Consider the following 57082-nt stretch of genomic DNA (forward strand, 5'->3'; position numbering starts at 1 on the left):
CTTCGCGAGGGCGTTTGCCCACGGAACCTGGAGCGTGCTGGCGGTTTCGAAGGTATCCTGCCCACGCCTGGTTAGCGCGACGAGGTGCGCCCGACGGTGATTCGGATTGGGCCGCAGCTCCACGAGGCCATCCTCTGCCATCTCGTTCACAATGCGCTGAACTCCCTGTCGATTGAGTCCCATGCTGCGCGCAAGCCAGGCCACCGGTTGCGGACTTGGCGCAAGCGCGATTGCGCCCAGCACCTGCCAGCGCGCGCTGGTGAGGCCGAGGTCCGAAACAAGCCGGTCACCGGCCGCGAGCAGGCGTCCATTGAGGCGGAACACGGCGAGAACCAGCTCGGTCAAAGCCTGACCGCCGGGCCGTGTGTCGTTTCGTCGTCATTTGACAATTAATATCCAAGATGACAATATATTGTCAATTAGCAAAACGAGTGTGGAGTGATTAATGTTTGCAGGACAGCTTGCAATGGTCGTCGCGGCGGCGTTCGCCGGTGCCGCCTTCTTCATCAACTTCGCCGAACAGCCGGCGCGTCTCGGCCTCGATGACCGGGGCCTCTTGAGGCAGTGGAAGCCCAGCTACGCGCGCGGCTTTATGATGCAGGCGAGCTGCGCCGTCATTTCCGGCGTGCTCGGCCTGACCGCTGCCTGGCTGACGCGGGATTGGCGCTGGATCGTCGGCGCGGTGCTCATTCTCGCCAACTGGCCCTATACACTGATCGGCATCATGCCGACCAACCGCCTGCTGAACGCTATCGACGAGAATGACGCCGGCCCGCAGTCACGTGCGCTGATCGTGAAGTGGGGAGGGTTGCACGCGGTCAGAACGGGGCTCGGGATCGCGGCAACGCTGGCTTATCTTTGGGCGCTCAATTAGAGCGTTTTCAAGCGAAAGCCTGCCCCGGACTTGATCCGGGGTGGACACCGGTTCGCGTCAAGAAAACGCGTCAAAACAAGAATCTAGAGCTGGTTCTGATTCAATCAGAACCAGGCTCTAGGCGCAGCGAACCGGGGTGTGTCCCCGCGTTGCATCATGTCTTTTCGGTGCCCACCGCCAGACGCAGAAAACTCATCAGGCTTCCGAGCGCGGCAAATCCGGCCCCCAGCATCAGTGCGACCGTCGCACCGTCGTGACCGGCCAGCCCAAAGCAAAGGGCCGCGAGCGCGGCGCCGAGTGTCTGCCCGGTGAGACGAGCGGTTGCTACGATGCCGCTCGCGCTGCCACTGCGGTGCGGCGGCGCGCTCGACATCAGCGCCCGCAAATTCGGCGTTTGAAAGAAGCCGAATCCGATTCCGCAAATCACCGTGCGCCAGACGATGTTGGCAACGCTAGGATCCGAAGGCAGCGTTGCCAGCAGCGCCATGCCGATGCCGAGCAATACCAGCCCGATGCCGCCGAGAATGCCGACAGGATAGCGATCGGAGAGCCGGCCCCCGATCGGCGCCATGATCGCCACCACCAATGGCCAGGGCGTCATGAAGAAGCCGGTCTCGACCTGGGAGCGGTGCAGTACGTCTTCGAAGTAAAAGGGCAGCGAAACGAAGGCCAGTCCCTGCACCGCGAATGTGCAGACCGACGTGGCGGCCGACAGCGCGAACATCGGCCGCCGGAACAGGTCGATCGGCAACATCGGCGCCGGATGGTCCGCATCTCGGCGGGTCATGATCCAACCGAGCAGCAATGCTGCGCCAAGCGCCAGCCCGACCAGGACGGGCGGCGCCTGATGTGCCGCGCTGCCGATGCCGATGATGAACAGCCCGAGACAGCCTGCCGTCAGCGCTGCACTCGCAAAATCGAACGCGTGTTTCGCGCGCGGCGTTTTGGGCAAGGTCTTCAGGCCGATCCAGATTGCGATCAGCCCGAACGGAAGGTTGATCGCGAACAGCCACGGCCATGTTCCGATCGCAAGGATCGCGGACGCAATGGTCGGACCGAAGGTGAATGCCGTTCCGACCACGAGCGCGTTATGGCCGAACCCGCGCCCCAGCATGCGCGTCGGATAGACGAAACGAACCAGCGCCGCATTCACGCTCATGATGCCGCTGGCGCCCAGCCCCTGCAGCGCCCGCGCCGCCGTCAGGCTCGGCAGCGACCATGCCAAGGCGCAACCAAGCGAGGCCAGCGTGAACAGAACGAGGCCGCCGATATAGATGCGCTGATGACCGACGATTTCGCCGAGTGCACCGAGCGGCAGCAGCGTCGCGACCAGCGCGATCTGGTAGATATTGACGACCCAGACCACGTCGGCCGGGCTGACATGTAGGTCGGCCGCGATGGCGGGGAGCGCGATATTGGCGATCGCCGTATCCAGCGAGGCCAGCGCCAGCGCGGTGAAGATCGCCGCCACTGCCCAACGCCTGAGTTCCGGCGGCAAGCCGTCGATGGGCGTGGGGGCGGGCGACTTTGCGGTTGTATCCAGTGACATTCTCTCGGGCTCTCCACGCCGGGGCGGTCGCGCCCTCTGCGGCGTGTACTACGGACGCAGCACGGACCACAGGCGCGTCGTTGCATGATGCATATGCGAACTGACCGTCGGCCTCGGAAAAAGCCCCATCCGCGCCAAATCCGCGCGCCGACCTTCGGATACCTTCCCGCCCGCCAAGCGATCGACTAGGCTTGAGACGCACAGCGACCGCAATTTCATAAAAAGACGGTCACGGCGAGAGGAAACGCTTTGAACGGACTGGCGAGCCGGCGCAGCGAAGCCATGCGTAGCGTAAGCGGGGGCAGGCGTGGGCGCGTAGGGGCCGGCCTGTGGGTTTCCCTCCTGCTGGCGATCCTTGGCTTTCTCGTCATCTATCCGATCCTGATGCTGCTGCTCGGCGCGCTTACCGATACCAATCCGGTGGTCGACGGCATCAGCCTCAGTCATCTCTCGGTGACCAACTTTCTCACCGTGCTGGCGAACCCGAATGTCGCCGAAGCGCTCGCCAACACGCTGATTGCCTGTGGCGGCGGCACGCTGATCGCGGTGGCAGTCGGATTGCTGTTTTCCTGGATCGTTGTCCGCACCAATACGCCGTGCAAGGGTTTTATCGCGGCCGCCAGCATCCTGCCATTGTTCGCGCCGCCGCTGGTCGCGGGCGTCGCATGGGCGATCCTCGGCTCGCCGAAGACCGGCCTGATCAACACCATGTTCAAATGGGTGGGGCTGGATTGGCGCGTCGACTTCTATTCGATGTGGGGATTGGTGTTCGTGTTCGGCATCTACTACGCGCCGTATGTCTACATGTTCACCTCTTCGGCGCTGCGCAACATGGATCCGAGCCTGGAGGAGGCCGCCGAGATTTCCGGCGCCAGCGCCTTCGCGACGCTGTTCTCGGTGACGTTTCCGCTGATCATGCCGGCGATCATCTCGGGCATGCTGCTGTCGTTCATCGTGATGCTCGGCATCTACGGCATTCCGGCGGTGTTGGGCGCGCCGACCAACCTTGCCGTGCTGACCACCTATATTTTCAAGCTCACCAACTGGTCACCGCCGCTCTACAACACCGCCGCAGCGGTGGCGATCATCCTGATGGTCGTCACGGGCCTGCTCGTATTCCTGCAGCACAAGGTGCTGAGCGGCCGCAGCTACACCACCGTCGCCGGCAAGGCGTTCCGTCCGCGTAGCCTCGATCTGGGGCGCTGGCGCTGGTTCACCTTCGGTCTCGGCATCGTCTATCTCCTGGTCGTCGTGGTGCTGCCGTTGTTCGCGCTGATCGTTGCCGCGTTCCGCAAGTTCATGTTCATACGCGACGTCTCGAGCCTGTTCGATGCCAGGCAGTATTCCCTGATGCATTTTGAAAGCATCTTCGACAATCCGCTGACCATGCGCTCGATCTACAACGCGGTCGAAGTCGGGCTGATCACAGCGGTGGTTGGCGGTGCGCTGGCATTTGCGATCGGCTACACCATTCACCGCACCCAGGTGATGGGCCGCCGCTGGATCGACGTGATCTCGACCTTGCCGGTCGCAATCCCAGGCCTCGTGGTCGGTGTCGCCTACCTCTGGGCCTGGATCGGCATTCCCGCAGGGCTTTACGGCACGATCTGGATACTGGCGCTGGCGTTCATCGCGCGCTTCATGCCGGACACGGTCAAGTCGCTGTCGACCTCGTTCCTGCAGATCCATCGCGAGCTCGAGGAAGCCGCCTGGGTCTGCGGCAAGGGCGTGCTCGGCACCATCAGAACGATCGTGCTGCCGCTGGCGCGGCCGGGGGTGATCGCGTCGATGACGCTGTTGTTTGTGCTGGCAATCCGTGAACTCGGCTCGTCGCTGTTCCTCTATACCAGCAACACCATGGTGATGTCGGTGCTGTTGCTCGACTACTACGAAGGCGGCAACCTCGGAAAGACCGCCGCATTCAGCCTGGTGCAAACCGTTCTGCTCGGCGTTCTCATCGGCGGCGCCAATTGGCTGTCGCGCGGTGCGGCGCAGAGCAGTGTCGCCCGAACCGGATAACAAAACGAAGGGGAGGATTGGCTATGACTGGAAGGATCTTCACCAAGCTTGCTGCAATCGCCGGCATCGCCGGTCTTGCGCTGACATGGAGCGCAGCGGCGCAGGCGCAGGAGTTCGGCTCGCCCGAATTGATTGCCGCGGCGAAGGCCGAGGGCAAGCTGATTTACTACACCGCGAATTTCGCCGAGGTCGAGCAGCAGGTCATCAAGGCGTTCAACAAGCGTTTCCCCGAAATTAGGATCGAGATGGTGCGCGCGCCCGGCGGCCAGCTCATCACCCGCGTGAAGACCGAGGCCGCGGCCGGCAAATTGATCGCCGACGTGGTCGATCATTCCGACCGCGCGCTCATGCAGCCTCTGGCGGATATGTTCCAGGATTACGCGCCGCCGAATGCCGCGGACTACAATCCCGAGGCGCAGATCGCACCGCAGCTCTGGCCGCGTGTCACGCTGGTGTGGGCGATCGCCTACAACACGGAATTGGTAAAGAACCCGCCCAACAACTGGATGGACCTCACCAAGCCCGAATACAACAAATTGACCGGACAGGTGGTCGCTCCGTCGGGCGGCACCACGTGGACCCGGGTGATGTTCGAGCGCCAGGTGCTCGGCGAGGACTATTGGGCCAAGCAGGCTGCGACCAAGCCGGTGTTGTATCCATCGGGCGCGCCGATGTCAGATTCGCTGGTGCGCGGCGAAATCGCGATGGGGCCTTTGCTCTACAATGCAATTTATCCGAAGCAGAAGGACGGCGCGCCGATCCAGATCTTCTTTCCGCCGGAAGGCGCGCCGGTCAATCCTTATGCCACGGGCATTCCGAAGACCGCCGCGCACCCGAATGCTGCAAAACTGTTTCTCAACTGGTGCCTGTCGAAAGAGGGGCAGACATTCATGATCAAGGAGCTCGGCAACCTCACGTCACTGAAGGTGCCGCCGGCATACCCGGAAGGCTTTGATCCAAAAGTGGTCAAGGTCTGGTTCCCGAAGTTCGACGAGTATGTGAAGTTGCACGCGGCCTGGGTAGCCGACTGGAACAAGGCCTACGGCTACGGGCAATGATCGTCATAGCAGAGAAATTATCGAACCGATGACGGCAACCCTGGAAGTCACCGACCTGCGCAAGCAGTTTGCGATCGGCCGGCCGGCGATCGATGGCGTCAGTTTTGGCGTGCCGGCCGGCGAGATCGTGGTTTTGCTCGGCCCCTCTGGCTGCGGCAAGACCACGACGCTGCGCTGCGTCGCGGGGCTGGAACACCCGACGTCAGGTGAAATCAGCATTGCCGGCAAAGTCGTCTCGTCACCCGAGCGTGGTGTTTTGGTGCCGCCACGTCTGCGCGATCTCGGCATGGTGTTTCAGTCGTATGCGGTGTGGCCGCATATGACGGTACGACAGAACGTGGTCTATCCACTCAAGCACCGGAAGCTTTCGCGCAGCGACGCCCGCCGCAAGGTCGATGAAGTGCTCGAACTGGTCGGTCTGTCGGAATACGCTGATCGAGCGGTCGTCGCATTATCAGGCGGCCAGATGCAGCGCGTGGCGCTGGCGCGCAGCATCGTGTACCGGCCGCAACTACTGCTGCTCGACGAGCCCCTGTCGAACCTCGACGCCAAGCTGCGCCTGCGGCTGCGCGATGATCTGCGCGTGATTCTCAAGCAAACCGGGATGACTGCGCTCTATGTCACTCATGACCAGGCCGAAGCCGTCGTGCTCGGCGACCGCATCGGCGTGATGCGCGACGGCAAATTGCTGCAGATGGATACGCCGGATGCGATCTATAACCGCCCGGCGGATTTGTTCGTTGCCAACTTCACCGGCGCGACCAACGAGCTCGCCGGCACGCTGGTGTCGCGCAACGGCCAGTTCGGCATCGTCGATTTCGGCGAGGGGCGGCGGGGCGAGGTGGCTTTGCTGCATTCGCTCGGCCCGGACGAGAAGGTGCGTATTGCGCTGCGGCCGGAGAACATCACGATCGGCCAACATGACGGCGCCAACATTTTTCCCGCCCGCGTTCTCGACCGCCGCTATCAGGGCACGCAGACGGCCTACGGCATCGAACTGTTCGGCCGGCGGCTGGAGGTGGTCGAGCTCGGCACCGCGGCTCGCCATCAGGTCGGCGTCGAGACCCGGGTTTCACTGCCGCGGGAGAGTTGCTGGGCCTATCGCGATACGGGACCGACGGCATATGAATAGCGGCTGATAGGTCTTACGTGCCCGGGCTCAACCCCAGCCGCGCGTAGATTCGCCGCGCATAGGCGCCGAACTCATCTGTGGTCTTGATCGGCAATGCGCGGGGAAACGGCAGCTCGATCGGGAAATATTCCGCCATTCGCGCCGGACCTGCGGTGAGCACGGCGCAATGCGAGGCGAGGAACACCGCTTCCTGGATCGAGTGCGTCACGAACAGGATGGTCTTGCCGCTTTCGCGCCAGATCCGCAGCATTTCGAGGTTCATCTGCTCGCGGGTCAGCGCATCGAGCGCGCCAAACGGCTCGTCCATCAGGATCAGCTTGGGATCGTGGATGAAGGCGCGCGCAATCGCAGTGCGCTGCTGCATGCCGCCGGACAATTGCTGCGGGTATTTATCCTCGTAGCCAGCCAGGCCCACCAGGTTGAGCAGATCGCGGGCGCGGCTCCGCGCAGCCTTCATCGGCAGGCCGACGATTTCAGCCGGCAGCAGCACGTTATCCAAAATGGTTCGCCATTTCAGCAGCAGGGCCTGCTGGAACACCATGCCGATGTCGCGAGCGGGGTCGAACGATGTGTTCGCATTGCCGATCTTGATCGTGCCGCCATCGGCATCATGCAATCCGGCCAGGATCTTGAGCACGGTGGTCTTGCCGCAGCCGGACGGGCCGACCAGCGAAACCAGTTCGCCTTCCTTCACGTCCATGGTGACGTCGGAGACGGCGAGGAATTCCGCGCCCTTGGACCGGTAAACCTTGCGGACGTTGCGCAGGCTGATGAAGGGCTCGTCCGCCGTCATGCCAGCCATTTCTGCAGGTTCGCCTGCACGAAGGCGTCGTCGGAGAGATCGGCATGCTCGCGGCAGACGCGGTCGATCTCCTGCATCTGGCCGGGGCTCAGCCCTTCGGCCGGATCGAGACACCAGAGACCTTGCATCAATCCCTGCCGCCGCAGGATTTCGTGGCAACCGGCGATGCAGCCGTGAAAATTATTGGCAACGTCGAAGAACGCGCTGTTGCAATCGGTGATACGCGCGTCGAGCGCCAAGAGATCGGCTGGCACGGCGTCCTTGCCGCGTGCCGCCTTGCACATCTCGAACTGCCTGATCGCGCTCGCGGTCCATACCGACCAGTGCCCGAGCAGGCCGCCCTTGAAGTACGCTCGCGTGGTGACGCCCTTGTCGCGCAGGTCGAACGGCAAAGTGAGGTCCAGCAGGATGTGATCGTCGTTGCCGGTATAGAGCGCAACGCGGTCGAGTGCGCCCGCTGCCGCGACGCCGCGCAGAACGTCCAGTGTCCGATAGCGATTGAACGGCGCGATCTTGATCGCAATGACGTTATCAATGGCCGCAAAGCGCTTCCAGAAATCGGCGCTGAGGATCACGCCGCCGACGGCCGGCTGCAAATAGAAGCCGACCAGCGGGATCTCGCGTGCCACTGCCTCGCAATGCGCGATGATCTCGTCCTCGGATGCCGATTTCATCGCAGCCAGGCTGAGCAGGCCGGCGTGATAGCCGATGCTGCGTGCCGTTTGCGCCTCTGCAACAGCCTGCTGGGTCGGACCGGCCAGGCCTGCGACCATCGCGACCGGCCGCTTGGTCCATGAAGCGGCGGTCTCGGCCGCCAGCTCCAGCACCGGACGGTACATGCCGACGTCGCGGATCGCGAATTGCGTGGTGTGCACGCCCACGGCCAATCCTCCGGCGCCAGCATCGAGGTAATAACGCGTCAGCGCCCGCTGATGCCGTACATCGAGTGCGCGGTTGGCGTCGAGCGCGAGCGGATGCGCCGGAAGCACGGTGCCGTCGGCGATCAGCTTTCGAACCTCGGCCTTGATTTCGCTATGATGCATGGCGGCTATTCCTATCCGAATTCCGGGCCGGCGACGGCGAACGGCGGTTGCGCGGGCGAGGCGATCGAGGAGCCAAAGCGCATGCGCTGAAATGGCCGCTCGATATTCCAGCCCGAGCGAACGAGGCCGTTCAGAAACGCATCCTGAGAATGAACGGCGTCGATCAGCCAGGGGCCGGCCTCGGAGCTAGTGATGGCGTCGACCAATGCCAGCGCCTGATCGGCGTGGTCCGCCAGGACTGGACCGATGTGCCGTGCGGTGCGTCCATCGCGGATCAGGGCCATGGCTCGAGCATCCGACACGATGCGAGAACCCGGGCGCGCGGCAAATTCCGACAGCAATGTGCTGCGGTCGAATCCCATGGCGCCGCCATCGCGCGCGGCCAGGGCTTCGAGGCTGCCGGCCGCTAGCGGCCTTGTCGCTGTGGTGCCTTGCGGCTTTTCCAACCGCAACCGCCGTAATTGCAGCGTTGGCGCAAAGCCGAGCGGACCATAGACGGTCGCGCCAGCCGGCGTGGCATCAAGCCAGATTGTGAGCCGGCGCCGCGCGGCCGCTTCCAGGCACGTATCGACAAGCCTGGTCGCAAGGCCGCGCCGACGAAAATTGGCGGTCACCAGCACCATGCTGATCCAGGCATTGCCCGCCGAGTAGGGCAGGAGCGCCGCTGATGCCACCAACCGGTCGCCGCCGCGCGCGCCGAATACGATCCCATGGCTCAGGAAAAAGCACCAGTCGGCTTCGTTCTGGTTCCAGCCGGCTTCGGTCGACAGCACGAGCCCGGCCTTCGCATCGCTGACATCGAGTTCGACGATGTCGATGGGCTCAATAGCGGCCATCGCGCACCTCGTATTTGGTGGGTTTGCCGAGGCTCGGCATCGAACGCGACACCCAATCGGCGGTCCAACTGATGAGCTGCTCGGTGTCGACGATCGGCAAGCCGAATAGTTTCACCGCCTGCGACGTGTTGGTGAGCCACGCCGTCGGCTCCTCTTTGCCGACAATCACGGGCGCGCGGCCGAAGCGCTGGCCGAATTTTGCGGCAAGATCGCGCACCGCCAGGATCTCGTGGCCACTGACATTGATCGGCGAGGTCGGCGTCTCGCAATGCGCGAGACAGCGCAGCGCCTGCGAGGAAGCGTCGCCCTGCCAGATGAAATTGACATGGCCGAGGCTGACGTCGATCGGCTGGCCCTGCAACACCTTGCTCGCGATATCGTGCAGCACGCCGTAACGCATGTCGATCGCGTAGTTCAGCCGAAACAGCCGTCCGGGCGTTCCATGCTTACGTGAGAAATACTCGAACATGCGCTCGCGCCCGACGCAGGATTGCGCATATTCGCCCGGCGGATCGGGCGCCATATCCTCAGCCGAGCCCTTGCCGTTAACCGGCACGAACGGATAAACGCAGCCGGTCGAGAACGCGACGATACGCGAGGTCGCAAAGGCCTGCGCGACCAGGGCAGGGACGTGCGAATTCATCGCCCAGGTCAGCGAGAGGTCGCCCTCGGCGCCGAACTTGCGTCCGGCCATGAAGACGATATTCGGAATTTTCGGGAGCGCCTTGATGGCACTTTCGTCGAGCAGGTCGCAGTTGATGGTCTCGACGCCGCGCGCCTGCAGCCAGTCCTTGACGGCGGGATCGCTGAAGCGGGCCACGCCGATCACGCGGCGCTCCGGCGCGGCCGCCTTGGCAAGGCCGGCCAGCGTCGGCCCCATCTTGCCGGCAACACCCAGGATCATGATGTCGCCGTCGACCTTGCGTAGATCGTCGATCAATGCTTGGCTCGGGCGGCACAGCAGCTCGTCGAGTGCGGTGATATCGGCGATCGTCTGCGGCAGGTTCTCGCGCGTCAGCAGCATCTTCATTCCCTGTCTTATTGCAGCCGGATGTCACGGACGACGAACATCCGCTCTAAGCCGAGCACGAGCCCATACAGCGCCACACCGAGCAATGTCAGGAGCACCACCGCCATTACCATCGCTGGCGTGTCGAGCGAAGACTGCACCTGGATCATGAGGTAGCCGAGCCCCCGCTCGGAGGCGATGAACTCACCGACAATCGCGCCGGCCACCGCCAGGATGGCGCCGACTTTCATTCCGGAAAACACGTAAGGCAACGCACCCGGCAACTGGATCTTTCGAAACAGCGTCCACCGCGAACCGCGCAGCGACTTCACGAGGTCCAGCAGGTCCGGTTCCACCTCACTCAATCCGCGCGCAGTGGTGAGCAGGATCGGAAAGAAGCAAATGGAAAACGCGATCAGGATGTTCGGAAAGATGCCGTAGGAAAACCAGACGATGAACAGCGGTCCCAGTGCCACTTTCGGGATCATGTTCAGCGTCACGAACAGCGGTAGCAGCAGAAGGCTGACCAGCGGCGACCAGGTGAACAGCACGGCCAGCATGATGCCGACCAGCGCGCCGAGGCAGAACCCGCCGAGAATCTCGATGGCCGTCACCGCGAGATTGGAGGGCCAGGCATAGCTGGGAGAACCCAGCGTCGCGACGGTCGCGAGTGGCGAGGGCAGAATGAATTTCGGCACCTGGAAGGCGTCGACCAGAACCTGCCAGAGCACGATCACAGCCAGATGCACGATCAGGATGATCGCGAAAGACCGTGCCGATCCGCCGTCACCGCTGAACACCGTGCGCTCCCTTTTGATGCGCGGCCGGTTCCCCGCCGCGTGGCGGCAATCTACCGCGGCCCCTGCCAGTAATCAACCATCTGGTTGATTATGGGCGCAGCGAATGCATCACCAGGTCGACCACGTGCCTGCGGCGCGCCTGCCGCGCGGCCCGGCTCGACAGGTCCCTGCCGAAGATCGCCGACAGGGTCGGCGTGTTCGAAAAGTAGAAGTAGCTGAGCCCGGCAATCGAGATATAGAGGTGCACGGGGTTGATACCTTTACGGAATATGCCGGCTTTTACGCCCTCGCCGAGAATGGTCGAGACGAGGCTGACCAGCGGCGAATGCATCGCTTCCAGTTTTCGCGATCCGCGCACATGCCGGGCGCCGCCGCGGTTTTCATCGTTCAGCAGCACGATGAAGTCCGGATGCGCGGCGAGGTGATCGAAGGAACTCTCGATCAGCTTTTTGATTGCCTGCTCGGGCGGCAGCCCCTCGAGATTGAGCTTGCGCTCCTGGGCGCGGATCTCCTCATAGACCCATTCCAGCACCGCCAGATACAGCGCGTCCTTGTCGCCGAAATAGTGATAGACGAGTTGCTTGTTGACGCCCGCCCGCGCGGCGATCTCGTCGACCCTGGCCCCGGCGAGGCCGCTGCTGGCGAATTCGCGCCGCGCCGCCGTCAGCAATTTTTTGCGGGTCGCGGCCGGATCGCGCCGCTGCGGCCTGGTATCGTCAGAACGTTTTTTGGGCATTTCCAACCAAATAGTTGACAAGTCGTCTGGTCCCTTGTTGCATTGGTAGCGTCAGGAATGCGCGACGACAAGATCGGTTACAGAACGAGGAGGGTGCGATGAAGGCTTTGCGAATTGCAGGATTGGCGCTTGCGCTTGTCGTGCCGGCTGCGCCCTGTGTGGCCGCCGAGTCGGTTAACCTGATCCTGAACTGGACGCCGACGGCCGATCATTCGCCGTTCTATTACGCCAAGTCTCAAGGCTGGTACGAGAAGGCCGGCATCGATCTCACGATCGAGGTCGGCAAGGGCTCCGGCGTCTCCTCGCTGAAGGTCGGCTCCGGCGGCTCGCCGTTCGGCATCGCGGATCTCGCGACAGCGCTGGTGGCCAAGAGCAAGGGCGCCGACGTGGTGGCGCTGATGAGCATCTACGCCAACACCGGACAGACCTTCTATTGGCTGAAGAGCTATGGCGTGAATGGGCCGAAGGACTTTCCGAACCACAAGATCGGCAATCCGCCGGGCGACGCGTCACGGGTGATGTGGCCGGCCTTTGCCAAGGCGGCGGGCATCGCGCCAGATTCAGTAAGCTTCGTCAATGTCGGCCCGACCGCCAAGATCGCGGCGCTGAAGAGCCATACCGTCGATATCATCAGCGACTTCTACAACGAGCACGACCTGAAGGTGATCGAGTTCGGCGCCGATCTCGGTTACGTCAACTGGAAGGATATCGGGCTGAACCCTTACGGCAATTCGCTGATCGTCAACGGCGCGTATCTTGCGAAGAACCCGAAGCTGGTCGAGGAGTTCGTCAAGATCAGCCAGAAGGCCTACGCCGCCTGCGTCGCCGACGTCGCGCCCTGCCTCAAGGCGCTGCTCGACCAGGCCTCAGGTCTCGACAAGGAAAACCAGCAGCGGCAGTGGGAGCGCATCAAGTTCCTGATGACAGACGAATTCACGACGACCAAGGCGCTCGGCTGGATCGATGCCGAGCGGATGAAGAAGGACTACGAACTGGTGCAGACCTATCTCGGTATGGAAAAGCCGTTTGATGTGAACACGGCGTTTTCGGTCAAGATGCTGGATCAGGCGATCAAGATGGATGCGAGTAAGGTCAAGAGGTAGGCGGGCCTCCGCCGTCATTGCGAGGAGCAAAGCGACGAGGCAATCCATCTATCCCCGCGCGGATAGGTGGATTGCTTCGCTTCGCTCGCAATGACGGTGAGCCAGTCGTCCCGAGCTGTGCTAGTGATGGGCACGTTCGCCACTCCCGAAAGGCGCCCCGGATGACAATCACCGAGCAAGCCTCCTCCTCAGACAAGGAGGGGCTGCCGCGTGCAAATGGCTATTTTGCGCCACCGCCGCCGTCCTGGACCATCCCGATGCAGTGAGATGTTACGATGGTAGATCACCCTCTTCTGAACGTGCTGGCGAACTGGCCAGGCCGTGTTTCGACACAGCTTGCCTTTGAGGCGCGCGGCTTTTCGGTCCACAAGGCATGGCAGAATCGAATGATTGAGTTCTGCGGCGAACACCAAGTGGACTTGCTCAATCGATACTGGGATGAAGTCGCGTTGGAGACAATGCGGTGTGCGGGAAAGGTGCGTTCCGAGATGCGGTATTTTGGCATTGAACCAAAATACCGTTCTGCATTTTTGGACGAGCTCTTCGCGGCCAGGGATTTTCTTGAGCCTCCTTTTCAAGCTCCCCCGCTCATCAGATGCTTGTTTGAGCATCTCAAGAAAACCTGGTTTGATGCAGAGTTTGGAAATAGCGAAGCAGCCTTCATAGGGATGCAGAAGAAGCAGGAGAGCGAGCGTTTAGAAATTCAGACCGCGGGTTGGACAGGAAAGAAGCGGGACGTCCTTCCCTTCATTGATAAGTTTTGCTCAGCGCATGCATTCAAGCGCCGTCGTAACCTCTGGCATAAAAATCTGAGCTGCGGCCTTGTCTTCGAGGTCAGCACTGATCTCGGGGGGAGTCCCTATTGTACCCAGATGCCATTGATGTTTCGGATATTCCACGCGGACGATCCCGAATTTGCGTTTGAGTTGGGAGGGAATGAGCCGTTTGATCAGCTTGTTTACGGTAGTCGATTGTACGGGGGAGGTGGGGAAGCCAGCAAGTTTGTGCTGGGAGTTCGGGCCAACATCGAGCTGTTCGATGTGATCGCCGAATCCTTTGGGGCTTCTCAGTAAGCTTAGAATCGGAAGCAGTCTTGGCTTCCCGCAAATTGCTGCGAATCTCTGTACTTCCATTCATCTCCGTGGGGAGAGGTGGATTGCTTCGCTTCGCTCGCAATGACAGCGTGAAAGAAGCAGGCGCCGCCTCACTGCAGCGCCATCCCTGCGGTCGCGATTACCTTCGTCAGCTTCTCGTGATCGGCCTTCATCAGTGCGGCGAGATCGGCGAGCGGCATCGGCTTGCCCGGGATATTGGCAACCGCGAGTTGGCGCTGTACCCCCGGATTCTGTAGCGCCTTGTTGATGCCGTCGTTGATCTTGGCAACGATGTTATCCGGCGTGCCGGCCTGAACATAGATGCCGTACCAGGGCAGGTATGCGGCTTCCGGAAATCCGGCTTCGGCGATCGTCGGCACGTCGGGCAAATCGGCGACGCGTTTGTCGGTCATCACGGCCAGCGGCTTCACGCTGCCGGCCTTGATGTGCGGCAAGGCGAGCTCGAGCGAGACGATCTCGAAATGCATCAAGTTCGTCATCAGGTCGATCAGAGCCTGCGGCTGGCCTTTGTAGCCGACATTGGTCAGCTTGATACCAGCGGCCTGAAACAGCTTTTGCGCGCTCAGATCGATGGAGGAGCCGGTGCCGGGATTGCCGAAATTGAGTTCGCCCGGCTTCTTGCGCGCGATCTCGACGAATTCCTTGATGGTGCTGGCCGGCATCGTCGGATGGACCAGCGCGACGCTCTGATTCCAGACCGCGAGACCGACGCACTTGAGATCCTTCAGCGCGTCCCAGCCGGCGTCCTTGTAAAGCGTCGGGTTGACCAAAGCTGCGGGGCCGGTAACCAGCCAGGTGTAACCGTCGGGTTCGCTGCGCGCCACTGACGCGGTGCCGATGTTGCTATTGCCGCCCGGCCTTGCTTCGATGACCACGGTCTGTTTCCAGTCGCGGCCGACTTGCTCGGTCACCGCGCGCGCGACGATGTCGACGATGCCGCCGGCGGGGTAGGGCACGATGACGCGGATCGGACGGTTCGGATAATTGCTCTGCGCCTGCGCCGCGTTGCCGAGCAGCATGATTGCGCCCAAAGCAAAACCCAAGGCAATAATCACGGCAGGATTCACGGCAAAGCCCAGCACGGTTTTGATCCGGCTCATTCTTCCCTCCCCATGTTTGCCGCATCGTTCCCGCGATGCGCCGTGCCCCTCTAATGGGGGTATTCAGTCGTTGGCCACCAGCGAGCGAATGCTGCGCGCCAAGCCCAGCATGCGCGGCCCGCACTCACGCTCGATCTGTTCGGCGTTGAAGCGAAACGAGGGAATGCCGCAATTGACCGACAGGCAATCGCCCGACGGCGTGCGGTATAGCGGCGCGGCGACGCCAAAAATCTCGCGCCGCCATTCGCCGAGCGAAATCGCAAAGCCGCGCTCCTTGCAAAGCTCGATGTCCGGCAGCGTCCGCCTCTGGACATAATCGGCTTCTTCCGGGCGCTCGGCCTTCACCTTCGCCACGTAGGCGTCGAGTTCTTCCCCGGTGAAGAGCGAGAGCAGGGCGCGGCCGACGGCGGTGGGCGCCAGCGAACTGGCAAAGCCGACATCCGGCAGATGCGCCACGGCGTCGGTGGTGCGCAGCGTTTCGACATAGATGAAGTCGAGCCCGAACGGCATCGCAATCGAAACCGTGCCGCCGGTGTAGGCTGCGAAATCGCGCATCAGCGGGCGTGCCAACTGCCGCACCTTCAGCGCCGACAGCACCGGGTAGGCCGCGGCCAGAATGCCGAGCCCGAGCTGGAAGCGTCCCTTCGCATCGCGCTTGAGATAGCCGAGTTGCGCCAGTGTGTAGGTCAGCCGCGACACCGTCGGCCGCGACAGCCCGGTATGGAGCGCAAGCTCGGCGTTCGACAGCGAGCCCGCGCGGTTGCGGAATGCCGCCAGTACGTCGAGCCCATGCGCCAGCGTGGTCGCGAAGGAGGGATCGGCCTGATCCTCCGCAGTCCGGGATATCGAGGGATCGATACTGGAAATCGCCATGGCCGAAAGTTGGCCATGGTTCTCTAAGTCTGTCAATATATCGAAATGAATTTGCATATTGTGTCGATATACGATTAGCTTCCCGAAAAATTGGGAGGCGGCATGGATTTCGACCTTTCCGGGCGATCGGAAGACTGGCGGAAGAAACTTCAGGCGTTTTTCGACGGCGAAGTACTGCCGCGCCATCGCGGCTGGCTCGATCACACGGCCAAAGGCGAGCCCGCGCCCTTCATGGAGGACCTGCAGCGGAAGGCGCGTGCGGCGGGGCTATGGAATCTCGGGCTTCCCGAACTTGGGGAACACGAGCCCGGCACGCGTCTTTCCAACCTCGAATATGCGCCATTGGCTGAGATCATGGGCCGGCTGTTCTGGGCGCCTGAAGTGTTCAATTGCCAGGCGCCCGACGTGCCCAACATGATCGCGCTGCAGAATTGCGCGACGCCCGAGCAGAAGGCGCGCTGGCTGCAGCCGCTGCTGGAAGCCAGGACACGTTCGGCATTCGGCATGACCGAGCCGGACGTGGCTTCATCCGATGCGACCAACATCGCCACCCGCATGGTCAGGGATGGCGATGACTACGTCATCAACGGGCGGAAATGGTTCATCACCGGCGCGGCACATCCGAAATGCAGCTTCCTGATCGTGATGGGCGTGACCGATTCCGACGCTGACCGGACGCGGCGCCATTCCTGCATCATCGTGCCGATGGATACGCCAGGCGTTCGGCTGGTGCGCCGGCTGCGCTGGATGGGGTGTGAAGATCACGTCGCGCCGATCGGCGAGCTTTCGTTCGATAACGTGCGCGTGCCCCGCGCGAACCTGCTTGGCGCGGAAGGCGACGGCTTCAAGGTCGCGCAGATTCGTTTGGGGCCGGCACGCATCCATCATTGCATGCGCTCGATCGGGCTGTGCGAACTGCTGATCGAATTGATGATGGTGCGGTCATCCGAACGGTCCGCGTTCGGACGTACCGTGATGCAATACGACACCGTGCAGCGCTGGATCGCCGAATCCCGCGTCGAGCTCGAGCAGGCACGCCTGTTGACCTATCGTTGCGCATGGCGCCTCGATCAGGCCGGCCATCACGGCGCCTGGCGCGATGTGTCCTTGATCAAGGTTGCAGTGCCCGCGATGCTGCAGAAGATCGCCGACCGCGCCATGCAGGTGTTCGGCGCCATGGGCGGCTCCGACGACGCGCCGATCCATCAGGCGCTGGCCTGGGGACGCCTGCTGCGGATCGGTGACGGACCCGATGAAGTCCATCTGCGGCAGATCTTTCGCATGGAGCCGATGCCGCCCTGGTCGATTGCCAACTCGCCATATCTGTCCGCACATCCGTCCTGAGTGGCGGATACGTAACGGCGGCCGGTTCGAGGGAATCGAGTGTCGCTGACGCTATTCGAATTTCGACCTTCTGTTTCTTCTGCGTAGGGAGCACACAACAATGAGCCAACCAGCCACGATCGAAGCGCGCAAGGAGCCTCCCAAGGAAGCGTCCGCCTCCGTCATCGCGCAGCATGCGGCGACGCTGAAGGCGCTACCGTTCTCCGACACGCGTGATTTCGACGACGCCGCGCGCGGCTTCCTCGGCACGATCGAGAATGCGAAGATTACGTCGCCGCAGGGCAGGGTGGTCTGGAGCCTGGAGCCCTACGGCTTCCTGTCCGCGGAAGAAGCGCCGCCGACGGTCGATCCCAGCCTGTGGCGGCAGTCGCGGCTCAACATGCATCACGGCCTGTTCGAGGTGGTGCCCGGCGTCTACCAGGTGCGCGGGCTCGACATCGCCAACATGACGCTGATCGAGGGCGATAGCGGTGTGATCGTGGTGGATACGCTGACCTCGATCGAGGGCGCGCGGGCGGCGATGGAGCTCTACTTCCAACACCGCGGCAAGCGGCCCGTTGCGGCCGTGATCTTCACCCATACCCACACCGACCATTGGGGCGGCGCGCGCGGCGTACTCGACGATGCAACACCTACCGGCGACAGCGTGCCGATCATTGCGCCCAATCTGTTCATGGAGCATGCGGTTTCGGAAAACATCATTGCCGGCCCCGCCATGCTGCGGCGCGCGCAATATCAGTTCGGGCCGTTTCTTGCGAAAGGCGTGCGCGGGCAGGTCGATTGCGGACTTGGCAAGACCATGGCGGCGGGGGCGGTCGCGCTCGTCCGTCCGACCGACCTGATCATGGCGACCGGCGACCGGCGGACCATCGATGGGGTCGAATTCGAATTCCAGATGGCTCCGAACAGCGAAGCGCCGGCGGAGATGCATTTCTTCATACCGCGTTACAAGCTTCTCAACCTTGCGGAAAACTGCACGCATAATTTTCATAACCTGCTGCCGTTCCGCGGCGCCGACGTACGCGACGCTCTGGCCTGGTCAAAATATCTCGGCGAGGCCTTACAGATGTGGGGCGGCAAGGCGGATGCGATGTGCGGCCAGCACCATTGGCCGGTCTGGGGCCGGGAGCGGATCGACACCATGATCCGTCAGCAGCGCGACCTCTATAAATTCGCGCATGACCAGACCATCCGCCTGATGAACCATGGGCTGACCGCAGCCGAAATCGCCGAAACCATCCGCCTGCCGGCGAGCCTTGAGGGCGCCTGGCATGGCCGTGGCTATTACGGCCACATCAGGCATAACGTGAAGGCGATCTACCAAAAGTATCTCGGCTGGTACGATGCCAATCCCGTCAACCTCGATCCGCTGCCGCCGGTCGAAGCGGGCAAAAAATATGTCGAGTATATGGGCGGCGCGGACGCCGTCCTGACGCGCGCGCGCGAGGATTTTGCAAAGGGCCAATTCCGCTTCGTCGCGCAAGCCGTGAGCCATCTGGTGTTCGCCAATCCCGACAACCAGGCGGCGCGCGCGTTGCTCGCCGATACGTTCGAACAGCTCGGCTATGCCTCCGAAAGTTCGACCTGGCGCAATGCCTATCTGTTCGGCGCGCAGGAACTGCGGCAGGGCATGCCCAAGACGCCGCCGCGCGCCGCGATGCCACGTGAAACGTTGGCCGCGCTCCGCACCGAGCAGCTCTGGGACGTGCTCGGCGTGCGCCTCGACGGTCCCAAGGCCGAAGGCAAGCGCATCGTCCTGAACTGGAATTTCACCGATACCAGGGAGAGCTTCATCCTCAACCTGGAAAACTGCGCGTTGACCTATGTCGCCGGCGCAGAAGCCGCCGACGCCGACGCCAGCTTCACGCTGCCGCGCAGCGTGCTCGACGAAGTGATCGCCAAACTGACGACATTCCCGGAAGCAGTCGGCTCCGGCAAGATCAAGGTCAGCGGAAATCCGGTGCGGCTCGGCGAGTTGATGATGCTGATGGACGAATTCCCGCGGATGTTCGAGATCGTCGAACCGAAACGGACGACGGTCTCCTGACGTGATCGTGACCTTGTAGATTGTGGTGGGCAAAGGCGCTTCAGCGCCGTGCCCGCCACAACACGCACCGCTCGTTGACGGTGGGCACGCTTCGCTTTGCCCACCCTACGGTCGTCTTGCGACGACAAGGGGAGGCGTTATCGTTTCGCTACTCCGCGCTGCTCACGAGCTTGATGCGCGGCTCTTCCTCCATCAGGCCGCGATACGCAGCAAGATAGTCGAGGGCCATGCGGCGCGCCGTGAAACGGGCTTCGAACTGCCGGCGGATGGCGCCACGATCCAGCATGGATAGTCGATCGACCACGGCCACCGCGCTGGTTTCATCTTCCACCACGAAACCTGTGAGACCGGGGTCGATGATCTCCGCCACCGAGCCACGGTTGTAGGCGACCACCGGTGTGCCGCAGGCCATGGCCTCGATCATGACAAGGCCGAAGGGCTCCGGCCAGTCGATCGGCACCAGCAGCCCGATGGCGCCGCTGAGGAAGTCGGGCTTTTCGCGGTCGGTGATCTCACCGATGTATTCGACCAGCGGATTGGCCTTGATCAGCGGGGAAATCAGCTCGTCGTAGTAGTCCTGGTCGGCGCGATCGACCTTGGCCGCGATTTTCAGCGGGATGCCGCATCGGGTGGCGATGCTGATGGCGCGATCCACGCCCTTTTCCGGCGCGATCCGCCCGAGCACCGCCAAATAGGACGGCTGCACCGGCTGCGGTGTCAGCAGATGCTGCGGTAGCCCGTGGTGAATGGTGCGCACCCAATTGGCCTGCGGCACCGGCCGACGCTGCGCGTTGGAGATCGAGATCACCGGGACTTTGGAGAAGGTATTGAATACCGGTTGATGCTCCGGCAGGTCGAGCCTGCCGTGCAGGGTGGTCAGGAACGGCGTCGGCTGTCGGTAGAACAGCGAGAACGGATAGTAGTCGAGATGAAAGTGCAGAAAATCGAACTCTTCATCGTCGCATTTCTGCCGAACGCGTTCCAGCATCACCATGTGCAGCGCGTTGGGGTCGCGGACGGAGCCGTCGAGGCGCAACGCCTTCGGCCATGTCGCATCGAGTTTCGCCGAGGTGCGGGAATCCCCGCTGGCGAACAAAGTGACTTCGTGCCCTAACGTTACCAGTTCTTCGGTCAGCCAGTGCACCACCCGCTCGGTGCCGCCGTACAGTTTGGGGGGAACAGCCTCCGTCAGCGGGGCGACCTGCGCGATGCGCATCTTTCGTCTCCTGTTTCGAATGTTGGTTGGATAAATCCCTCAGCCCGCAGATCGGCACCGGCGTGCCGGAAGCTGGAACGTTCTTGCATCTGCGAAGTTCCCATCATTGGCGCATCTTGGTTCTTCCACACGACTGTCTTGCTGATGCCATCTGACACCAACAGATTTAAGGCGACTTCGATGCTGCAGAATTGTTGCGTGGTGATGGCTGCGCGCCAGCAAATCCGAAGCGGCACCGTTCACGACCTCGTGCGCGATGTGCGTTAGGGATTCCCTTTCACTCTCAACAGGTTTGCAGACGACATGGACAATCTTTCAGGGTATGTGCGGCGACCGCTTCCATTTGTCTTGCGCTATCTGCGCAGGCGCCGCGGAGCCCATGTGGTCATCGTGTCTGCCGTCGTTGCAGCGGTTGCCTGCTCGGTGGGCACGCAATATGGCGTGAAGAGTCTGGTCGACAGCCTGACCGCCGGTTCGTCGCACGCAAGTAGCGTATGGCTGGCATTCGCTTTTCTCATGTCGTTGATCGCGGCGGATAATCTGCTGTGGCGGGTCGCGAGCTGGACGGCGAGCTTCACCTTCGTCGGCGTTACCGGCGATCTTCGCCGTGACATGTTCCGCCACCTGACCGGTCACGCCCCCAGCTATTTCTCTGATCGGCTGCCGGGCATGCTGACCAGCCGTATCACCGCAACATCCAATGCCGTCTTCACCGTCGAAAACATGTTCGTCTGGAATGTGTTACCGCCGTGCATTGCGACCGTTTCGGCGATACTCCTTATAGGAACCGTCAGTCTTGCGATGTCTGCGGGCTTGATCATCATCGCGGGTATCATGCTGATGGCGATGTTTCACCTCGCCGCGGCGGGCAAGCCGCTGCATGATGACTTTGCCGACAAGGCGGCTGCGGTGGATGGTGAGATGGTCGACGTCATCAGCAATCTGCCGCTGGTCCGTGCGTTCTGCGGCCTCAGCTACGAACACGACCGTTTCGACGCCACCGTCGAACGGGAACTCGACGCCCGTGGGCGCAGCCTCCGCTATCTCGAGAAGCTGCGGCTGCTTCACGCCGTTGTGACCATTCTGCTGACGATCGCGCTGCTGGCGTGGGTCATCACGCTCTGGCAGCGAGGCGCGGCGACCACCGGCGATGTCGTGCTGGTATGTACGCTCGGGCTCTCGATCCTGAGCGCGACGCGCGACCTTGCGGTGGCGCTGGTTGACGTGACCCAGCATGTCGCCCGCCTGACGGAGGCGATCGCCACCTTGCTGCTGCCGCACGAATTGAAGGATCATCCCGAGGCCGAGCCGCTGATCCGCAGCGGCGCCGCCGTCGCCTTCAACAACGTCTCGTTCCACTATCCAGGCGGCGTTCAGGTGTTCGAGAAGTTCTCCTTGCGCATTCAGCCGGGACAACGGGTCGGGTTGGTCGGCCATTCCGGCGGCGGGAAATCCAGTCTGTTTGTGTTGCTGCAGCGGTTCTACGACGTCCAGCACGGCAGCATCATGATCGACGGCCAGGACATCTCACGGGTCACGCAGCAAAGCCTGCGCGAGGCGATCTCGGTCGTGCCGCAGGACATCTCGCTATTCCACCGCTCGATCATGGAGAATATCCGCTACGGACGTCCAAACGCGACCGACGACGAGGTGCTGCGCGCAGCGATCGCGGCGCGCTGCGATTTCATCGAGAATCTCCCCGAAGGCATGGCGACGATGGTTGGCGATCGCGGCATCAAGGTTTCCGGCGGGCAGCGGCAGCGGATCGCCATCGCGCGCGCCTTCCTGAAAGACGCGCCGATCCTGTTGCTGGACGAGGCAACCGCTGCGCTCGACAGCGAATCCGAAGAGGCGATCCGCGAGGCGTTGTCGCGGTTGATGCGAGGGCGCACCGTGATTGCCATCGCCCACCGTCTCGCCACCTTGCGCAATTTTGATCGTGTTGTGGTATTGCAGGGCGGGCGGATCATCGAGGACGGACCACCGGATATTCTCCTGCAGGGAAGGGGCCCTTACCGCGAATTGGTGGCGCGCGAAATGGGCCGTCTCGCCACCCACGCGGCCTGATCTGCGGCAGTAGCGTTTGCGTCCCGATGCGTCCATCACAACGCAAGGAAATCGCTTGAGGGGTCAAAATGACAGCCGAAGTCACCCAACTGATCACCGTTCAGGCTGCCGAACACGTCGCGGAGTCGCCATTCTACATACCGATGACGGGCCCGGCGACGCGGCCGCGCTGCTCGCTCAAGCACGATGATACCTTTATCGTGCTGGACAGCCATGGCGATATCGGCGCCTCCGCCGGCGGGCCCGACGGTCTGTTCAACGCCGATACACGTTACCTCGCCCGGCTGGAGATGGTGCTCGACGAAGTCCAGCCGCTGTTGCTCGGCTCCAATCTGCGCGACGATAATTCGGCGCTGACCGTCGATCTCACCAATTCCGACGTGTACCGCAACGGCAGGCTGGCGTTGCAGAAGGACACGCTACACATCGTTCGCTCGATTTTCCTGTGGCGCGGCACCGCCTACCAGCGCATCGCGCTGCAAAATCACGGCGACCGGCCGGCGAGCTTCGACCTGACGCTGCTGTTCGACAATGATTTCGCCGATTTGTTCGAGGTGCGCGGCGAGCGCCGGCCGCGCCGGGGCGTAGGTTCCAGCCGGTTGCTCGGTCCCGCCGATGTCATGCTGGAATACAGCGGGCTCGACGGTCAGGCCCGCATTACAGCGTTGCATTTCGAGCCGCGGCCGACGCGGCTCGCGGTCAATTCTGCAACCTATCATTTCGAGTTGGCGCCCAGGCAAGTGATTGCATTGTTCGTCGCGGTATCCTGCAACAAGCCGGCCATGCAGAAGCCGGTACCGTTCTATCGCGGCCTGCTGGCGCATCGCCGCGAGATGCGGCGGTCGACGGCCGGCGCAGCCAGCATCGAGACCTCGAACAATATCTTCAACGAGGTGCTGTGCCAGGCGATGGCCGATCTCAACATGCTGATGACGGATACGCCGCAGGGCAGATACCCCTATGCCGGCATCCCCTGGTATTCAACGACGTTTGGCCGCGACGGGCTGATCACCGCGCTGCAGATGTTGTGGGTCGATCCGCGCATTGCCAAGGGCGTGCTGCGGCGGCTGGCTCATTTTCAAGCCAAGGAGGTCGATCCGCTCGCCGATGCCGAACCTGGCAAGATTCTGCACGAAATGCGCGGCGGCGAGATGGCGGCGCTGCGCGAAGTGCCGTTCGCGCAATATTACGGCAGCGTCGACTCGACGTCGCTGTTCGTGCTGCTGGCCGGCCTCTATGTCGAGCGCACCGGCGACGAGGAAACGCTGGCCGAACTGTGGCCCGCGATCGAGGCGGCGTTGCGATGGATCGACGGGCCCGGCGACCCTGATCGCGACGGCTTCGTCGAGTACCAGCGCGCCACCGAGCAGGGGCTTGCCAACCAGGGCTGGAAGGATTCCTTCGACGCGATCTTCCACGCCGATGGACAACTCGCCGAGGGCTATATCGCGCTGGCGGAAGTTCAGGGATATGTATTTGCCGCCAAGCGGCTGGCGGCGCGCTGCGCCCGGCGGTTGGGATTGATCGAGCAGGCAGCAGAACTCGAATCCGCAGCCCTGCTGCTGGCCGAACGCTTCGAGGAGGCGTTCTGGTGCGAGGAGCTCGGCACCTACGCACTGGCGCTTGATGGCGCCAAGCGTCCGTGCAAGGTCCGAACATCCAATGCCGGCCAGCTTCTCTTCACCGGAATCGTTCGGACCGATCGTGCCCGTCTTGTTGCGGCCGATCTGATGAGCCAGAAATTCTTTTCGGGATGGGGCATCCGCACCGTTGCCTACGGCGAAGTTCGCTACAACCCGATGTCCTATCACGACGGGTCGATCTGGCCGCACGACAACGCGCTGATCGCGCTCGGGTTTGCGCGCTACGGCCTGAAGCATTCGGCGGCGCATCTGTTCAAGGGCCTGTTCGACGCTGCGAGCTACATGGACTTGCGGCGGCTGCCGGAATTGTTCTGCGGATTCCGGCGGGAGAAGCGGCGCGGACCGGTGCTTTATCCGGTAGCCTGTGCGCCGCAGGCCTGGGCCAGCGCGACGCCCTTTACCCTGCTGGAGGCGACGCTCGGTCTCGAATTCGATGCTGCGTGCGGCGAGATCCGTCTTCGTGATCCGCGCCTGCCGGAATTCCTCAACGAGGTGGTATTGCGCGATCTGCGGATCGGGCCCTCCAGCGTCGACTTGAGGGTCCGCCGCCACGGCGAGGTTGTGTCGCTCGAGGTATTGCGCACGCGCGGACAGATTCAGGTGTCGATCGTGTTGACGCACTAGCGGTCGTGCATTCCTAGCCATGCGTCTTCGGAGTTCAGGAGGCCATATGCGCGCCGGTATTGTCATCATATCGCTGATCGCCGGGCTAGCGATGAGCCTCCCGGTTTCGGCAGCAGAAGATAATGGACCGCCGGGAAGCCGTGCTGCTCCGGCCGATGCCGCGAAAGATGCGAAGGATCCCCCGAAAAAGGAACCGGCGCCTCCGCCGTCGGTCACTGTGATCGGCGCCCGCGACGCGCTCGGCATTCTGGGCCGCGAGGTCCGCAGTGCGGCCAACGAAAATATGGGGCGCATCGTCGACGTGATCGTGGACCGCGAGGGCACTGTGCGCGCCGCCGTCATCGATTTTGGCGGTTTTCTCGGTGTCGGCAGCCGAAAGATCGTCGTCGATTGGAGTGCGCTGCGTTTTGGCCGCGTTGCCAACAAGAGTGACAGCATCACGCTCGAACTGACCAAGGAACAGGTGATAGCGGCGCCGGAATACAAGCAGGACGCGCCGGTCATCGTGCTCGGTGCGGCCGGCCGCTTACAGCCGTGGGATTTCGACAAATAAAGGAGAAACGGTCTGATCGTGCGCCCGTCCCAGTCGCTCGATCCGATGAACGACGATCGCCATGGGCGATCCGCCGGCGGGGGTAATGTTGTGCCGGTGCCGCCCGCGTCCAGCGAGCGGCCCAAACCGTCGCGCGAGAGCCAGCGCGGTCTCGACTGGTTCATCTTCTTTCTCGCCGACGTGCAGACCGGATTCGGTCCGTTTATCGCGGTTTACCTCACCACGCAGAAATGGACGCAGGTTGAGATTGGCTTCGTGCTGTCGATCGGCGGAATCGTCGGCCTGCTCGGGCAGATGCCGGGCGGAGCCGTTGTCGATGCCGCCCGTTCCGAGCGGCTGGTGGCGGGGCTCGCTGTCGCCACCATCGGCTGCTGCGCGCTGGCCTACGCTTTGTGGCCGATCTTCCCGGTAGTGACTGCGGCCGCCATCTTGCATGCGCTTGCGAGCTGCGTGCTGGGTCCGGCAATCGCCGCGATCAGCCTCGGCCTGGTCGGGCCGTTTGCGATCGGGGAACGGCTCGGGCGCAATGCCCGTTTCGCGTCCCTGGGTAATGGTTCAGCGGCGGCGCTGATGGGCGCATCCGGCTATCTGTTGTCAAGCCAGTCGGTCTTCTTCGTCACCTTCTTTCTTGCAATCCCTACCCTGTTGGCGCTTGCCCGGATTCGCGGCCAGGAAATCAACGTGGCGCAGGCGCACGGTGCCTTGAGCGAGGACGGCGATGATACCAAGGCCGCCGACAAGGAGGCGACCAGTGTGCTTCATCTCCTTCGGCAGCGCCCGCTGCTGATCTTCGCCGGCGGCGTATTGCTGTTCCAACTTGCCAACGCCGCCATGCTGCCGCTGATGGCCGGCGTGGTCACGACGCGATCGGCTCAATGGGCGCCGGTGCTTATTGCGGCCTGCATCATCGTACCTCAAGCGATCGTCGCGTTGACCTCACCCTCGGTCGGGCGCAAGGCTCAAGCGTGGGGGAGGCGACCGCTGCTGCTCTTGGCGTTCGCTGCGCTGGCGATCCGCGGTTTGCTGTTTGCGGTGGTTCGCGATCCCTATGTTCTGGTCCTGGTGCAAGTGTTCGACGGCATTACCGCGGCCGTGCTCAGCGTGATGGTGCCGCTGATCGTGGCCGATGTCGCCTACGGCAGCGGCCACTTCAATCTGGCGCAGGGGATCGTCGGAACCGCGACCGGCATTGGTGCTTCGCTGAGCACGGTATTGGCAGGCTATATCAGCGATATCTTTGGCAGCAGCGTCGCGTTCATCGGGCTGGCGGGGATCGCAGCCCTTGGCTTGACGGTGATCTGGGCGTTCATGCCGGAGACCCGGCGGACTGAGGTTTAAGCGTGAGGCCGACGGTCAATAGCGCCGCGATGGCCAGCGACGCGCCGACGCCGGCGATGCAGGCGCTCCATCCGAACCGGTCGAACAACTGGCCCAGCACGGCGCTGCCGACGAGGCCACCGAGGAAATAGCAGGCAAGATAGGTTCCGCTGGCAATGCCGCGGTGGTCGCTGGCGGCCTGGCCGACGAAGCCGGTGGCGCAGGCCTGCGCAAAGAAGGTCCCGACGCCGACCAGTACCATGCCGGCCAATACTTGCGGCAGGTGGGAAGACAGCATCAAAGGCAATCCAATGGCTGCCACCGCCAGCGCCCCCCAGATCGCTGGCCGCGTGCCAAACCGGACGACAGCCCCGCCGGCAAACAGCGTCGTGACCACGGATGGCGCGAAGACGAAATAGACGAGGCCGAGGTCCATCCGTCCGAGCGCCAGCGGTTCGCGCACCAGCACGAAATTGACGAAGGTGAAGGTGCCGATAAAGGCGAACAGGATGCAAAAGCCGATGGCAAAGGCAGCGCGCAGCGCCGGGTTGCGCCAATGGCCGAGCGTTGCCGCGAACGGCGATTGCATCGAAGGCATCGCGTGCATCGGCTTGACACGATGGATGGTGAAATAAACCAGCACGGCGCCGGCGAGATTGAGCAGCGCGAAGAAATAGAAGTTTGAGGCCAGCCCGAGCGTGTCGACCACCGCCGCCGACACCAGCCGGCCGATCAGATTGCTTGCGACGTTGCCGGTGATATAGGCCGCGAACGCGCCTCCCGCATCCATCGAACTGCATTGCTCGCCGAGATGCGCCAGCGTCAACGCGAACGCCGAGGCCATGCAGAGGCCCTGGGCGATGCGAAGCGCCGTAAACGTCATGAGATCAGGCGCGATCGCCAGCAACGTGGTGGGGACCGCGAGCACGACCAGGCTGACGAGAATGCCGAGCCGGCGATCGATATGCGGGCTCAGGAAGCCGACAACGAGGCCGGCGACGGCCATGCCGATGGTGCTGGCATTGACTGCAATACCCATGGCGGCCGGCGTTACATTGTAGTGCCGGGTCAGCGAAGGAAGAATCGCCTGCGTCGCGAACAGATCCACCACGGTCAGGAACGCCGTGAGGCCAATGACCAGGGATCGTAGCGCTACGCCCGGTGAGTGACCATGCATTTCCATCGCTTGGGATTTCATCGGCGCGGACATGGCGGTCATGGCGCTTCTCAATATCTTATCGAGAAAGAAGGATGTGACGCCTGGGCGTGTGGGGCGACACGGGGACCCCAGGAAGTCACATCCGGCAACGAGACGTCGGGTGGCGCTCGTTACAGCTCCTTACATATTGTGGTCATGCGGATCCTTACGGACGTCGCCGACATAGAGAATGACGGTCTCCTTGCCGAGATTCTTCCACCAGTGCGAGGTGCCGGCGACTTCCGGCCTGATCTCGCCGGCCTTGTGCACGATCGGCTCCGAGCAGTTGCTGGCGTATTCGACGATCTCGCCCTGCTGGACGTAGATTAGCGCAGGCCGGTCGTCATGGCTGTGCCAGGGCACGATGCCGCCGGGCTCGATGGTCAGCTTGCGGAAGCGCAGCTCGCGATTCCTGATGTTGGCCGGCTGTTTCTCGAGGTTGATCGAGCCAAGGGTGACGTCGGTGACGCCGACAGGCTTGTAGTCGACCATTGCGCGGACGTTTGGCTGCATCTTGCCGGCCGGGCATTCGCCCGCAATGGCGGTCGAGGTGGTTGCAACCGAACCTGCAACCATTCCGGCGAGTGCGAGACCTTGCCAGATTGTGCATGAAGCGACGTTGGATTTGGACATGTCGTGGTCTCCTCTGTTTCTATCTTTGCCGTGGCCCCGAATGATCTGGCCGGCTACGTCATCACCATCAAGGAAACCGCTCACGAGAGGAAATGCCGGTTGGCTCTTGACTCCATAGCGTCGCGCTATGCGGCTAACCGTGGCCGAGCATGTGCTTTATGTCGGAGGAAAACGTCGGATAGGCGTAGATATTTTCCCGGATCTGGCTCGCGGTAATGCCGAAGCGCATCGCCAGTCCGAAGATATTCACGAGCTCCTGGCCGGCATGCCCGACGAAATGCGCGCCTAGGATGCGGTCGGTAGATTGATCGACGATCACCTTCGACCACGCCACTGTTTCGGCATAGGTTTTCGCGGAGAACCAGTCGAGCATGTCATTGACGTGGACGTCGATCGCAAGACCGTTCTGCCTGGCGGCGGCTTCCGTCAGGCCAACCGAGGCGAGCGGCGGCACCGTGTAGACCGATGTCGCCATGCTCGCGTAGTCCGGGCTGTATTTAGCGCCTTCGACGATGTTTCGGCCGACGATGTCGCCCTCATAGGTCGCGATCGGCGACAGTTGCGGCGAGGTCGGCACCGCGTCGCCGCAGACATAGACGTTGGGATTGGAGGTCGACCGCAGATGGCGGTCGAGCGCGACGCGGCCATCGGCTTGCTCGACATGGCCCGCGGCGAGATCCAGCGTATCGACATTGGCGACGCGTCCGGCGCCGTTGACGACACGGTCGGCTTCGGCTGCGTGCTCGGCGCCGTTATGGCTGAAGACGACGCGCAGGCGGTCCTTCGCCTTTTCAATTTGCTTGACGCTCACTGTAGTTCTGATGCGAATGCCGATGCGCTCGCTCTCGGCCTGCAAGCGCGCGACGGCGTCGGCGTCCATGGCAGGCAATAGCTGCGGCAGCGCCTCGAGGATAGTGACCGCAGCACCGGCGCGCGCATAGACATGGCCAAACTCGAGCGAGATGACGCCGCCACCGATGAAGATCACGGAAGCCGGCAGTTCGCGCTCGCTCAGCATTTCGTCCGAGGTGATCATGAGCTCGGCTCCCGGAATTGGCAGCGGCCGCGGCTTCGATCCCGTCGCAATCACGATATGCCTGGCCTCGAGTGTCCGGCTTCCGACGCGGATTGTATTGGATCCTGTGAACGCGCCGTGGCCCTTGATGACCTCGACATTGCGCTTGGCCATCGCGCGGGCGAGATTGGCAGGGATGTCCTTGATCATGTCCTTCTCGCGGTCGATCAGCGCGGCCCAGTCGAGTTTCGGCTTGCCGACGGCTATGTGATGGATGGATGCGCGTTCGATCTCGTGCAGCGCGTGGCCGGCGGCGACCAGCACCTTCTTCGGCGTGCAGCCGCGGTTCGGGCAGGTGCCGCCGAGAAGATCGGCCTCGATCATCGCGACCGACATTCCCGCGCGCCGGACTGGTCCGGTGACACCGATGCCGGCATTGCCGCCGCCGAGAATGACAACGTCAAATTTCTCCGGTGTCATCGAACGAACTCCTCTGTTGGCAACGCCGCATGCGATCAGGCCGCGCCGGCGGCGCAGCCTGATGAGCTTGCGGCAAGCGGGCCGGCACGGCTACTTGGTTGTGATGGTCGAGGTGATCGAGCCCACCACCTTGGTCGCCATCTCGAACTGCGCCACACGGTCCCTGATGTTGTGATGCCTGGCGATCCATCCGAAATCGGTCCAGACTGCCCAGACGTCGCCATTGTCGTCCTGCGTCAGCAAGAGCCGGACCGGCCAGTCAAGCCCGGCGTTCGGATTCGAGGTGATAAACTGCGTCCCGAGCGGCGGATTGCCGAACACCAATAGCGTCGAGGGACGCAGCTTGATGCCGGCGTCGGCCGCGAGTTTCGACTGGTCGATCTCGCTGAAGAATTTGATGCCCTTGGCTGCGATATCCGCCTTGATGCGGCTGATCGCCTCTGGCATCGGCACCGCGCTCTTGACGCGAACGATACCATCGTCGCTGTCCGCCCGTGCTGCCGAGACGACGGAAAGCACGAGCACCGCCAGCAGCAGTGTGGCAAAGAAATTTGCAAAGCGGTTCGCCAGATGGCGTGTCATGGGAAACCTCCTGTCAGTGGCGCATGCCCTCTGCATGCCTTCGAGGACAGGATGAACGTTCGGCGGGCCGATATGAAATGCGCATCCGCTCTCAAGTCGATAGCGGCGAACTATCGGTGCCCCTCAATACGCCATGGCTATCGAACTGATTGTGCAACGGCATTTCAAATCAGGGGACGTCCATCCTCTGATGGGCCAGCGCCCGATTGGCGGGCGCGATGCCAATCTTGAGGAATTTCACATGACCAGCCTGTCCAAGACCCTGATTGCCGCCGCGGCCTTTGCGGCCGTCGCAACGACCGCCTTCTCGCAGGTCCCCTGGGAATTCAATCCGGGCATGGCCTACATGTATGCCGGCCCGGGGAAGATGTCGGCGATGGCGATGGCTGCGACGCCCAAGAATCACGGCGCGATGATGAAGAACGCCAAGAAGGTGCCTGCTAACACCGTGTTCTTCATGGACAAGGGCCAGCTCTATTCGACCTCGGGCATGCTTGACCCGACCGGCAATTTCTATCTGCCCTGAAGCGGGAGCACTGCAGCGTTCGGGCCACCCTTGCGGGGCGGCCCGAGCCGGAAAATAATACGGATATGCCGGAGCAAGCCATGACGACAACGCTATCGCCAGCCAACGCCGAACGCCTCAAGGAGGCGTTCCAGCAATGCCGCGACATGGAGGGTACCTTGCGCGAGCAGCTCGAGGCCTACGCCGCGGCGGGGCGGGAGATCTTTCCGGCCTATGGCGAAGCGGTCGACCGGCTGGTGGCGCGGCTCAATGAGAATGGGGGCGGCGAAAACGCGCCAAGGCCGGGCGAGGCGATGCCGCCGTTCCTGTTGCCGGACGAGACCGGCCGGCTGGTCAGTCTGAAATCGCTCCTCGATCACGGTCCGGTCGCAGTGATGTTCTATCGCGGCCATTGGTGCCCTTACTGCCGGCTGAATGTGCGGGCGGTGATCCAGGCCCAGGACCGGATCAGGGCATTGGGCGCGCAGACGGTTGCGATCATGCCGGAGACGCAGGCCTATGCCGAGAAATTCAAATCCGAGGCCGCAGCGCCGTTCCCGGTGCTAACCGATCTCGACAACGGCTACGCGCTGTCGCTCAACCTCGCGATCTGGCTCGGCACCGAAATCCAGCGGCTGCTTTCGTATCAGGATATGGCGAGTTTTCAGGGCAATGACGGCTGGGTGCTGCCGATCCCGGCTACCTTCGTGGTCGGCCGCGATGGATTGGTGAAGGCCCGCTTCGTCGATCCCGATTTCCGCAAGCGCATGGAGATCGACGACCTGATCGCCGCGTTGAAGAGTGCAAGCGAAGAGCGATAGCCCGAGCCCATCCCGGCCGTCCTCGCATTGCGTCTAGCGGGAGGAGCTCTTGCGCTTCGTTGCCTGGGCCTTGCGTATATTGCGGGTCCGCGCGCGCCGCATGGCCGGTGTCGGCTTGGCGCGTTCGGGTACGTTGGGCCGATCCGTCGCCTTGAAGCGGTCACCGGAAAGATGGCGCGGCGGTGCGCCGAGAGTTTTCAAAATCTTTCGCGCATCCGCGGTATCCGGCACCAGACGGGCGCCGACGCGATGGGCATGCTCTTTGCTGATCAGCCATTTCTGAGTATCCCAGGAACCACTGCCGCGCTTGCCGGCGACCCGTTCGATTCCGCCTTTCGTTCCGATATCCTGGGTGCGGAACGTCTTGAATTCCTGCCGCGGCCGCACTTCGATATGGAAGAAACCGCCGCTGCTGCGGGCTCCGGGCTTGGCGCGGCGGCGCCCCTCGGGCTGAACCCTTGCGTGGGCTTGCGCCGACATGCCGCGCCATGCCGTGCGGGCCTTGCGAATGTTCTTCTTCGCTGCGGCCTTTTGCTTTGCCGTTGCCATCGTGAACTCCTCACTGTTGGTTCCGACATATTGTCAACACGAGGATTCTGGCAAGGTTCCCGGGTAATCGACGTCAGCGTTCGATGGTGCCTGAACGCCGGATCTTCTTCTGCAATAGCATCACGCCGTACAACAGCGCTTCGGCGGTTGGCGGGCAGCCCGGAACATAGATGTCGACAGGAATGATGCGGTCGCAGCCGCGCACGACCGAGTACGAATAGTGGTAATAGCCGCCGCCATTGGCGCACGACCCCATCGAAATCACATATCGGGGCTCGGGCATCTGGTCATAAACCTTGCGCAGCGCGGGGGCCATCTTGTTGCACACTGTACCGGAGACGATCATGACATCGGCCTGCCGTGGACTGGCACGGGGCGCAAATCCAAACCGCTCGGCGTCGTAGCGGGGCATCGCCATCTGCATCATTTCGATCGCGCAGCATGCGAGGCCAAATGTCATCCACATCAACGAACCACCGCGGGCCCAGGTGATCAAATCATCGGCGGCGGTAACGAAGAAGCCTTTGTCGCTGAGCTCATGGTTCAATCCGGCAAAAAAGTACTCATCACGCACGGGAGCGCCGGTCCCCGGGTCCAAGATTCCCGTTCCGGAGGGCGTGATCAATGGTCGGGAGTCCGGCATCGGGCTGCTCCCACGGGTTGTTTGCGAGGCTTACGCTTTCCCGTCTATGACGGCAGAAACTTCATACAGATGTGGATCGATCTCGCTCGTGATTTCGTCGAAGTGGCCCCACTGCTTGCGAAACTCCGGCGATTGATGGGCCGATCGCAGCAGATCGCTATTCTGCCATTGCACGTAGTTGACGATGCGGCGTCCATCCAGACTGCGGTGCAGGCTGATCGAAATGAAGCCCGGCTGACGCGCCATGAAACGGGCGCGCTCGGTCATGACCGACAACGCCTCGGCCTGCTTCTCGGGCTCCGACTCGACGATCGTGATCTGGGTAACGGGTTGCTTGTCGGCGTGGATCTGCGGCATGGCTGATCTCCCTTGATCGAGACCGAATTCAGCGCAGCTTCGTGGCGCAGCGCCTGGCGCAGGTCCCCAGCGTTGCTGGCGCGCGCCGGTAGCCGCGAGCTCGACGATGCCGGCGAGCAGTCCAGCCATGGCAACCTCGCCTCAACTACGGAAATTCCGCGAACGGCAAGCAGTTCCGAGAATTACCCTGGGGCGTGCAAGACTTGCGCGAACATGATCGCTGCCGCACAAGGCCGGTGGCCGGCCGACCGGATGTAAAGCGTTGGTAGTGGAACCGGGGGAGAAACTTCAAGAAAGAGAAATCTCCGAGAAAGAAAAATCTCAAAAAAGCCCGGAACGTGATCGCGCGTCGAAAGTTACGTCTGCAAGGAGCAAGTAACCCTCATAGAAGGTGAAAAGCTCCGACGGCCCCGTCATTTTGCGATTTCAAATGGCGGGGTCGCTCTTTATCGACCTTCACTCTACCGAGCAAGCATACGCCGCGGTTCCGCGGGGCGGAGCGCTGCATCAGCGGGGTGGTTGCATGCCTGGGGAAGTCAGCCAATTTCTGATTTCGACTGCCTTCCTCATTTGCAACGCCTTCCGTTTGGCGGCTTCCTTGTCATCGCCGGGCGGCAGCTTATCCGCTGTCTGCTGCAAATCCTCGGCGATCTGCTCCCAATCTTTGCGGTTCGGGCGCGGATGAGATTTCATCGGTCCCTCCAACTCCCAGCCAGATCTCTATATGGTGCGGCCGGCCTGGATTTTAAGGGGATTCGTACTCAGCGCACATGCGGCGGAAAGCCCGGGAACCGATCCAGCCGGGGCTTCTCAGGGAGTTCCATTCCTGTCGATGAGTTGCTGCCAATTGGTGCTACGCAGCATCCGCATCACGGCGGATGCCACCGCAGTCCGTTCACGTCCGGCCACGCCGTAAAGATTTACCGTTCGCCGCGCATCCAGCCCTTCGACGCTGGCGCGCTTTAGCGTCGGCGGGATCGACGCAGTATCGGGCACCACGGCGACGCCGATATCGGCCTCCAACAGTTCGATCAGATCGCGCTCGGATGCGATCTCGTGGCTGCGATCGACGTCGAGGCCGTGTTCGCGAAGCGAAGAGTTCACCCGCGCCGCATGTTCGCAGTAGTTCCGCGACAGCAATTGTTCGGCGCGAAGATCGCCGAAGTCGAGTTTATCGCGGTCTGCCAGCGGATGCTTCCGGTTGATGACGAGCTGAAAGTTTTCGGTAAACAGCGGCCAGGTATCGAGCCGGTCCCACTCTTCGCTGATTTCGGCGGCAATGCCGAGTTCGGCTTCGCCCTTCTTGAGATATTCCGCGACTTCGCGGGCGTTGCCGCGCAAGAAACGAAACTCCAGACGATTGAACATCCGCTTGATCTGGTCGAGATGCGGAATCAACAGCGACAGATCGACCGAATGGGTCAGTGCGATCCGGAGCGCGCCGACTTCGCCGCTCTTGAAGGATGAGGCAAGTTCGCGCGCGCCGGTCGCCGCCTCATAACATTGCTTGAGCAGCGGATGCATGCGCTGGCCGAGCTCGGTCAATTGCGCGGCCGGGCGCTCGCGGCGAAACAGATCGCCGCCGAGTTCGGCCTCGAGCTGCTTGATCGCCCGCGTCAGCGACGGCTGCGTGACGTTGCACTCGTCGGCGGCGCGCGTGAAGTTGAGCACGCGCGCGACCGCAAGGAAGTAGCGAACCTGATGCATCTCCATGGTCGTGCCCCGCTCTGCCGTGCAGGAAAGCTACTCGATTGCGCCCCCCGATGACTACCCAAACCGCGATAGCGCAGGCGTATGGTTTTGGAAGCCAAAGGGCATTTCCTTGAAGCCGTGCCCGCGTGCAGATTGCGGCGGAAATGGTCTCGTTACGACGTTGACCAGCCACACGAAAGGGCGGCCCATGAATATTCAGCTCAAGACGCAGGGCGCTTCGGCCTTGCGGCCACTGACAGGCAAAGTCTCGCTGGTCACGGGCTCGACCAGCGGTATCGGGCTCGGGATTGCCCGTGCGTTGGCCGGAGCCGGCTCGGCCGTGGTGCTGAACGGTTTCGGCCCGGCGGCCGAGATCGCCAAGACCCGCGATCAGCTTACCGCCGATTTCGGCGTAGAAGTCAGCTATTCCGCGGCCGATATGACGAGCCGGGAAGCAATCGCCGAGATGATCGCGGCCACGGTCGCCAGTCACGGCCGGCTCGATATTCTGGTCAACAATGCCGGCATTCAACACGTCGCGCCGCTCGATCAGTTTCCGGTCGAGAAGTGGGACGCGATCCTGTCGATCAATTTGTCATCGGCATTTCACACCATGCGGCTCGCATTGCCCGCGATGCGCCAGAACAGGTTCGGCCGCATCATCAACATCGCTTCCGCGCACGGCTTGGTCGCGTCCCCGTTCAAGGCGGCCTATGTTGCCGCCAAGCACGGCATCGTCGGCCTGACCAAGGTGGCGGCGCTGGAGACCGCGGAGGACGGCATTACCTGCAACGCGATTTGCCCGGGTTACGTCTACACGCCGCTGGTCGAGGCGCAGATCGACGGCCAGGCCAGGGCCCACGGCATTTCCCGCGAGCAGGTCATCCACGACGTGCTGCTGGCGCAGCAGCCGAACAAGCGTTTTGCCACGGTTGAGGAGCTCGGCGCGCTGACGGTGTTTCTTGCCAGCGACGCGGCGGCGTCGATCACCGGCATCGCGCTGCCGGTCGATGGCGGCTGGACCGCGCACTAGCACGACAAAATCCGAGGGAGCGTGACATGAAGGACGTTCAGGATATCGGCCCTTCGCCGAACTTGCGATCGCGGGCCAGGTCCGAGTCGGGTCAGATCGTCCTGGTGCTGCAGGGCGGCGGCGCACTTGGCTCTTATCAGGCCGGTGTCTATCAAGCGCTGCATGAAGCCGGAATCGAGCCGGACTGGATCATCGGCACCTCGATCGGTGCGATCAATGCCGGCCTGATCGCCGGCAACTTGCCGCAGAACCGGCTGTCGCGGCTGCGCGAATTCTGGAAGAAGATGGAGCAAAATCCGGTCTGGACCTTTCGCGACATCTTTCCAGGTTTCAACGAAAAGCTTTCTTATTGGTCGACCGTGACCAACGGCATTCCCGGGTTCTTTCGGCCCAACCCGTTGGCCCATGCCGGCGATTCCTATCCGCTCGGCGCCGACAATGCCGGCTATTACTCGACCGCGCCGCTGGAGCGGACTCTGAGCGAGCTGGTCGATTTCAAGCTGGTCAATCAATGCACGCCGCGCCTGACCGTCGGCGCCGCCCATGTCCGCACCAGCCAGATGCGCTATTTCGACAGCCGGGACTGTGAGCTCGGCGTCAGGCACATCATGGCGTCGGGCGCGCTGCCGCCGGCATTCCCGGCGATCCGCATCGACGGCGAGCTTTACTGGGACGGCGGCATATTGTCGAACACGCCGACGGAAGCCGTCTTCGACGATAATCCGCGCAAGAACTCGCTGATCTTCGCCGTGCATCTTTGGAATCCGTCCGGCGCCGAGCCGACCACGATGGCGGAGGTGCTGAACCGGCACAAGGACGTGCAGTATTCGAGCCGGATCGCCAGCCACATTGCCCGCCAGCAGCAGGCGCATCGGCTGCGCCATGTCATCAACCAGCTCGCCGCGCGTCTGCCGGAGGCCGAGCGCAACAGCGAGGCGGTGAGGGAACTGACGGGCTATGGCTGCCCGACGCGGATGCATGTGGTGCGGCTGCTCGCCCCGCAGCTCAGCCGCGAGGACCACACCAAGGACATCGATTTCAGTCCGTCCGGAATCATGCAGCGCTGGGACGCCGGTTACCGCCACACCAAAGCAGTGCTCGAGAAGCAGCCCTGGGTCGGCGAGTTCGATCCGCTCTCCGGCGTCATCCTCCACGAGCAGATGGAGGCGATGCCGGAAGCGGCGGAGTAGATGGGAGTTACGCGGCGATGGAAGGCGCGACCGTCTTGTGGTAGAGCGCGCTGTAGCAGGCAGCCGACAGATCCCAGCTAAACGATCGCGCCATTGCGTTGCGTCGCATCGTGTCGAGCCGGTCCTTGGCGCGGAAGGCTTCGAACGCCCGACGCACGCCGCCGAGAAACGACTCCGGCGACGGCTTTGCGAACAGGAATCCGGTTTCGCCGTCCTTGATGGTCTCCGCCAGCCCGCCGGTCTGGTGACCGATCGGCAGCGATCCGAACCGCTGCGCATACATCTGGCTCAGCCCGCACGGCTCGAACCGTGATGGCATCAGCGTGAAATCGCTGCCGGCAAACATCCGCCGCGCCTGTCCATCGTTGAAGCCGATGACGACACCGATTGCGTCCGGCCGGCGCAGATGTGCCTCGACCAGCGCCTTCTCGATGTGGGGCTCGCCGCTGCCGGTCACGACGATCTGGCCGCCGGCATCGATGATTTTGTCGGCGGCTGACAATACGAGGTCGACGCCCTTCTGGTGGACGAGGCGGGCGACAAGCGCAAAAATCGGCCCGCGTGACACCGCCAGGCCAAACTGTTTGCGGACGTAGTTCGCGTTCGCCTGCTTGCCCTCCCAATCGCCGGCGCCAAAGGTCTGCGCCAATTGTGCGCAGGCGCGCGGATCCCAGCTTTCGTCGATGCCGTTCAGGATGCCGGTCAGTTGGTCGGCGTCCGAGCGGCGCTTCAGCAGGCCTTCGAGCCCGCAGCCGAGCTCGCGCGTCGTGATCTCCTTTGCGTAGGTCGCGCTGACGGTGGTCAGGTGCGAGGCATAGACGAGGCCGCCCTTCAGGAACGACATGTGGTCGTAGAATTCGAGCCCGTCGATATGGAAGGAGCTTTCGGGGGCCCCGATGCGGCGCAGCGAGTCCGCGGGAAACAGCCCCTGATAGGCGAGGTTGTGGATGGTCAGGATCGAAGGAACTTTTGCATCCTTCCAAGCCAGATAGGCGGGCGTCAATGCAGCCTGCCAGTCATTGGCGTGAACAAGGTCCGCTGCCCAATTCTTGTCCACCTTGCCCAAGGCAAGTTCGGCGGCAGCGGATGCAAGCCGCCCGAAGCGGATGTCGTTGTCGGGCCAGTCTTGGCCGTTTTCATCGCCGTAGGGGTTACCGGGCCGGTCATATAATTGCGGGCAGAGCAGGACGTAAACCGGCAGGCCGTCCTTGGTCGCTGCCCGTCCCACAGTGCAGGCCGGCATCTCCGCTAACGCCGCACATTGTCCAACGATATCAATGTGCGTGAGCTGTTCGACGACGTCCCGATAGCCGGGCAGCATGACCCGGACGTCACTCCGCCGACGAAGCGCCCGGGGTAGGGCGGCGGACACGGCGGCGAGCCCGCCCACCCGGACGAAATCATCCATTTCCGTAGTGATGAATAAGACTCTCAAAGGAATGCCCTCTACCAGCCTCTGATGAGAGGAAATGCAAGAAAGGGTCCAGTTTACTCTAAGGGTCCAGTCTACTGGCGATAATGCCGGGCCCTAGCTATCGGTTCCTGATGCGAAAGGCTTTCCTGCCGCGGCGGCGCCCTTTAGGGTCACGCCGCGCCAACAACAAGTGCCATTAGGCCCAAGGAGCTACACGAGAATGACGATAGCCGGTAACGAGCAGAGGAGTATGACAGGCAGCTTCGCAGGCCTACGCGTCCTCGATTTCTCAACCACGATTGCCGGGCCTCACTGCACGCGCATGCTAGCCGATATGGGCGCCGAGGTCATCAAGATTGAAACCGAGGAGGGCGAGACGATGCGAACCCGTCCGCCGGTAAGGAATAATTGTTCGACCGCCTTCGGCCAGCTCAACGTCGGCAAGAACAGCCTGGTGCTCGATCTGAAATCGCCCAAGGGCGTCGAAGCTGTCCGCCGATTGGTCGCGACTGCTGACGTGCTGGTGGAGAATTTTCGCCCCGGCGTGATGCGGCGATTGAAGCTTGATTATGCCTCCCTGCACGGCCTCAACCCGAAATTGGTCTATTGCTCGATCTCCGGATACGGCCAGACCGGGCCGTCGGCGGAGCTGCCGGCCTATGCGCCGGTGATCCACGCGGCATCCGGCTATGAGATGGCGCATCTGGCCTACCAGCCGGGACGAAGCCGGCCGGACTATTGCGGCATCTATCACGCCGACGTACTCACCGGTGTCTACGCATTCGGCGCGATCTCGGCGGCGCTGTATCAGCGTACAGCGACCGGGCAGGGCCAGCATATCGACGTCTCGATGCTGGAATCCATGCTGAGCCTGACCTTGAACGAACTGCAATGGTCGCAGTTCGAAGTGAAGCCGACGCAACGGCCGATGTTCGGCCCGATCGAGACGACGGACGGCTATGTGATGATGGCGATCGCCAGCGAGAAAACCTTCCAGAGCCTGATGCAGGTGATCGGTCATCCGGAATGGGTGAGCGATCCGCGCTTTGCCAAATATTCCGACCGCCGGGAAAACTGGACGAGCCTGATGGAAGGCGTGGAGGCATGGTCGCGCACCGTGACGACCGAGCAGTGCCTTGCTGCGCTCAATGAGTACGGCGTGCCTTCGTCGGCCTATCGCACGGTCGCCGAGGCGCTGCGCGATCCGCAGATTGCCCATCGCGGCGCATTGGCCGAGGTCGAGGACGGCGGCGGCACCTTCAAGGTCCTCAATTTGCCGTTCCGCATGTCGGGCGCCAACGTGTCGGCGGCCAAGCGCATGTCGACGCTCGGCGAGCACACGAGTGCCTACCTGAAGGAGACCGGCCTGTCGGAGGATGAGATCGCATCCTTCGCTGGCAAGGCGCAGTTGGCCGAGCGCGCCTGACGGCGGGGCGTCGCGACGCAAGGGTGGCGATGCTGCGGCTTTTCATCCGCGGCTTGCAAACGCCCTTGCCCGCGCCGGCGTTTCCGGACAATCTCCGAGAGCCATCGACGATCCGGAATACCGGACGAACGACATATCGGAGGGAACATCCATGAAAGCGGCGATCCGTTCGAGCGCGCTCGCGCGAATATTTCTTGTGGCGGGATTTGGCGTGGCGTTGTCGGCAATGCCCGCCAGCGCGCAGAAAGCGGGCGGCAGCATCGCGGTTGGCCTTGAGCTCGATATTCCCGGTTTCGATCCGCTGAAGGTTGGCGTCTACGACACAGCCGCACTCACCGCGTCATCCGCCATTTTCGACACGCTCACTTATCTCGATGCCAACGGCAAGCCGCAACCCAGGCTCGCATTGTCCTGGTCCACTTCGGAAGACTTCAAGACCTGGACCTTCAAGCTGCGCCCGGGCGTCAAGTTCCACGACGGCACGCCGTTCAATGCCGAAGCTCTCAAAGCGAATTTCGACCGGCAGAAGGACCCCGCCAACAAGTGCCGCTGCGCTTTCTATATCTCCAACGTCAACAACGTTCAGGCTCCGGACGAACTGACGGTGGTCGTCAATCTCAACGACCCCCAAGTGAATTACCCCGCGCTGGTTTCTTTCGCGAACGTGAACGCCTCAGTTCACTCCCCAACGGCGTGGAAGGCGAAGGGCGACGACTACAACCGCAATCCCGTCGGCACCGGTCCCTATATTCTGAAATCCTGGACCGCCGGCGATCGCATGGTTCTGGAGAAAAACCCAGATTACTGGGACAAGGACAAAGTCTATTTCGACCGCATCACGCTCAAGCCGCTGCCCGACGCGCAATCGCGCTTCGCGAGCCTGCAATCCGGCGAAGTCGACCTGATCTGGGAAGACGAATTTTCCGCCGATAGCATTCAGAAGGCACAAAAGGACTCCAAGCTGACGGTGCACACCTACGCCGGTTCGGGTGCGGCGGTATATGCCATGAATACCAAGACGCCACCGTTCGATGATTTGCGCGTGCGTCAGGCGATCGTCATGGCGCTTGACCGCAAGAAGATGTCGCAGGCCATCACCAATGGTCTGTCTCGCCCGGCCAGCAACCCCTACGGCGACGGGTCCTGGGTCAAGTGCAAGGACGATGGTGCACTTCCCGAGGACCTCGAGAAAGCCAAGGCGCTGATCAAGGACTACGGCAAGCCCGTCGAGTTCAAGATGCTCGTGACGGCGACGCCCCGTGGGCGCACCGTCGGTCAGGTGCTGCAACAATTGTGGAAGCGGGCCGGCATCAACATGGAGATCGAGCAGGTCGATCAGGCGACCATTCCCCCGCGCGCATTCATGCGCCAGTTCCAGATGACGCCCTGGCGGATCGTCGATCTCGCCGATCCCGACATCCAGATGTTCGCCAATTTCCACACCGGCAGCCCCGTCGCACTCGCCAACTACTCCAATCCCGAGCTCGACAAAATGCTTCAACAGGCGCGCGTCACCGCCGACCAGAACAAGCGCATCGATCTCTATTGCGAGATCACGCGGCTGATCAACAAGGAGGCGATCTGGTTCTGGACCTTCCAGAACACCTACTACGCGATCTCGAGCGCGAAGCTCAAAGGGCTGCCCAAGATGTACAGTGGGATGATCGACGTATCGCGCGCCTGGAAGGAATAACCGTCGATGGCGTTCTTCGTCGCACGCCGGCTGTTGTACTTGTTGCCGGTGCTGATTGCGGTTTCGCTGCTCACCTTCTCCATCGCGTCGCTGCTGCCGGGCGATCTCGCGTACACCATCCTCGGTGACCAGGCGACGCCGGAGAACGTGGCGGCGTTGCGGCACGACATGGGACTGGATCAGCCGATCTGGTGGCGTTACCTGAGCTGGCTCGGCAATGTGCTGCAAGGCGATTTCGGCCGTTCGTTCCGCACCGGACAGACGGTGCTACAGGCGGTTGCCGAGCGGCTGCCGGTCTCGATCGAACTGATGCTCCTGGCGCAGCTCGGCGCTCTGGGGATCGGCGTTCCACTGGCGATCGTCTGTGCGGCGCGCAGCGGCGGCCCGTTCGACCGCTTCATGACCGGCACTGCTTTTGGCATGTTGTCGGTGCCAACCTTCCTGTCGGCGATCCTGCTGATCTATTTCTTCGCGGTCGAACTGCGCTGGTTGCCGGCCACCGGCTATGTGCCGTTTGCCGAAGACCCGCTCGCTAACCTGCGCTTCTTCGTTTTACCGTCGCTGACGCTGGCACTGGCGGAATGGCCGAGCATCATGCGCGTGCTGCGTTCCGACATGATTGCGACCTTGCAGGAAGACTATATCGCGCTCGCCAAAGCAAAAGGCCTGACGCCGGCGCGAATCCTCTTTGTGCATGCCCTCAAACCATCGTCGCTGACCTTGGTCACGATCACCGGCATCAATATCGGCCGGTTGATCGGCGGCGCTGTCATCGTCGAGACGATCTTTGCGCTTCCGGGCATTGGCCGGCTGCTGATCGGCGCGATTCTGACGCGCGACCTCATCATCCTGCAGGGCGTGGTGCTGCTGGTCGGCGCCGGCTTCGTCATCATGAATTTCATCGTCGACATGCTCTACGCGGTTCTCGATCCCAGGATTCGCCATGGCCACGCTTGAACTCGATGTCGCCGAGGTGGCTGTAACCCAGCCTGCGCGCAAGGGCCGGCGCCTTGGCATGCTGTTCTGGGCGGCGATCGGCTGGATGACTTTCGTTTTCGCGCTGGCAGTCTTTGCACCCGCCCTGCCGCTGCCGAGCCCGACCGACATGGACATGCTGGAACGGCGGGCCCCGTTCTCTGCGGAACATTGGCTGGGGACCGACGGGCTCGGCCGCGACGAACTTTCGCGCCTGATCTACGGCGCGCGGATTTCGCTCGTGGTCGGTCTCTGCGCGCCTGTAATCGGGCTCACCATTGGCGGCGCGCTCGGCATGCTCGCGGGCTATTTCCGCGGCCGGTTCGAATCGATCGTTGTCGGCAGCATGGACGTGCTGCTGGCCTTTCCGCCGCTTATCCTGGCGCTGGCCGTAACGGCCTATCTCGGGCAGTCGATTCTCAATCTCACTCTCATTCTCGGCTTCCTTGGCGTTCCCGCCTTCATGCGGGTGGCGCGCGCTGCGACGCTGACGCTGGCGCGGCGCGAATTCGTTATAGCGGCGCAGGCACTGGGCGCCACGCATGTGCGCATCCTGTTGCGCGAACTATTGCCGAACGTGATCCTGCCGCTGTTTGCCTTCTTCCTGCTCGGCGTTGCCATCACCATCGTCGTCGAGGGTTCGTTGTCATTTCTCGGGCTCGGCGTGCCGCCGCCGATCTCGAGCTGGGGCAGCATGATCGGGGAGGGGCGCGAGAGCCTCGACGTGGCCCCGCGGCTCGCCTTCCTGCCGGCAGCGGCGATGTTTCTCACCGTGCTTTCCTTCAATCTAGTCGGGGACACGCTGCGTGCGCTCACCGATCCACGACAGGGCGCGCTGTGAACGGGAATAACTTGCTTTCTGTCGAAGACGTCGTCGTCGATCTTCCGACCCCGCGCGGCAATCTGCGCGCGGTGGATCATGTCGACCTCACCGTCGGCGCCGGGCGCACGCTTGGTATCGTCGGCGAATCCGGCTGCGGAAAAACCATGCTGTCGCGGGCGGTTCTGCAATTGTTGCCGAAGAAGGCAAAGCTCTCCGGCCGGGTGATGTTCGACGGGCAGGACCTGCTGCAGCTTCCGCCGGAGAAACTGCGCAAGCTACGCGGCCGGTCGCTGGCGGTGGTATTTCAGGATCCGATGACCTCGCTCAACCCGGTTCTCACGATCGGGACGCAGTTGATCGAGACATTGCAGGAGCACCTCGAACTGGAAGATGCCGCCGCCACCAGACGCAGCGTCGAGCTGCTCGCGGCGGTTGGAATCCCCGCGCCCGAGCAGCGGCTGGCGCAGTATCCGCACCAGCTCTCCGGCGGCATGCGGCAGCGCGTGGCAATCGCGATCGCGCTGTCGTGCGAACCAAAGCTCCTGATCGCCGACGAGCCGACCACCGCGCTCGACGTCACGATCCAGGCGCAGATCCTCGATCTCTTGGCGAGGGAGCAGCGTCGCCGCCACATGGCGATGATCATCATCACCCACGATCTCGGCGTCGTCGCCGGCCGCACCGACGAAGTTGCGGTGATGTATGCCGGCCGCGTGGTTGAGCGCGCGCCGACGCCTGCCTTGTTCAAGAAGATGCGAATGCCCTATACCGAGGCGCTTCTGGCGGCGCTCCCCAAACTCGACGCTGCGCCCCACACGCCGCTGCCGGCGATATCGGGGCGTCCGCCCGATCCGACGCGGCCGCTGAAGGGATGCTCGTTCTCGCCGCGCTGTCGCTATGCGGTGGCCCGCTGCCAGAATGAGAAACCGGCGCTCGAGGCGGCAGAGACGAAGGCCCATCAGTTCGCCTGCTTCCACCCGATAGAAGCCCACGCGGATGCCAATGCATGATGCCGCAATCCGCTCCATCGATTTCGTCTGACGCGTTGCTCGAAGTCGACAATCTCGTCGTCGAATATCCTGTCGGTTCCAGGATCGTTCATGCCGTGTCCGGCGTCTCCTTGCAGATCGCCCGCGGCGAAACGCTGGGTCTGGTCGGCGAATCCGGGTGCGGGAAGTCGACGCTCGGCCGCGCCGTCCTGCAACTGCGCCGCCCAACCGCCGGGCGTGTGCTGTTCGATGGCCACGATCTTACGACGATGCAAGGCGATGCCTTGCGGCTGATGCGCCGGCGCGTGCAGTTGATCTTCCAGGATCCGATCGCCTCGCTCAATCCGCGCCGCAAGATCGGCGACATTGTCGCCGAGCCGCTGGTGATCGCGGGCGTCAAGGATCCGGAAAAGCGCAAGCGGCTTGTCCACGAGGTGCTGAGCGCGGTCGGACTTGACCCGATGCTCGTCGTCGGGCGGCTGCCGCATGAGTTTTCCGGCGGCCAGTGCCAGCGCATCTGCATTGCACGCGCGCTCATTCTCAATCCCGAGTTCATCGTCTGCGACGAGCCGGTCTCCGCGCTCGATGTATCGATACGCGCCCAGATCCTCAATCTGCTCGAAGAGATGAAGGCCCGGTTCGGGCTGACGCTGCTGTTCATTGCGCACGATCTCGCCGTGGTGAAAGCCGTGAGCGACCGCGTCGCGGTGATGTATCTGGGGCGGCTCTGCGAGGTTGGTCCCTCCGAGCAGCTCTTCGCCAGGCCGGCGCATCCCTATACCGCGCTCCTGATCGAGGCGATTCCGATGCCCGATCCGGATGTGCGCCCCACCGAGACTGTGCCGGTGGGGGAGCCGCCGTCGCCGATCGCGCCGCCGTCCGGCTGCCGGTTTCGCACCCGCTGTCCCCGCGCGGATCAACGATGCAGCGACGAGATGCCGGAACTGCGCGCGGTGGCGCCCGGTCAGTTCGTGGCTTGCCATCACCCGCTGATCTGAATACTCGGGGAGCGCTGCCCGCGTTTGTCTCGACGGGACGGACGTGGCAATGTCCGTTCTCAAGAAGTGTTTACGCCCAAGAAAATGGTCCAAGAACAAGAAAGACGGGAGAGAAGCGATGAAGAGTTTTCAGGTCGCTGAGTTCAACGCACCACTGAAAGAGGTGGATCAGGAGACGCCGCAGCCCACGGGTGCGCAGGTGCTGATCAAGGTGAAGGCCGCCGGCGTCTGCCATAGCGATCTCCACATTTGGGAAGGCGGTTACGATCTCGGCCATGGCCGCAAGCCGCTCTCGCTGAAGGACCGCGGCGTGTCGCTGCCGCGCACGATGGGCCACGAGACGGTCGGCGAGGTCGTGGCATTCGGGCCCGACGTTACCGCTGCCGACAAAGGCGATCTCAAGGTCGGCGACGTCGCGCTGGTCTATCCCTGGCTCGGCTGCGGCAAATGCGCTACCTGCGTCGGCGGCGACGAGAACATGTGCGTGGTGAAACCAAATTCGCTCGGCGTTTATTGCGACGGCGGCTATGCCGACTACATGACGGTGCCGAATCCGAAGTATCTTCTGAACCTCAGGGGGCTCGACCCCGTCACCGCCGCGCCCTATGCCTGTTCCGGCGTCACCACCTATAGCGCGCTGAAGAAGGTTGAATTCGCCTTCAACTCGCCGATCGTCATCTTCGGCGCCGGCGGCCTCGGCCTGATGGCGCTGTCGCTGCTAAAGGCGATGGGCGGCAAGGGCGCCATCGTCGTCGACATCGATGCGCGCAAGCGCGAAGCGGCCGAGGCCGCCGGTGCGCTTGCAACCGTCGACGGCAAGGCGCCGGACGCGCTGGAGCAGCTCGCGAAAAAGGCCGGCGAACCCATTCGCGCGGTGATCGACCTCGTCGGCAATGCGCAGACCACGCAGCTCGGCTTCGACTGCCTCACCAAGGGCGGCAAGCTCGTCATCGTCGGCCTGTTCGGCGGCGGTGCGACCTTTGCTTTGCCGCTGATTCCGATCAAGGCGATCACGATCCAGGGCAGCTATGTCGGCAATCTGCGCGAGACCAAGGAATTGCTCGAACTGGTTCGAAACAAGATGATCGCGCCGATTCCGGTGACGACGCTGCCGCTCGCGAAAGCCAACGAAGCGCTCGCCGATTTGCAGAAGGGCAAACTGGTCGGCCGCGCGGTGCTGACGCCGTAGCCTGTTGCCGCCGTCATTGCGAGGAGCGAAGCGACGAAGCAATCCATCCATCCGTTATGCCGCGAGATGGATTGCTTCGCTTCGCTCGCAATGACGAGGAAAATTCCCAAATCTCTTTCAAGGAACCCCCATGTCCGCGAATAACGCTCTCCACATCGCCGTGCTCGGCGGCGATGGCATCGGCCCTGAAGTGATGGCGCCGGCGCTGGAAGTCCTGCGCAAGATCGAGGCGACGAGCGAGCTGAAGTTTCGCTTCACCGAGGCACCGGCGGGCGCCAACAATTATCTCGCGACCGGAAAATCCATGCCCGACAGCACCGTGCGGCTGTGCGAGGAGGCGGACGCCATCCTGCTCGGCGCTTGCGGCCTGCCGTCGGTACGCTACCCTGATAACACCGAGATCGCTCCGCAGATCGAACTGCGCTTTCATTTCGATCTCTATGCCGGCGTGCGCCCGGCGCGGCTAATTCCGGGCGTGCCGAGCCCGATCGTCGGCGCCGATCAGCGCGGCATCGACCTCGTGCTCATCAGGGAATCGACTGAAGGGCTGTTCGCCTCGATGGGCAAGGGCGTAGTGACGGAAACCGACGCGCGCGAGACGCTCGTCATCACCCGCAAGACCTCCGAGCGGCTGTTCGAGTTTTCCTTCAAGCTCGCCGAACGGCGCAAGGCCCGCGGCAAGACGAATGGCGGTCTGACCTGCGTCGACAAGGCGAATGTGTTCAGGGCCTTCGCGTTCTTTCGCGAGATGTTCGATGAAGCCGCAAAGCGCTATCCGGCCGTCAAGACAGACCGCGTCTATGTCGATGCCTGCTCGCTGATGATGGTGAAGCGTCCCTGGGACTTCGACGTCATGGTGACGGAGAACATGTTTGGCGACATTCTCTCCGACCTCGCCGCCGGCCTGATCGGCGGCCTCGGCATGGCGCCCTCAGCCGATATCGGCGACCGCTACGCCGTGTTCCAGCCGTGCCACGGCACCGCGCCCGACATCATGGGGCAGGGCAAGGCCAATCCCACCGCGATGATCTTGTCGGCCGCGATGATGCTGGACTGGCTCGCCGAAAAACACGGCCTCGAAAGCGCCGCCGAAGCCGGCGAGCGCATCGAGCGGGCGGTCGACAAAGCCTATGCCGGCGGCATCACGCCGATGGAGTTCGGCGGCAACAACGGCACTGCGGATATCGCCAAGGCGGTGCTGGCGGCGTTGTAGCTTGTAGCCCGGGTGAGCGCAGCGATACCCGGGACCGCTGCCTGAACTGGGCGAGAATCCCGGATGTCGCTTTGCTCATCCGGGCTACGGGACCGGTGTCACTTCCCCTTGAACTGCGGCTTGCGCTTTTCCATGAAGGCCGTTCGGCCTTCGCGGAAATCCTCCGAATCCATGCAGGCGCGGCCGATGGCTTTGATCGCGTCCATGTCGCGCTTGCTTTCGTCCTTCAGCACCTCGGCGATGGTGATCTTGGCGGCCTTGATGGCGAGCGGCGCGTTGCCGGAGATGGTGCGCGCGATCTCCGTGGTGGCGTCCCACAACTCCGCGTCCGGCAACACGCGGTCGACCAATCCGATCCGCAACGCTTCCGCAGCCTCGATCCGCATGCCCGTGTACATGATGAGCCGCGCCCAGGATGGGCCGACCAGCGAGACCAGGTGGCGCAGGCCGTCATAGCCATAGGCGATGCCGAGCTTGGCGGCTGGAATGCCGAACTGGCTGTTGTCGGAGGCGATACGGATGTCCGTGAGCATCGCGACCTGCATGCCGCCGCCGAGGCAGAAGCCGCGGATGCAGGCAATCGTCGGCTTGGGGTAACTTGCGAGCAGCGCGCGTTGCGCCTCGCTCCGCTTGGAATATTCTTCCGACGCCGCCGCATTATGGCGGGTCTTTTCGAACTGGCTGATATCGGCGCCCGAGACGAAGGCCTTGTCGCCGGCGCCGACCAGGATCACGACGCGCACGTCCGCGTCGTCGCGCAGTTCGGTCAGTGCGTGGCCCAGGCCTTCCCACATTTCGAGCGACATCGCATTGCGCTTGTCGGGATTGTTGAAGGTGATGACGCCGACGCCATCGCTGACGCTTTGCAGGATCTTGCCGTCGGCATAGGATATTTCGGCAGTTTTGGCGATGTCGAGCATCGGTTGCGGCTTTCACTCGTGAGGCTTGGTCCATTGTCGGACAAGCGTCGCGCCGAGGTCAATTGCCGCCTTTGCACGTGCGACCAGCAGAGGGCGCCGGGCAATGGGGGGAGTCGTCAGGGCAGGAGCGGGCTCACGCGCATTGCGTGTGGCGGGATATCGGCGTGACGGTGATGCAGTCGTTGTTGATGGTCGAACCGGCGGTGGTCGTCGGAAACCTGCCGCGTCGGCTTTTCGCTGCGGTGCATCCGAACTCCGCCATCCCCATCCTGATGGCGTCGCACGGGTATGGTCCCGGCCAGCTCAAGATTTGGCCCAGCGCAGCAACAGGCTACCCGGCGATTTCTCGCACGATTGATCGGGTCCGCGGTGCTGCGATCCAGGCGCGATAGTGCCTAGCCCTCGTTGGCGGCGATCGATTCCATCAAAGACACCAACTGACGCTGTACAGTCTGGTCCTTGATCTTGCTGTAGGCACGAAGCAGCCTCAGGCTGAACGCGCTGTCCAGGAAGAGCAGGCTCTCGACTTCGCGCGCCTTGCCGTCGCCGTCGTAGAAGAACGTCACCGGCACGTCGAGCGCGGTAGCGATTTGCTGAAGACGAGCAGCGCCGACACGATTGACGCCCTTCTCGTACTTCTGAACCTGCTGGAAGCTGACGCCGAGCTTGTCGCCAAGCTCCGCTTGCGAGATTTTCTGTTCCACACGCCGCAGGCGAATCCGCTTGCCCAATTCGATATCGGGTTTGCCGGCGCTGCGCTGTTTCATCTTTTTCGCTGCTGATCTGTTCATTCTGGTTTTACCGTCCTTCAATCGGGAAACCCTGGCAAAAGTAGGTCAGGGGTTCATCCATATGTACCGCGTTAAAGTCAGTCCGGTCCGTGAGTTGGTAGTGGGAACCACGGAATTCCTGAGAGATTGCGGGATGGTAGCCAAACGCCTTTGCGTATTGGAAGCATCCTGATACCGGCGTCGCCAACTACCTAAAGCTGTCGGCGCCCGGGGCGTATTGACAAAACCCCGCCCACTACATTTGGCAAAATATTCGACAAACCACAACCACCGCGAGTTCAATGGCCACAGATTTTGGCCGGCATGCTTACTGTGTCGCATCAAGCACCGGATTTCTACGGGGGATGAGGGCCGATCGTGCCGTCGTTCGCAGCGCGTCGGCGGTTGTTGCTAAAGTTTCCGCGGACACTGATGCCTGATAAAATACAGCAGAGTTCAGCTCCGCTTTCGGATCAGGCGTGCCGGGAAATAGCAGCAAGTCGCGTGCTCGCCGCGCTATCGGAATCCTGCAAATGGATCTGGCGCAGCGTCGTTCGAACGGGAACGCGCTTGCACGCGGGACGGGCCGGATCCGACATCGCGCAATATTTGCGGCGTGTCGGTTGCACTGTGCCGGCGGCATCCCACGGATCGATCGATGTCGCGCAGCGACGCACATGCCGAAGCCGTGTCGGGGCGCTTACGGCTATTGGCCCCGGGGGACGCAGGTTCGGCTCGAGCCGGGATTTGCCCAAAATGATGCAATCATCGGCCTGGCCGTCTGCGGCTTATTGGCCTGGGGTACTACTTAAATTGGCTTCCACAGCCGCACCGTTTTGCATACGCTTTGCGGTAGTGGCCGCGTCGTCGGCCAGGCCAAAGTCCCGCTTACAAGGGACGGGCGTTACTGGGGAGGAAGCTATGAAACGAAGAACCCTACTTGCGGGCCTTGGTGCGACGGCTGCGGCCGGCGTCCTGGGCATGCCATCGATCGTCAGAGCACAGGCGCCCGTTACCCTCAACGGGGCGGTGCAGTTCAACGACGATCACGCCTTCACCAAGGCGCTGACCAGGTTCGAAGAGCTGGTGAAGAAGTACTACGGCAAGCCGGTCAACTTCACGCTGCACAAGAACTCGTCGCTCGGTCTCGAGAAGCAGTATTTCGAGTACATGTCGCAGGGCAAGGCGGTCGATTACGGCATCGTCTCGCCGGCCCACATGTCGACCTTCGCCAAGGCGGCTCCCTTCATCGATGCACCCTTTGTGTTCAAGGGCATCGAGCACATGAACAAGGTGGTCGAAAAGAATATTCTGGCACCTGTGGCCGACGAAATCGCTGTTAAGGCGGAGGTCGTCCTGATCGGCTATGCGGGCGGCGGCATTCGCAACATCTTCGCCAACAAGCCGCTCAAGAACCTCGCCGATCTCAAAGGCCTCAAGGTGCGCGTGCAGGGCGCTCCGATCTGGTCGAAGACGTTTGCAGCCGTCGGCATGAGCCCGACGGTGATCGCCTACAACGAGGTCTACAACGCCATCCAGAACGGCGTGATCTCGGCGGGCGAAAACGAGGCGGCCGGCGTCGAGGCGATGAAGTTCTACGAAGTCGCCCCGCACCTCAATCTGACCCAGCACGCGGTATCGATCCGGCCGATCTGCTTCTCGGTGAAGACGTTGAAGACCCTGCCGAAGGACTTGCAGGACGCGATCATGAAGGCCGGCAAGGAAGCCGGCGATTATGGCCGTCAACTGGAGTCGAGCGAGGAGGTCGTCAAGCTCGATACGCTGGAAAAGGCCGGCAAGCTCAAGCGCGTTCCGTTCGAGGAGCGCGATGCCATGAAGAAGCTCGCCGATCCCGTGATGGCCACTTATGCCAAGGAAATCGGCGCCGAGGCCATCTTCGAGAAGATCAACGTCGCCTGATATTTGTCGCGCCGAGCGATAGGAAGTGGGGCAAGCCGTGCGGCTTGCCCCATTCCGTGATCGTTACCTTCCGGAGCCATGATGACTGAAATACCAATGCCGCCGAACCCGTCGCTATGGCGACGAGCGACGGCGGCCTATGCGAAATTACTCGAAATCCTGCTCGCCGCATGTGTCGGCATTCTGGTCGTTCCGGTCACCCTGCAGGTCATCTCGCGCTACACGCCGTTCATTCCGTCCTACATCTGGACCGAGGAGATGGCGCGCTTCCTGTTCATCTGGACCATCATGATCGGCGCCATGGTCGGAATCAGGGAGGCGCAGCATTTCGAGGTCGACGTCTGGCCCACCCTGTCGCGGCGGGCGGAAGCCGCGGTGCGGATCGTCGCGCGCCTCGGCGTGCTGGCGATGGCGCTGGTATTCGTGTGGGCTGGCCTGGAATTCACGCGGTTCGCCTGGAACCGAACGTCGGAGACTGGCCGATCTACCGCTCTGGATGATTCATGTCGCATGGCCCGCGGCGGGTGTGACGTGGATCGTCTTTGCCGGCGAACAGATCATCGACGAATTGAAAATTCTGGTCGGGGCGAACCGATGAACGGTAATGTGCTTTCCGCCGGGGAGGCCGCACTGGTCCTGTTCGGCGTTTTCGTTGGCCTGCTCATCGTGCGCGTGCCGGTGGCGTTTGCGCTCGGCCTTGCCTGCGTACCGATCCTGCTGATCGAGCCCCGCCTGTCGATGATGTCGCTCGCGCAGGAGACCTTCAACGCCTACAATTCGTTCATCCTGCTCGCCGTGCCCTTCTTCCTCTTGACCGCCAACCTGATGGGCATCGGCGGCATCACCGACCGCCTGGTGGCGTTGTCGCGCTCGATGGTCGGGCATTGGCCGGGCTCGCTGGCGCAGATCAACGTCGTGCTGTCGGTGTTCTTTGCCGGCATTTCCGGCTCTTCCACTGCGGACGCCGCGAGCCAGTCCAAGATATTCATCGATGCCCAGACAAAGGAAGGCTACGATCTCTCGTTTTCGATCGCCATCACGGCGGTAACAGCGGTGCTTGCCGTTATCATCCCGCCCTCGATCCTGATGATCGTCTGGGGCGGATTGATCTCGACCTCGATCGCAGCGATGTATCTGGCCGGCATCGTCCCCGGCCTGCTGATCGCGGGCGCCCAGATGGCGACCGTGCATGTCTACGCGGTACGCCGCGGCTATCCGACCTACCCGAAATCGAGTTGGACCGACATCGGCTACGCCATCTGGCGATCGATACCGGCGCTGATGACGCCGTTCATCATCGTCGGCGGCATCCTGCTCGGATGGTTCACCGCCACCGAATCCGCCTGCGTCGCCGTGCTCTATTCCGTGGTGCTGTCGGCGTTCTTTTACCGCGAAACCGGCCCGCGCGAACTCTACAAGGCGCTGCTCGATACCGGGCGCCTGGCAGGCGTCGCGCTGTTCTGCATCGGCACCGCGAGCGCGTTCGGCTGGCTGCTGGCCTATTACAAGATACCGCAGGAGCTCTTGGCCAACGTCTCGACCTGGGGCATGGGCGCGGTCGCGGCCGGCTTCTTCATCGCCTTCTGCTTCCTGGTCGTAGGCTGTTTCCTCGACGCCATTCCGGCGATCGTGATTGTCGGCACCGTGCTGGAACCCTTAGCGAAGTCGGTCGACCTGCACCCCGTTCAGTTTGCGATCATCTCGATCGTGTCGCTGGCGTTCGGACTGGTGACGCCGCCCTATGGCCTGTGCCTGATGATCGCCTGCTCGATCGCGGGCGTGCGGCTGCGCTACGCGCTGAAAGACACGTTGATCATGCTGATACCGATGCTGCTGGTATTGGTCGCCGTCATCATCTGGCCGAGCGTCTCATTGTTCCTGCCACGCCTGATCGTGCCGGAGATGCTTAAGTAGCTACTCTTCCCTGTCGAGTGCGCAGCTTACAGTGTAGACAACGCCGCGCGGCAGAAAGTCGACGGTTGCTTCGCCGCCGAGCTGGTCGCGTGCGCTGCGCTCGATCAGCCGTGAGCCGAAGCCACGCTGCACCGGTGCCGTGACGGGCGGGCCGCCTGCCTCAGTCCAGATCAACCGCAACTTGCGCCCGTCGCTTTCTTCGAGGATTTCCCAATCCACCGCGACGGTCCCGGTGTCGTTCGATAGCGCGCCGTATTTGGCGGCATTGGTTGCGATCTCGTGCACGATCATCGACAGCACGACGGCGAGCCGCGGCGACAGCGGGACCCGCGGTCCGAACATCCGCGTCCGCTCCGGATTGTTGAGCAGGTAGGGCTGCAGCACCCGCGCAATCACTTCCCGCAGCTCCGCGCCCTGCCACTTCTCCTGGCTGAGCAAGTTATGCGCCTCCGCCAGCGCGCCGAGCCTTCCCTCGAACTTCTCGCGCTCCGCCCGGCTCGCGCTGCGGAAGGTCTGGGTGGCGATCGACTGCAGGACCGCGAGCGTATTCTTGACGCGATGGTTGAGCTCCTCGATCAGGAGATTGTGGAGCATCTCGCCGCGGGCGATCTGGGTTGCCATCCGCACCGCGAAGGCGAGCCCGACCATCAGCAGCACGGCACCCATTACGCTCGTGATCGCGAGGTTACGCCAGAGCGGCGCGACCAGCGAGCTTTCGGCAACGCCGGCGGCGACGGTCCAGCCGGTGAGCGAGGAGCGGGTAAAGCTCGTAATCAGCCGCACGCCCTCGAGCGATACCGTCGGCAGGGTGGCTTCCGGATTGTTGAACATCTCCGTATAGAGCGAGGGCGATGCACGCTTGCCGACAGTATCCTGTGGGTTAGGCACGCGCGCGAAATTGGTGCCTTCGCCGTCGAAGATCGAGATCGTCCAGTCCTTGCTCGGCCGCTGCTGCTCGACCATCGCCTGGAAAATCTCGATCGGCGGACTGAAGGAAATGTCGTAGAGTACTTCGCCATCGACGATGACGGGCACCTCGACCGTCACGATCAGCCGCTTCTTCACCGACCCAAAGAACAGGTTGGAATAGACCGGCTTCTTCTCCGCAAATACCCTCCCGACCAGGGCGAGGTTGTTGCGCAATGGCAGGTTGGCCGTATCAGGCGTGAGAGAAGAGAACAATTGGCGGCCTTCGCGGTTCGCCACCAGCACGACGCCGCCTTCGCCATACTGGTCGAGGAAGCCTTGGCAGATGCGGCGGAATCCGTCGAAATCTCCGTCGCGCAGCGCGTTTGTCAGCGATAGCACCTGGAGCGCGCCAGTGATCCGCTGCATCTCCGAGTCGAGCACGAGGCGAATGCTGCGAACCGTTTCAAGGACCCGTTGCGTCGCGTTCTGGCGGTCCTGCTTGTAATGGCTGAAAACGATGCCGGCCGCGAAAACAATCAACGGCAGCGTGGTTCCCGCGACCAGAAGGGCAAGACGCACTGGCAGTGAAAGTTTCGGCAACGCAAGCCCCGGATACACGCCTAATCGGAGGCAAGCATAGGAGAAGCCGCCGAATTTCGCCAAGGATATTAGGAGGATGTTAGTGCGCTATCGGCAGGGCATCGGGTTCCGCAGCGGCCGCCTCGCGCTGCGCAATGCCTCTCTTTTTGCCTAAAGATTACTGTCGATGATCGCGGCATACACCATGGTGCGCAGCTCGCGCCGCAAGGGATAGGCGCTCGACGGCAGCACCTGAGTCATGAAGATCGTGATCAGCTCTTCCACCGGGTCGATGAAGAACGACGTTGTCGCCGCACCGCCCCAGTTGAACTCGCCGGGACTGCCGGCAATCAAGGTCTGCGCCGGGTTCATGGTGACGGCGAAGCCGAGCCCGAAGCCGATGCCGTTATAGGCCGCTTCCGAGAACAGCGAGCGCGACATCGCCGGCAGGTCGACCCCGCCGGGCAGATGGTTGGACGTCATCAGCTTCAGCGTCTTCGGACCTAACAATCTGATACCGCCGAGCTCACCGCCATTGAGCAGCGCCCGGCAGAAGGTGAGATAGTCGGCCGTGGTCGAGCACAGGCCGCCGCCACCGGAGATGAAGGACGGCGGCGACAGGAATGAGCTCGTCGCCGGGTCGTCCTGCAGCGTCAGCGTGCCCTTTCGCTCGGTGGCGTGGAACGTCATGCCGCCCTGCGGGTCGGCCGAATAACACGCCGCGAACCGATGCGCCTTGTCCTTGGGCACGAAGAAGTCGGTATCCTTCATCCCGAGCGGATCGAGGATGCGCTCCTTTAGAAACTGCTCGAACGGCTTGCCGCTGATCAAACCGATGAGATAGCCGATCACGTCCGTGGCGACGGAGTAATTCCAGGCCTCGCCCGGCGAAAATTCAAGCGGAATTTTTGCAAGGTCGTCGATCATGCCTTGCAGCGTGCCGGCCTTGATGACTTCGCCGATCTTGTTCTCGCGATAGGCCGCGTCGACGTTGCTGCGTTGTTGGAAGCCGTATGTCAGGCCGGAGGTATGCCGCAACAGATCCACGATCAGCATCGGCCGTGACGGCGGCCGGGTCAGGAAGGCGGGGTGCGTACCGGCCACGAACACGCCGAGGTTCTTCCATGCCGGAATGTATTTGTGCACGGGCTCGTCGAGCGCGACGCGGCCTTCCTCGACCAGCATCATGAACGCGACGGAGGTTAGCGGCTTGGTCATCGAATAGATGCGGAAGATCGTGTCGTCCTTGACTGGCACCTTGCGCTCGAGATCGGCAAAGCCCTGCGCAGACGAATGGACGACCTTGCCGCGGCGATAGATCAGGAGCTGCGTCCCCGGGAAGCGGCCGGCATCGATGTAGCGCTGCTTCAGATGATTTTCGAGGCGATCGAGGGCCGCCTTGGACATTCCGGCGGATTCGGGGGAGGCGGGGGCTAACATCGGCATCTCCGGCTGGCGACTGCGGCCTTGATAGCCGAAAAGTGTCCCCTGTTCCAACGGGCCGGGCTTATGTGGGTTGGAAGGGTGATATAGGCTGACACCAGCCATCGCATATCTCCGCAGGACAGCAAAATGCGCCAATTCAGCGAGACCGAACTGACCGCCGCCGTCATCCGCAGCTTCGACAATACGCCTGATACGCGCGCCAAATTCCTGCTGCAGGAACTGGTGAAGTCCCTCCACGACTATGTCCGCAAGACCGACCTCACCTTCGAGGAATGGGAATATGCGATCGATTTTCTCACGCGGACGGGCCAGAAGTGTACCCCGATCCGGCAGGAGTTCATTCTGC

General features: G+C 62.5%; 53 protein-coding genes and 1 pseudogene (2 of these 54 cut by a window edge). 29 read left to right on the forward strand and 25 right to left on the reverse strand.

Annotated features, from left to right (window positions below; translation table 11 throughout):
* A protein-coding gene (locus V1292_RS17490; RefSeq protein WP_334373966.1) for a MarR family winged helix-turn-helix transcriptional regulator crosses the window boundary here: on the reverse strand, positions 1–345 show its 5' portion. The gene continues 78 nt to the left of window position 1, outside the view; only the first 345 of its 423 coding nucleotides appear in the window; its start codon is at positions 343–345; its stop codon lies beyond the left edge, outside the window.
* Between the two features lie 100 nt (positions 346–445).
* On the opposite strand from V1292_RS17490, the gene V1292_RS17495 reads away from it, so the two are divergent.
* The gene (locus V1292_RS17495) at positions 446–874 is read left to right on the forward strand and encodes a DUF1772 domain-containing protein (protein ID WP_334373968.1); all 429 of its coding nucleotides are present in this window, start codon (positions 446–448) and stop codon (positions 872–874) included.
* 154 nt (positions 875–1028) lie between these two features.
* On the opposite strand, the gene V1292_RS17500 is transcribed toward V1292_RS17495, so the two are convergent.
* Positions 1029–2423, reverse strand: a complete 1395-nt coding sequence (locus tag V1292_RS17500) for an MFS transporter (protein ID WP_334373969.1) — start codon at positions 2421–2423, stop codon at positions 1029–1031.
* A gap of 282 nt (positions 2424–2705) precedes the next feature.
* Between V1292_RS17500 and V1292_RS17505 the strand changes: the two genes are divergently transcribed.
* From V1292_RS17505 to V1292_RS17515, 3 genes are read left to right on the forward strand one after another with little or no spacing between them, the layout of a single operon-like run.
* A complete protein-coding gene (locus V1292_RS17505; protein ID WP_334373970.1) occupies positions 2706–4442 on the forward strand; it encodes an ABC transporter permease in 1737 nt (578 codons plus the stop codon).
* Between the two features lie 23 nt (positions 4443–4465).
* On the forward strand, positions 4466–5500 hold the full coding sequence (locus V1292_RS17510; protein ID WP_334373972.1) for an ABC transporter substrate-binding protein: 1035 nt from the start codon (positions 4466–4468) through the stop codon (positions 5498–5500).
* 28 nt (positions 5501–5528) lie between these two features.
* Positions 5529–6632, forward strand: a complete 1104-nt coding sequence (locus tag V1292_RS17515) for an ABC transporter ATP-binding protein (RefSeq protein ID WP_334373973.1) — start codon at positions 5529–5531, stop codon at positions 6630–6632.
* Positions 6633–6645: 13 nt separating this feature from the next.
* On the opposite strand, the gene V1292_RS17520 is transcribed toward V1292_RS17515, so the two are convergent.
* From V1292_RS17520 to V1292_RS17545, 6 genes are all read right to left on the reverse strand, one after another.
* Complete coding sequence (locus tag V1292_RS17520; protein ID WP_334373974.1) at positions 6646–7434, reverse strand: ABC transporter ATP-binding protein; 789 nt, start codon at positions 7432–7434, stop codon at positions 6646–6648.
* Positions 7422–8477 carry a dihydrodipicolinate synthase family protein gene (locus V1292_RS17525; RefSeq protein WP_334373975.1) on the reverse strand — a complete coding sequence of 352 codons (1056 nt, stop codon included), beginning with the start codon at positions 8475–8477 and terminating at the stop codon, positions 7422–7424. Before V1292_RS17525 ends, V1292_RS17520 begins: the two co-directional genes overlap by 13 nt.
* A gap of 11 nt (positions 8478–8488) precedes the next feature.
* Positions 8489–9313, reverse strand: a complete 825-nt coding sequence (locus V1292_RS17530) for a GNAT family N-acetyltransferase (RefSeq protein ID WP_334373976.1) — start codon at positions 9311–9313, stop codon at positions 8489–8491.
* Positions 9300–10337 (reverse strand): NAD-dependent epimerase/dehydratase family protein, encoded by a 1038-nt coding sequence (locus V1292_RS17535; protein ID WP_334377082.1) that lies wholly within the window; start codon positions 10335–10337, stop codon positions 9300–9302. Before V1292_RS17535 ends, V1292_RS17530 begins: the two co-directional genes overlap by 14 nt.
* 14 nt (positions 10338–10351) lie before the next feature.
* A complete protein-coding gene (locus V1292_RS17540) occupies positions 10352–11122 on the reverse strand; it encodes an ABC transporter permease (RefSeq protein ID WP_065748761.1) in 771 nt (256 codons plus the stop codon).
* Between the two features lie 88 nt (positions 11123–11210).
* Entirely contained in the window at positions 11211–11858 is a 648-nt protein-coding gene (locus V1292_RS17545) for a TetR/AcrR family transcriptional regulator (protein ID WP_334373977.1), read from the reverse strand.
* 98 nt (positions 11859–11956) lie between these two features.
* Between V1292_RS17545 and V1292_RS17550 the strand changes: the two genes are divergently transcribed.
* Both V1292_RS17550 and V1292_RS17555 read left to right on the forward strand, forming a co-directional pair.
* Positions 11957–12961 carry an ABC transporter substrate-binding protein gene (locus tag V1292_RS17550; RefSeq protein ID WP_334373978.1) on the forward strand — a complete coding sequence of 335 codons (1005 nt, stop codon included), beginning with the start codon at positions 11957–11959 and terminating at the stop codon, positions 12959–12961.
* A gap of 275 nt (positions 12962–13236) precedes the next feature.
* Positions 13237–14034, forward strand: coding sequence for a hypothetical protein (locus tag V1292_RS17555; RefSeq protein ID WP_334373979.1), 798 nt, complete (start codon positions 13237–13239; stop codon positions 14032–14034).
* Between the two features lie 131 nt (positions 14035–14165).
* On the opposite strand, the gene V1292_RS17560 is transcribed toward V1292_RS17555, so the two are convergent.
* On the reverse strand, positions 14166–15176 hold the full coding sequence (locus V1292_RS17560; RefSeq protein WP_334373980.1) for a Bug family tripartite tricarboxylate transporter substrate binding protein: 1011 nt from the start codon (positions 15174–15176) through the stop codon (positions 14166–14168).
* Positions 15177–15239: 63 nt separating this feature from the next.
* Positions 15240–16049 carry an IclR family transcriptional regulator gene (locus V1292_RS17565; protein ID WP_334373981.1) on the reverse strand — a complete coding sequence of 270 codons (810 nt, stop codon included), beginning with the start codon at positions 16047–16049 and terminating at the stop codon, positions 15240–15242.
* Between the two features lie 102 nt (positions 16050–16151).
* Between V1292_RS17565 and V1292_RS17570 the strand changes: the two genes are divergently transcribed.
* Together V1292_RS17570 and V1292_RS17575 are read left to right on the forward strand one after the other, a co-directional pair.
* Complete coding sequence (locus V1292_RS17570; RefSeq protein WP_334373982.1) at positions 16152–17393, forward strand: acyl-CoA dehydrogenase family protein; 1242 nt, start codon at positions 16152–16154, stop codon at positions 17391–17393.
* A gap of 100 nt (positions 17394–17493) precedes the next feature.
* On the forward strand, positions 17494–19440 hold the full coding sequence (locus tag V1292_RS17575) for an alkyl/aryl-sulfatase (protein WP_334373983.1): 1947 nt from the start codon (positions 17494–17496) through the stop codon (positions 19438–19440).
* Positions 19441–19588: 148 nt separating this feature from the next.
* Here V1292_RS17575 and V1292_RS17580 read toward each other — a convergent pair whose 3' ends face one another.
* On the reverse strand, positions 19589–20656 hold the full coding sequence (locus V1292_RS17580; protein ID WP_334373984.1) for a glycosyltransferase family 4 protein: 1068 nt from the start codon (positions 20654–20656) through the stop codon (positions 19589–19591).
* A 303-nt stretch (positions 20657–20959) separates the two neighbouring features.
* Between V1292_RS17580 and V1292_RS17585 the strand changes: the two genes are divergently transcribed.
* The 4 genes from V1292_RS17585 to V1292_RS17600 all read left to right on the forward strand — a co-directional run bounded on the left by V1292_RS17585 (position 20960) and on the right by V1292_RS17600 (position 26881).
* A complete protein-coding gene (locus V1292_RS17585) occupies positions 20960–22723 on the forward strand; it encodes an ABC transporter ATP-binding protein (protein ID WP_065748755.1) in 1764 nt (587 codons plus the stop codon).
* Positions 22724–22791: 68 nt separating this feature from the next.
* Entirely contained in the window at positions 22792–24990 is a 2199-nt protein-coding gene (locus V1292_RS17590; protein WP_334373985.1) for an amylo-alpha-1,6-glucosidase, read from the forward strand.
* A gap of 46 nt (positions 24991–25036) precedes the next feature.
* Positions 25037–25543 (forward strand): PRC-barrel domain-containing protein, encoded by a 507-nt coding sequence (locus V1292_RS17595; protein WP_442895531.1) that lies wholly within the window; start codon positions 25037–25039, stop codon positions 25541–25543.
* Positions 25544–25588: 45 nt separating this feature from the next.
* Entirely contained in the window at positions 25589–26881 is a 1293-nt protein-coding gene (locus V1292_RS17600) for an MFS transporter (protein ID WP_442895618.1), read from the forward strand.
* On the opposite strand, the gene V1292_RS17605 is transcribed toward V1292_RS17600, so the two are convergent.
* The 4 genes from V1292_RS17605 to V1292_RS17620 form a co-directional block, all read right to left on the reverse strand.
* Entirely contained in the window at positions 26850–28079 is a 1230-nt protein-coding gene (locus V1292_RS17605) for an MFS transporter (protein ID WP_334373987.1), read from the reverse strand. The genes V1292_RS17600 and V1292_RS17605 overlap by 32 nt on opposite strands.
* 120 nt (positions 28080–28199) lie before the next feature.
* Positions 28200–28634, reverse strand: coding sequence for a cupin domain-containing protein (locus tag V1292_RS17610; RefSeq protein ID WP_442894562.1), 435 nt, complete (start codon positions 28632–28634; stop codon positions 28200–28202).
* A 190-nt stretch (positions 28635–28824) separates the two neighbouring features.
* Positions 28825–30186, reverse strand: a complete 1362-nt coding sequence (locus V1292_RS17615) for a dihydrolipoyl dehydrogenase family protein (protein ID WP_334373989.1) — start codon at positions 30184–30186, stop codon at positions 28825–28827.
* Between the two features lie 90 nt (positions 30187–30276).
* The gene (locus tag V1292_RS17620) at positions 30277–30768 is read right to left on the reverse strand and encodes a DUF302 domain-containing protein (RefSeq protein WP_334373990.1); all 492 of its coding nucleotides are present in this window, start codon (positions 30766–30768) and stop codon (positions 30277–30279) included.
* Between the two features lie 241 nt (positions 30769–31009).
* On the opposite strand from V1292_RS17620, the gene V1292_RS17625 reads away from it, so the two are divergent.
* Positions 31010–31294: a hypothetical protein gene (locus V1292_RS17625; protein WP_334373991.1), complete on the forward strand. Its 285-nt coding sequence runs from the start codon at positions 31010–31012 to the stop codon at positions 31292–31294.
* A gap of 80 nt (positions 31295–31374) precedes the next feature.
* Positions 31375–32094, forward strand: a complete 720-nt coding sequence (locus V1292_RS17630) for a peroxiredoxin-like family protein (protein WP_334373992.1) — start codon at positions 31375–31377, stop codon at positions 32092–32094.
* Positions 32095–32127: 33 nt separating this feature from the next.
* Here the strand turns inward: V1292_RS17630 and V1292_RS17635 are convergent, their stop codons facing one another.
* From V1292_RS17635 to V1292_RS17655, 5 genes are all read right to left on the reverse strand, one after another.
* Positions 32128–32643, reverse strand: coding sequence for a hypothetical protein (locus V1292_RS17635; protein WP_334373993.1), 516 nt, complete (start codon positions 32641–32643; stop codon positions 32128–32130).
* A 73-nt stretch (positions 32644–32716) separates the two neighbouring features.
* Positions 32717–33286, reverse strand: coding sequence for a NuoB/complex I 20 kDa subunit family protein (locus tag V1292_RS17640; protein ID WP_334373994.1), 570 nt, complete (start codon positions 33284–33286; stop codon positions 32717–32719).
* Between the two features lie 30 nt (positions 33287–33316).
* The gene (locus V1292_RS17645) at positions 33317–33772 is read right to left on the reverse strand and encodes an antibiotic biosynthesis monooxygenase family protein (RefSeq protein ID WP_334373995.1); all 456 of its coding nucleotides are present in this window, start codon (positions 33770–33772) and stop codon (positions 33317–33319) included.
* 378 nt (positions 33773–34150) lie between these two features.
* Positions 34151–34336 (reverse strand): hypothetical protein, encoded by a 186-nt coding sequence (locus V1292_RS17650; protein WP_334373996.1) that lies wholly within the window; start codon positions 34334–34336, stop codon positions 34151–34153.
* 117 nt (positions 34337–34453) lie between these two features.
* Positions 34454–35356 (reverse strand): LysR family transcriptional regulator, encoded by a 903-nt coding sequence (locus V1292_RS17655; protein WP_334373997.1) that lies wholly within the window; start codon positions 35354–35356, stop codon positions 34454–34456.
* A gap of 187 nt (positions 35357–35543) precedes the next feature.
* Here V1292_RS17655 and V1292_RS17660 point away from each other — a divergent pair, with 187 nt between their 5' ends.
* A complete protein-coding gene (locus tag V1292_RS17660; protein ID WP_334373998.1) occupies positions 35544–36368 on the forward strand; it encodes a 3-hydroxybutyrate dehydrogenase in 825 nt (274 codons plus the stop codon).
* A 26-nt stretch (positions 36369–36394) separates the two neighbouring features.
* Complete coding sequence (locus tag V1292_RS17665; protein ID WP_334373999.1) at positions 36395–37558, forward strand: patatin-like phospholipase family protein; 1164 nt, start codon at positions 36395–36397, stop codon at positions 37556–37558.
* A 7-nt stretch (positions 37559–37565) separates the two neighbouring features.
* Here the strand turns inward: V1292_RS17665 and glgA are convergent, their stop codons facing one another.
* A complete protein-coding gene (gene glgA / locus V1292_RS17670) occupies positions 37566–38993 on the reverse strand; it encodes a glycogen synthase GlgA (protein WP_334374000.1) in 1428 nt (475 codons plus the stop codon).
* 229 nt (positions 38994–39222) lie between these two features.
* Here glgA and V1292_RS17675 point away from each other — a divergent pair, with 229 nt between their 5' ends.
* The 8 genes from V1292_RS17675 to V1292_RS17710 all read left to right on the forward strand — a co-directional run bounded on the left by V1292_RS17675 (position 39223) and on the right by V1292_RS17710 (position 48278).
* Entirely contained in the window at positions 39223–40398 is a 1176-nt protein-coding gene (locus tag V1292_RS17675) for a CaiB/BaiF CoA transferase family protein (protein WP_334374001.1), read from the forward strand.
* Between the two features lie 151 nt (positions 40399–40549).
* Positions 40550–42091 (forward strand): ABC transporter substrate-binding protein, encoded by a 1542-nt coding sequence (locus tag V1292_RS17680; RefSeq protein WP_334374002.1) that lies wholly within the window; start codon positions 40550–40552, stop codon positions 42089–42091.
* A 6-nt stretch (positions 42092–42097) separates the two neighbouring features.
* Positions 42098–43048: an ABC transporter permease gene (locus tag V1292_RS17685; protein WP_334374003.1), complete on the forward strand. Its 951-nt coding sequence runs from the start codon at positions 42098–42100 to the stop codon at positions 43046–43048.
* Positions 43035–43907: an ABC transporter permease gene (locus tag V1292_RS17690; protein ID WP_334374004.1), complete on the forward strand. Its 873-nt coding sequence runs from the start codon at positions 43035–43037 to the stop codon at positions 43905–43907. The genes V1292_RS17685 and V1292_RS17690 overlap by 14 nt, the downstream gene beginning before the upstream one ends.
* An 11-nt stretch (positions 43908–43918) precedes the next feature.
* A complete protein-coding gene (locus tag V1292_RS17695) occupies positions 43919–44899 on the forward strand; it encodes an ABC transporter ATP-binding protein (protein ID WP_334374005.1) in 981 nt (326 codons plus the stop codon).
* The gene (locus tag V1292_RS17700; protein ID WP_334374006.1) at positions 44896–45876 is read left to right on the forward strand and encodes an ABC transporter ATP-binding protein; all 981 of its coding nucleotides are present in this window, start codon (positions 44896–44898) and stop codon (positions 45874–45876) included. The genes V1292_RS17695 and V1292_RS17700 overlap by 4 nt, the downstream gene beginning before the upstream one ends.
* Before the next feature lie 118 nt (positions 45877–45994).
* On the forward strand, positions 45995–47065 hold the full coding sequence (locus V1292_RS17705) for an alcohol dehydrogenase (RefSeq protein WP_334374007.1): 1071 nt from the start codon (positions 45995–45997) through the stop codon (positions 47063–47065).
* 130 nt (positions 47066–47195) lie between these two features.
* The gene (locus V1292_RS17710) at positions 47196–48278 is read left to right on the forward strand and encodes an isocitrate/isopropylmalate dehydrogenase family protein (protein ID WP_334374008.1); all 1083 of its coding nucleotides are present in this window, start codon (positions 47196–47198) and stop codon (positions 48276–48278) included.
* Between the two features lie 98 nt (positions 48279–48376).
* On the opposite strand, the gene V1292_RS17715 is transcribed toward V1292_RS17710, so the two are convergent.
* A complete protein-coding gene (locus V1292_RS17715; protein ID WP_334374009.1) occupies positions 48377–49198 on the reverse strand; it encodes an enoyl-CoA hydratase in 822 nt (273 codons plus the stop codon).
* A 164-nt stretch (positions 49199–49362) separates the two neighbouring features.
* On the opposite strand from V1292_RS17715, the gene V1292_RS17720 reads away from it, so the two are divergent.
* The gene (locus V1292_RS17720) at positions 49363–49590 is read left to right on the forward strand and encodes a hypothetical protein (RefSeq protein WP_334374010.1); all 228 of its coding nucleotides are present in this window, start codon (positions 49363–49365) and stop codon (positions 49588–49590) included.
* A 3-nt stretch (positions 49591–49593) separates the two neighbouring features.
* Here V1292_RS17720 and V1292_RS17725 read toward each other — a convergent pair whose 3' ends face one another.
* On the reverse strand, positions 49594–49989 hold the full coding sequence (locus V1292_RS17725) for a helix-turn-helix domain-containing protein (RefSeq protein WP_028347342.1): 396 nt from the start codon (positions 49987–49989) through the stop codon (positions 49594–49596).
* Positions 49990–50889: 900 nt separating this feature from the next.
* Here V1292_RS17725 and V1292_RS17730 point away from each other — a divergent pair.
* The 3 genes and pseudogenes from V1292_RS17730 (at position 50890) to V1292_RS17740 (ending at position 53802) form a co-directional block, all read left to right on the forward strand.
* Entirely contained in the window at positions 50890–51888 is a 999-nt protein-coding gene (locus V1292_RS17730) for a TRAP transporter substrate-binding protein (RefSeq protein ID WP_334374011.1), read from the forward strand.
* An 81-nt stretch (positions 51889–51969) separates the two neighbouring features.
* Positions 51970–52486 (forward strand): annotated as a pseudogene (locus V1292_RS17735) (TRAP transporter small permease).
* Positions 52483–53802, forward strand: a complete 1320-nt coding sequence (locus V1292_RS17740) for a TRAP transporter large permease (RefSeq protein ID WP_334374012.1) — start codon at positions 52483–52485, stop codon at positions 53800–53802. The pseudogene V1292_RS17735 and the gene V1292_RS17740 overlap by 4 nt, the downstream one beginning before the upstream one ends.
* On the opposite strand, the gene V1292_RS17745 is transcribed toward V1292_RS17740, so the two are convergent.
* Both V1292_RS17745 and V1292_RS17750 read right to left on the reverse strand, forming a co-directional pair.
* A complete protein-coding gene (locus V1292_RS17745; protein ID WP_334374013.1) occupies positions 53803–55311 on the reverse strand; it encodes a sensor histidine kinase in 1509 nt (502 codons plus the stop codon).
* 150 nt (positions 55312–55461) lie between these two features.
* Entirely contained in the window at positions 55462–56736 is a 1275-nt protein-coding gene (locus V1292_RS17750) for a serine hydrolase domain-containing protein (protein WP_442895532.1), read from the reverse strand.
* Positions 56737–56862: 126 nt separating this feature from the next.
* Here V1292_RS17750 and V1292_RS17755 point away from each other — a divergent pair, with 126 nt between their 5' ends.
* Positions 56863–57082, forward strand: the start of a protein-coding gene (locus V1292_RS17755; protein WP_334374015.1) for an intradiol ring-cleavage dioxygenase. Its footprint extends 695 nt past the window's final position; only the first 220 of its 915 coding nucleotides appear in the window; the start codon lies at positions 56863–56865; its stop codon lies off the right edge, out of view.

The organism is Bradyrhizobium sp. AZCC 1719 (assembly GCF_036924525.1).
GTDB lineage: Bacteria > Pseudomonadota > Alphaproteobacteria > Rhizobiales > Xanthobacteraceae > Bradyrhizobium.

What these genes read in the sequence shown, in the direction of transcription:
- V1292_RS17495 (WP_334373968.1), top strand. Translation starts at nt 446, where the DNA reads ATGTTTGCAGGACAGCTTGCAATGGTCGTCGCGGCGGCGTTCGCCGGT.
- V1292_RS17500 (WP_334373969.1), bottom strand. Translation starts at nt 2,423, where the DNA reads ATGTCACTGGATACAACCGCAAAGTCGCCCGCCCCCACGCCCATCGAC.
- V1292_RS17505 (WP_334373970.1), top strand. Translation starts at nt 2,706, where the DNA reads ATGCGTAGCGTAAGCGGGGGCAGGCGTGGGCGCGTAGGGGCCGGCCTG.
- V1292_RS17510 (WP_334373972.1), top strand. Translation starts at nt 4,466, where the DNA reads ATGACTGGAAGGATCTTCACCAAGCTTGCTGCAATCGCCGGCATCGCC.
- V1292_RS17515 (WP_334373973.1), top strand. Translation starts at nt 5,529, where the DNA reads ATGACGGCAACCCTGGAAGTCACCGACCTGCGCAAGCAGTTTGCGATC.
- V1292_RS17520 (WP_334373974.1), bottom strand. Translation starts at nt 7,434, where the DNA reads ATGGCTGGCATGACGGCGGACGAGCCCTTCATCAGCCTGCGCAACGTC.
- V1292_RS17525 (WP_334373975.1), bottom strand. Translation starts at nt 8,477, where the DNA reads ATGCATCATAGCGAAATCAAGGCCGAGGTTCGAAAGCTGATCGCCGAC.
- V1292_RS17530 (WP_334373976.1), bottom strand. Translation starts at nt 9,313, where the DNA reads ATGGCCGCTATTGAGCCCATCGACATCGTCGAACTCGATGTCAGCGAT.
- V1292_RS17535 (WP_334377082.1), bottom strand. Translation starts at nt 10,337, where the DNA reads ATGCTGCTGACGCGCGAGAACCTGCCGCAGACGATCGCCGATATCACC.
- V1292_RS17545 (WP_334373977.1), bottom strand. Translation starts at nt 11,858, where the DNA reads ATGCCCAAAAAACGTTCTGACGATACCAGGCCGCAGCGGCGCGATCCG.
- V1292_RS17550 (WP_334373978.1), top strand. Translation starts at nt 11,957, where the DNA reads ATGAAGGCTTTGCGAATTGCAGGATTGGCGCTTGCGCTTGTCGTGCCG.
- V1292_RS17555 (WP_334373979.1), top strand. Translation starts at nt 13,237, where the DNA reads ATGGTAGATCACCCTCTTCTGAACGTGCTGGCGAACTGGCCAGGCCGT.
- V1292_RS17560 (WP_334373980.1), bottom strand. Translation starts at nt 15,176, where the DNA reads ATGAGCCGGATCAAAACCGTGCTGGGCTTTGCCGTGAATCCTGCCGTG.
- V1292_RS17565 (WP_334373981.1), bottom strand. Translation starts at nt 16,049, where the DNA reads ATGGCGATTTCCAGTATCGATCCCTCGATATCCCGGACTGCGGAGGAT.
- V1292_RS17570 (WP_334373982.1), top strand. Translation starts at nt 16,152, where the DNA reads ATGGATTTCGACCTTTCCGGGCGATCGGAAGACTGGCGGAAGAAACTT.
- V1292_RS17575 (WP_334373983.1), top strand. Translation starts at nt 17,494, where the DNA reads ATGAGCCAACCAGCCACGATCGAAGCGCGCAAGGAGCCTCCCAAGGAA.
- V1292_RS17580 (WP_334373984.1), bottom strand. Translation starts at nt 20,656, where the DNA reads ATGCGCATCGCGCAGGTCGCCCCGCTGACGGAGGCTGTTCCCCCCAAA.
- V1292_RS17585 (WP_065748755.1), top strand. Translation starts at nt 20,960, where the DNA reads ATGGACAATCTTTCAGGGTATGTGCGGCGACCGCTTCCATTTGTCTTG.
- V1292_RS17590 (WP_334373985.1), top strand. Translation starts at nt 22,792, where the DNA reads ATGACAGCCGAAGTCACCCAACTGATCACCGTTCAGGCTGCCGAACAC.
- V1292_RS17595 (WP_442895531.1), top strand. Translation starts at nt 25,037, where the DNA reads ATGCGCGCCGGTATTGTCATCATATCGCTGATCGCCGGGCTAGCGATG.
- V1292_RS17600 (WP_442895618.1), top strand. Translation starts at nt 25,589, where the DNA reads ATGAACGACGATCGCCATGGGCGATCCGCCGGCGGGGGTAATGTTGTG.
- V1292_RS17605 (WP_334373987.1), bottom strand. Translation starts at nt 28,079, where the DNA reads ATGACCGCCATGTCCGCGCCGATGAAATCCCAAGCGATGGAAATGCAT.
- V1292_RS17610 (WP_442894562.1), bottom strand. Translation starts at nt 28,634, where the DNA reads ATGGTTGCAGGTTCGGTTGCAACCACCTCGACCGCCATTGCGGGCGAA.
- V1292_RS17615 (WP_334373989.1), bottom strand. Translation starts at nt 30,186, where the DNA reads ATGACACCGGAGAAATTTGACGTTGTCATTCTCGGCGGCGGCAATGCC.
- V1292_RS17620 (WP_334373990.1), bottom strand. Translation starts at nt 30,768, where the DNA reads ATGACACGCCATCTGGCGAACCGCTTTGCAAATTTCTTTGCCACACTG.
- V1292_RS17625 (WP_334373991.1), top strand. Translation starts at nt 31,010, where the DNA reads ATGACCAGCCTGTCCAAGACCCTGATTGCCGCCGCGGCCTTTGCGGCC.
- V1292_RS17630 (WP_334373992.1), top strand. Translation starts at nt 31,375, where the DNA reads ATGACGACAACGCTATCGCCAGCCAACGCCGAACGCCTCAAGGAGGCG.
- V1292_RS17635 (WP_334373993.1), bottom strand. Translation starts at nt 32,643, where the DNA reads ATGGCAACGGCAAAGCAAAAGGCCGCAGCGAAGAAGAACATTCGCAAG.
- V1292_RS17640 (WP_334373994.1), bottom strand. Translation starts at nt 33,286, where the DNA reads ATGCCGGACTCCCGACCATTGATCACGCCCTCCGGAACGGGAATCTTG.
- V1292_RS17645 (WP_334373995.1), bottom strand. Translation starts at nt 33,772, where the DNA reads ATGGCTGGACTGCTCGCCGGCATCGTCGAGCTCGCGGCTACCGGCGCG.
- V1292_RS17650 (WP_334373996.1), bottom strand. Translation starts at nt 34,336, where the DNA reads ATGAAATCTCATCCGCGCCCGAACCGCAAAGATTGGGAGCAGATCGCC.
- V1292_RS17655 (WP_334373997.1), bottom strand. Translation starts at nt 35,356, where the DNA reads ATGGAGATGCATCAGGTTCGCTACTTCCTTGCGGTCGCGCGCGTGCTC.
- V1292_RS17660 (WP_334373998.1), top strand. Translation starts at nt 35,544, where the DNA reads ATGAATATTCAGCTCAAGACGCAGGGCGCTTCGGCCTTGCGGCCACTG.
- V1292_RS17665 (WP_334373999.1), top strand. Translation starts at nt 36,395, where the DNA reads ATGAAGGACGTTCAGGATATCGGCCCTTCGCCGAACTTGCGATCGCGG.
- V1292_RS17675 (WP_334374001.1), top strand. Translation starts at nt 39,223, where the DNA reads ATGACAGGCAGCTTCGCAGGCCTACGCGTCCTCGATTTCTCAACCACG.
- V1292_RS17680 (WP_334374002.1), top strand. Translation starts at nt 40,550, where the DNA reads ATGAAAGCGGCGATCCGTTCGAGCGCGCTCGCGCGAATATTTCTTGTG.
- V1292_RS17685 (WP_334374003.1), top strand. Translation starts at nt 42,098, where the DNA reads ATGGCGTTCTTCGTCGCACGCCGGCTGTTGTACTTGTTGCCGGTGCTG.
- V1292_RS17690 (WP_334374004.1), top strand. Translation starts at nt 43,035, where the DNA reads ATGGCCACGCTTGAACTCGATGTCGCCGAGGTGGCTGTAACCCAGCCT.
- V1292_RS17700 (WP_334374006.1), top strand. Translation starts at nt 44,896, where the DNA reads ATGATGCCGCAATCCGCTCCATCGATTTCGTCTGACGCGTTGCTCGAA.
- V1292_RS17705 (WP_334374007.1), top strand. Translation starts at nt 45,995, where the DNA reads ATGAAGAGTTTTCAGGTCGCTGAGTTCAACGCACCACTGAAAGAGGTG.
- V1292_RS17710 (WP_334374008.1), top strand. Translation starts at nt 47,196, where the DNA reads ATGTCCGCGAATAACGCTCTCCACATCGCCGTGCTCGGCGGCGATGGC.
- V1292_RS17715 (WP_334374009.1), bottom strand. Translation starts at nt 49,198, where the DNA reads ATGCTCGACATCGCCAAAACTGCCGAAATATCCTATGCCGACGGCAAG.
- V1292_RS17725 (WP_028347342.1), bottom strand. Translation starts at nt 49,989, where the DNA reads ATGAACAGATCAGCAGCGAAAAAGATGAAACAGCGCAGCGCCGGCAAA.
- V1292_RS17730 (WP_334374011.1), top strand. Translation starts at nt 50,890, where the DNA reads ATGAAACGAAGAACCCTACTTGCGGGCCTTGGTGCGACGGCTGCGGCC.
- V1292_RS17740 (WP_334374012.1), top strand. Translation starts at nt 52,483, where the DNA reads ATGAACGGTAATGTGCTTTCCGCCGGGGAGGCCGCACTGGTCCTGTTC.
- V1292_RS17750 (WP_442895532.1), bottom strand. Translation starts at nt 56,736, where the DNA reads ATGCCGATGTTAGCCCCCGCCTCCCCCGAATCCGCCGGAATGTCCAAG.